Annotated in this window: 24 protein-coding genes, 2 pseudogenes and 1 riboswitch (2 of these 27 cut by a window edge); of the genes and pseudogenes, 16 read left to right on the top strand and 10 right to left on the bottom strand. The window is 66.6% G+C overall.

What is annotated here, in order from left to right; all coding sequences use genetic code 11:
* Positions 1-5881, bottom strand: a pseudogene (pks2, locus tag G6N20_RS08300) (sulfolipid-1 biosynthesis phthioceranic/hydroxyphthioceranic acid synthase); it reaches 374 nt to the left of the window's first position.
* A 258-nt stretch (positions 5882-6139) separates the two neighbouring features.
* Here pks2 (G6N20_RS08300) and G6N20_RS21770 point away from each other — a divergent pair.
* The 5 genes from G6N20_RS21770 (at position 6140) to G6N20_RS08270 (ending at position 22084) form a co-directional block, all read left to right on the top strand.
* Positions 6140-10681: a fatty-acid--AMP ligase gene (locus G6N20_RS21770; protein WP_332102925.1), complete on the top strand. Its 4542-nt coding sequence runs from the start codon at positions 6140-6142 to the stop codon at positions 10679-10681.
* On the top strand, positions 10605-14741 hold the full coding sequence (locus tag G6N20_RS21760; RefSeq protein ID WP_197745500.1) for an SDR family NAD(P)-dependent oxidoreductase: 4137 nt from the start codon (positions 10605-10607) through the stop codon (positions 14739-14741). Before G6N20_RS21770 ends, G6N20_RS21760 begins: the two co-directional genes overlap by 77 nt.
* A 158-nt stretch (positions 14742-14899) precedes the next feature.
* The gene (locus G6N20_RS22400; RefSeq protein WP_232065467.1) at positions 14900-16555 is read left to right on the top strand and encodes a type I polyketide synthase; all 1656 of its coding nucleotides are present in this window, start codon (positions 14900-14902) and stop codon (positions 16553-16555) included.
* Entirely contained in the window at positions 16494-20891 is a 4398-nt protein-coding gene (locus tag G6N20_RS22395; RefSeq protein ID WP_332102924.1) for an SDR family NAD(P)-dependent oxidoreductase, read from the top strand. Before G6N20_RS22400 ends, G6N20_RS22395 begins: the two co-directional genes overlap by 62 nt.
* A gap of 365 nt (positions 20892-21256) precedes the next feature.
* Positions 21257-22084: a phthiotriol/phenolphthiotriol dimycocerosates methyltransferase gene (locus G6N20_RS08270; RefSeq protein ID WP_083051934.1), complete on the top strand. Its 828-nt coding sequence runs from the start codon at positions 21257-21259 to the stop codon at positions 22082-22084.
* Positions 22085-22976: 892 nt separating this feature from the next.
* On the opposite strand, the gene G6N20_RS08265 is transcribed toward G6N20_RS08270, so the two are convergent.
* The 4 genes from G6N20_RS08265 to pks2 (G6N20_RS08250) form a co-directional block, all read right to left on the bottom strand.
* Positions 22977-24422 (bottom strand): condensation domain-containing protein, encoded by a 1446-nt coding sequence (locus G6N20_RS08265; protein ID WP_083051940.1) that lies wholly within the window; start codon positions 24420-24422, stop codon positions 22977-22979.
* A 59-nt stretch (positions 24423-24481) separates the two neighbouring features.
* Positions 24482-30775 carry a sulfolipid-1 biosynthesis phthioceranic/hydroxyphthioceranic acid synthase gene (gene pks2, locus G6N20_RS08260; RefSeq protein WP_163662883.1) on the bottom strand — a complete coding sequence of 2098 codons (6294 nt, stop codon included), beginning with the start codon at positions 30773-30775 and terminating at the stop codon, positions 24482-24484.
* A gap of 572 nt (positions 30776-31347) precedes the next feature.
* Positions 31348-32805, bottom strand: a complete 1458-nt coding sequence (locus G6N20_RS08255; RefSeq protein ID WP_169715447.1) for a condensation domain-containing protein — start codon at positions 32803-32805, stop codon at positions 31348-31350.
* A gap of 55 nt (positions 32806-32860) precedes the next feature.
* Positions 32861-39133, bottom strand: coding sequence for a sulfolipid-1 biosynthesis phthioceranic/hydroxyphthioceranic acid synthase (gene pks2, locus G6N20_RS08250; RefSeq protein WP_083045987.1), 6273 nt, complete (start codon positions 39131-39133; stop codon positions 32861-32863).
* A 209-nt stretch (positions 39134-39342) separates the two neighbouring features.
* On the opposite strand from pks2 (G6N20_RS08250), the gene G6N20_RS08245 reads away from it, so the two are divergent.
* The 3 genes from G6N20_RS08245 to G6N20_RS08235 are packed head-to-tail and all read left to right on the top strand — an operon-like array spanning position 39343 to position 42774.
* Positions 39343-41091, top strand: coding sequence for an AMP-binding protein (locus tag G6N20_RS08245; RefSeq protein ID WP_083045988.1), 1749 nt, complete (start codon positions 39343-39345; stop codon positions 41089-41091).
* A gap of 4 nt (positions 41092-41095) precedes the next feature.
* Complete coding sequence (locus G6N20_RS08240) at positions 41096-42199, top strand: zinc-dependent alcohol dehydrogenase (protein ID WP_083045989.1); 1104 nt, start codon at positions 41096-41098, stop codon at positions 42197-42199.
* Positions 42196-42774 (top strand): carboxymuconolactone decarboxylase family protein, encoded by a 579-nt coding sequence (locus tag G6N20_RS08235; protein ID WP_083045990.1) that lies wholly within the window; start codon positions 42196-42198, stop codon positions 42772-42774. Before G6N20_RS08240 ends, G6N20_RS08235 begins: the two co-directional genes overlap by 4 nt.
* Positions 42775-42854: 80 nt before the next feature.
* Here G6N20_RS08235 and G6N20_RS08230 read toward each other — a convergent pair whose 3' ends face one another.
* Entirely contained in the window at positions 42855-43289 is a 435-nt protein-coding gene (locus G6N20_RS08230) for a PaaI family thioesterase (protein WP_083046093.1), read from the bottom strand.
* A gap of 59 nt (positions 43290-43348) precedes the next feature.
* Here G6N20_RS08230 and G6N20_RS08225 point away from each other — a divergent pair, with 59 nt between their 5' ends.
* The 5 genes from G6N20_RS08225 to G6N20_RS08205 all read left to right on the top strand — a co-directional run bounded on the left by G6N20_RS08225 (position 43349) and on the right by G6N20_RS08205 (position 50744).
* Complete coding sequence (locus G6N20_RS08225) at positions 43349-44476, top strand: NAD(P)H-dependent flavin oxidoreductase (protein WP_083045991.1); 1128 nt, start codon at positions 43349-43351, stop codon at positions 44474-44476.
* A gap of 6 nt (positions 44477-44482) precedes the next feature.
* Positions 44483-45199: a TetR/AcrR family transcriptional regulator gene (locus tag G6N20_RS08220; protein WP_083045992.1), complete on the top strand. Its 717-nt coding sequence runs from the start codon at positions 44483-44485 to the stop codon at positions 45197-45199.
* A 138-nt stretch (positions 45200-45337) separates the two neighbouring features.
* A riboswitch (M-box (ykoK) riboswitch) is annotated at positions 45338-45508 on the top strand.
* A 276-nt stretch (positions 45509-45784) separates the two neighbouring features.
* Entirely contained in the window at positions 45785-46018 is a 234-nt protein-coding gene (locus G6N20_RS08215; protein WP_083045993.1) for an Rv1535 family protein, read from the top strand.
* A 346-nt stretch (positions 46019-46364) separates the two neighbouring features.
* Positions 46365-49511, top strand: a complete 3147-nt coding sequence (ileS, locus tag G6N20_RS08210; protein WP_083045994.1) for an isoleucine--tRNA ligase — start codon at positions 46365-46367, stop codon at positions 49509-49511.
* A gap of 12 nt (positions 49512-49523) precedes the next feature.
* Complete coding sequence (locus tag G6N20_RS08205; protein WP_083045995.1) at positions 49524-50744, top strand: peptidoglycan DD-metalloendopeptidase family protein; 1221 nt, start codon at positions 49524-49526, stop codon at positions 50742-50744.
* 18 nt (positions 50745-50762) lie between these two features.
* Here the strand turns inward: G6N20_RS08205 and G6N20_RS08200 are convergent, their stop codons facing one another.
* Both G6N20_RS08200 and G6N20_RS08195 read right to left on the bottom strand, forming a co-directional pair.
* Complete coding sequence (locus G6N20_RS08200) at positions 50763-51788, bottom strand: hypothetical protein (protein ID WP_083045996.1); 1026 nt, start codon at positions 51786-51788, stop codon at positions 50763-50765.
* A pseudogene (locus G6N20_RS08195) lies at positions 51789-52944 on the bottom strand (IS30 family transposase).
* 518 nt (positions 52945-53462) lie between these two features.
* Between G6N20_RS08195 and G6N20_RS08190 the strand changes: the two are divergent.
* Positions 53463-54422 (top strand): dTDP-glucose 4,6-dehydratase, encoded by a 960-nt coding sequence (locus tag G6N20_RS08190; RefSeq protein WP_083045997.1) that lies wholly within the window; start codon positions 53463-53465, stop codon positions 54420-54422.
* 19 nt (positions 54423-54441) lie between these two features.
* Here G6N20_RS08190 and G6N20_RS08185 read toward each other — a convergent pair whose 3' ends face one another.
* Positions 54442-55014: a class I SAM-dependent methyltransferase gene (locus G6N20_RS08185; RefSeq protein ID WP_179961525.1), complete on the bottom strand. Its 573-nt coding sequence runs from the start codon at positions 55012-55014 to the stop codon at positions 54442-54444.
* Between G6N20_RS08185 and G6N20_RS08180 the strand changes: the two genes are divergently transcribed.
* Complete coding sequence (locus G6N20_RS08180) at positions 55013-56452, top strand: DNA polymerase IV (protein WP_443677470.1); 1440 nt, start codon at positions 55013-55015, stop codon at positions 56450-56452. The two genes, G6N20_RS08185 and G6N20_RS08180, sit on opposite strands and share 2 nt — an antisense overlap.
* Here G6N20_RS08180 and G6N20_RS08175 read toward each other — a convergent pair.
* The gene (locus G6N20_RS08175) at positions 56417-57385 is read right to left on the bottom strand and encodes an asparaginase (RefSeq protein WP_083045999.1); all 969 of its coding nucleotides are present in this window, start codon (positions 57383-57385) and stop codon (positions 56417-56419) included. The genes G6N20_RS08180 and G6N20_RS08175 overlap by 36 nt on opposite strands.
* 57 nt (positions 57386-57442) lie before the next feature.
* On the opposite strand from G6N20_RS08175, the gene lspA reads away from it, so the two are divergent.
* On the top strand, positions 57443-57671 hold the beginning of the coding sequence (lspA, locus tag G6N20_RS08170; RefSeq protein WP_083046096.1) for a signal peptidase II. Its footprint extends 362 nt past the window's final position; 229 of the gene's 591 nt are visible here — the first part of the coding sequence; its start codon is at positions 57443-57445; the stop codon falls past the right edge of the window.

Below are 57671 nucleotides of genomic sequence, written 5' to 3'. Positions count from 1 at the left end.
CGATCACCGGGGCGTAGCCGGTGTAGGCCCGGTTGTGGCGCAGCAGCGCCTCGAAAGCGTAGGCGCCCTCCTCGGGTGCGATGGCGTCGCCGGTCTGTTCGGCGAACGCGATGGCGCGGCCGATCTCCCCCCAGGCGCCCCAGGCGATCGAGGTGGCCGGCAGGCCGTGTGACTTTCGCCACTGGGTGAAGGCGTCCAGCCAGCTGTTGGCCGCGGCGTAGGCGCCCTGACCCGGCGAGCCCACCAGGGCGGCCGCCGAGGAGAACGAGCAGAACCAGTCCAGCGGCTGGGTGGCGGTGGCCTGGTGCAGCCGCCAGGCGCCATACACCTTGGGCGCCCAGTCGCGCTCGATGAGCTCGTCGGTGATGTTGGCCAAGGTGGCGTCTTCGACCACCGCGGCCGCGTGCAGCACCCCGCGCAGCGCCAGCCCGGTGGCGGTGGCCGCGGCCACCAATCGCTCGGCGGTGCCCGGCTGGGCGATATCGCCGCATTCGACCACCACATCAGAGCCGATGGAGCGCACCAACTCGATGGTCTCCAAGGCTTTTTGGCTGGGCGCCGAGCGGGAGCTGAGCACGATGCGGCCGGCTCCGGCGCTGGCCATCTTCTCGGCCAAGAACAAGCCCAGCCCACCCAGGCCCCCGGTGATCAGGTAAGACCCGTCAGCACGGAAAACCCGGGCCTGCTCCGGTGGCAGCACCACGCTGCTGCGCCCGGCGTGCGGCACGTCGAGGATGAGCTTGCCGGTGTGCTCGGCGGCCCCCATCACCCGAATCGCGGTGGCCGCCTCGGCCAACGGATAATGCGTGCTCTGCGGCATCGGCAGCACACCCTCGGCGGTCAACCGATACACCGTCGCCAACACCTCGCGCACGGCAGCGGGATGACTCACCGCCAGCAAGCCCAGGTCCAGCCCGTGGAACGCGAGATTGCGCCGGAACGGGAAAAGTTCCAGTCGGGTGTTGGAGTAGATGTCGCGTTTGCCGATCTCGATGAACCGTCCGCCCAGGGCCAGCAGTTTGACGCCGGCCAGTTGGGCGGCACCGGTCAGCGAGTTAAGCACGATGTCCACGCCGTAGCCGTCGGTGTCGCGGCGGATCTGCTCGGCGAACTCCACGCTGCGCGAGTCATAGACGTGGTCGATGCCCATGTCGCGCAATAATTGGCGGCGCTGTTGGCTGCCGGCGGTGGCATAGATCTCGGCCCCGGCCGCCCGCGCGATCGCGATCGCGGCCTGGCCCACCCCGCCGGTGGCCGAGTGGATGAGCACCTTGTCCCCGGCCCGGATCCGGGCCAGCTCCTGCAGCCCGTACCAGGCGGTGGTGCCGGCGGTGGTCACCGCGGCGGCCTGGGCCTCGGTCAGCCCCTCGGGCAGCTTGACGGCCATGCGGGCATCGCAGGTGACAAAGGTGGCCCAGCAGCCGTTGGGGGACAGGCCCCCGACCCGGTCCCCGACCCGCAATTCGCTGACCCCGGGCCCCACCGCGGTCACCACCCCGGCGAAATCGGTGCCCAGCTGCGGCAACTGCCCGTCGAGGGTTTGGTAGCGGCCGAAGCTGACCAGCACGTCGGCGAAGTTGATGCTAGAGGCGCTGATGGCGACCTCGATCTGGCCAGCGCCCGGGGGCACCCGGTCGAACGCGGCGAACTCCAAGGTTTGCAGGTCACCGGGGGTGCGGATGTGCAGGCGCATGCCGTTGCGGTCGTGTTCGACCACGGTGGTGTGGCGCTCCTCCGGCCGCAGCGGGGCCGGGCACAGCCGGGCGGTGTACCACTGGTCGTTGCGCCAGGCGGTCTCATCCTCGTCGCTGGCCGCCAGCAGCTGACGGGCCACCTGCTCGGCGCCGGTCTGCTCGTCGAGGTCGATGTAGCTGACCATCAAATGCGGGTGCTCGGCACCGATCACCCGCAGCAGCCCACGCAGCCCACCCTGCTCCAGGTTGGGCCGGTCATCGGCCAGCACCGCCTGGGCGTTGCGGGTCAACACATACAACCGCGGTGTCTGACCCACGATGTCTGGCAGCTCGCGGGCGATGCGCACCACGTGCTTGACGCACTCAGCGCCGCGCAACGGTGATTCCTGGTCGGGGTTGCCGTTTTGCGCCGCGGTCAGCACCACCACACCACTGAAGCCGCCGGCTTCGAACTGGTCACGCAGGCGCTGGGCGTGCGTGGCGTGGTCGGCGTGCTGCGGCCAGGACAGGGTCGCGCATCGTGCCTCGCGTAGCTTGAGCGCGTCGGTCAACTCGGTGGCCAGCAGATCGGCGGCATCGGAGGTGCCGATCAGCAGCCAGGTGCCCGGTTCGGCGTGGCTGGTTTCGGGCAGTTCGCGGTGCTGCCATTCGATGCTCAGCAGCCGCTCGCCCATGACGTGGTCGCGCTCGCTGGTCGGCGACGCGCCGGTGCCCATCTGCAGGCCGCGCACCACCAACAACACCGCGCCGTTTTCATCCAGCAGATCGAGGTCGGCTTCCACGCCCGAGCCGCACGCGGTCACCGTCGTGTAGCAATACCGAGCGTGCCGGGCCGGGCCGTAGGCCCGCAACCGCCGCACCCCCAACGGCAGCAACAAACCGCCATTGCCGGCATTGCGGACACTGGGATGCGCCGCTACCGATTGGAAGCACGCATCCAGCAACACCGGATGCACGCCGTAAGCCTTGCGTTGCGAGCGAAGCGGGCCCGGCAGGCTGACCTCGGCCAACACCGTCTCGCCGGCCCCTTCGGCGATGTACGCGCCAACCAGACCCGTAAAAGCCGGCCCCAAGCGATGGCCACGCTTGTCCAGCCATTGTCGAACCTCGGCGCCGTCCACCTTGCGCGTTTGGCTGGCCAGCAGTTCGGCGATGTTTGCCACGGGCGGCTGGTCCGGGGCGTCGTCTGCGTCCCGGACAGCGTGCAGAACCGCGGTCAGTTGCCGCGCGTATCGTCCATCCTGATTTGTCTCCACCGCGAAGGTGACCACGCCGGGGGCTTCCATGGTTGCGGTGGCCCCGATCGGGGTGTCGTCCTCGACCAGCAGTTGCTCGAACCGGAGATCGCGGACTTCGGATGCCTTGCCCAGCACGGCGCGCGCCGCGGCCAACGCCATCTCGCAGTAAGCAGCCCCCGGGAAAGTCGTCGCGTTGTGGATTTGGTGATCGGCCAACCACGGCAACGCCGTGGTACCCACCTCGCTCTGCCAGACGTGGCGTTCCGGCTCCTCCTGCAATCGCACACGCACACCCAGCAGGGGATGCGCCGGAACCATCAAACCGCCTTGCGCCCGCGAATCCTCACCGTCTCGGGTCAACAGCAGGGGACGCTGGCTCCAGGTGGGCAGTGTGGCGTCGACCAGGCGTCCGCTGGGGTAGAGCACCGAGAAGTCCACCGCGGCGCCGGCCGCATACAGGTCGCCCAGCAGCGAACGCAGGCCGTGCGGCAGCCGCTGCTCGCGGCGCATGCCGGCCAGCGCCGCCACCGCCATGTCCAGGCTGCGGGCGGTCTGATCGACCGCGTGGGTCAGCAGCGGGTGCGGGGACAGCTCGGCAAACACCCGGTAGCCGTCCTCCAGCGCGGCCTGCACCGCCGCGGCGAAACGCACCGTGTGGCGCAGGTTGTCCGCCCAGTAGTGGGCGTCGCAGTGCGGCTCCTCGCGCGGGTCGAACGAGGTCGCCGAATAATAGGGCACCCGCGGTGTCAACGGGGTGATCTCGGCCAGCGCCTCGGTCAGGTCATCAAGGATCGGATCGACCTGCGGGGAGTGCGAGGCCACATCGACGGCCACTTCCCGGGCCAGCACGTCGCGCTGCTCCCACGCCGCCACCAGATCGCGCACCGTCTGGGTGGCCCCGCCGATCACCGTGGACTGCGGAGAGGCCACCACCGCCACCACGGCATCGCTGACCCCGCGTGACATCAGCTCGGTAATGACGTCCTGGGCCGGCAGTTCCACCGAGGCCATCGCCCCGCAGCCGGCGATGCGGGTCATCAGCTGGGAGCGGCGGCAGATGACGCGCACCCCGTCGTCCAGCGACAGCGCTTCGGCGACCACCGCCGCGGCCGCCTCGCCCAGCGAGTGGCCGATCACCGCGCCCGGTGTCACCCCGTAGGACTTCATCGTCGCCGCCAGCGCGACCTGCATGGTGAACAGGGTGGGCTGCACCCGGTCGATGCCGGTCACCTCTCGGGTGCGGTCATCGCCTCGGTCACCGAGAACCCGGACTCCGCGGCGATCAGCGGCTCGACCGCGGCGACGGTCGCGGCGAACACCGGCTCGTTGGCCAGCAGGTCAGCGCCCATCGCCGCCCACTGCGAACCCTGACCGGAAAACACCCACACCGGGCCCCGGTCGTCCTGGCCGACCGCCGGCGGGTAAGGCGTCTCACCGTCGGCCACCGCACGCAGCGCCGCCGACGCCTCGGCAGGGGTGCTGGCCAGCACGAACGTCCGCACCGGCCGGTACCCACGGCGGCGTGCCAGGGTGTAGGCCAGATCGGTGATCGCCAGCTCCGGCCCCTGGGCGTCCACCCAGTCGGCGAGCCGCCGTGCGTGTGCCGCAGGCTGTCCTCCGAGCTGGCCGACAATGGGAAAAGCAGCGGACCTTCGAGGGCGGGACCGGCCGGGACATCGTCGGGTGCAACAGTTTCGGGGGCCTGCTCCACAATCGCGTGCACGTTGGTCCCCGAGAACCCGTAGGACGACACCGCCGCCCGCCGCGGCGCCGTGCCATCGCCGGTGGGCCACGGCGTGGTTTCCTGCGGCACGAACAGCTTGGTGTCGATCCGGGCGAATTCGTCAGGCAGCCGGGTGAAGTGCAGGTTCCGCGGAACCACGCCGTGTTGCACGGCAAGCACCGCCTTCATCAGCCCCAGCGCCCCGGCCGCCGATGGGTGTGCCCGAAATTGGTCTTCACCGACGCCAGGGCACACGGGCCCTCGACGCCGTAGACCTCGGCCAGGCTGGCATATTCGACGGGGTCACCCACCGGGGTGCCGGGGCCGTGCGCCTCCACCATGCCCACGGTGGCGGGCTCGACGCTGGCCGCGGCCAACGCCGCCCGATAGGCCGCGACCTGCGCGGTCCGTGACGGCGTGACAATGTTGACGGTCCGGCCGTCCTGGTTGGCGGCGGTGCCGCGCACCACGGCCAGAATCCGGTCGCCATCGGCCAGCGCATCCGGGAGCCGCTTGAGCAACACCATGACGCAACCTTCACCGGAGACAAAGCCGTCGGCCGCGACGTCGAACGCGTGGCAGCGCCCCGTGGCCGACAACATGCCCAAGGCGGATCCGGATGCGGCCTTGCGGGGTTCGAGCATCACAGAGGCGCCGCCTGCCAGCGCGAGGTCGCTTTCGCCGTCGTTAAGGCTACGGAAGGCCAGATGGATCGCGGCCAGGCCCGACGAGCACGCGGTGTCGACCGTTATCGCCGGACCGTGTAGGCCCATGGCATAGGCGATCCGCCCGGATCCCATGGCAAAGCTGTTGCCCATGTATCCATAGGGCCCCGACAACGTCTGGGCATCCGCGTGCAGCAACTGGTAATCGTCGTGCATCAAGCCCACGAAAACGCCAGTCTGGACGTTCGCCAGCGCGGCCCGAGTCAGACCGGCGTGCTCCATGGCCTCCCAGGAGGCTTCCAGCAACAAGCGGTGTTGCGGATCCATCGCGGCCGCTTCTCGCTCGCTGATTCCGAAGAACTCCGCATCGAAGTCGGCCACGTTGTCCAGGAAAGCGCCCCACTTGCACACCGACCGCCCAGGCACGCCAGGCTCGGGATCGTAGTACTCCTCCGCATCCCATCGGTCGGCGGGAACCTCGGTCACCAGGTCGTCGCCCCGCAGCAACGCCTCCCAAAGCAGATCGGGGGAGTCAATGCCCCCCGGCAGCCGGCACGCCATGCCGATGACAGCAACCGGAGTCACAGGTGTCCTGTCCACTTTCGTTCACCTTATCCTTACCAGTGCTTCAGTTCCTATCAGCGGCTTCGAGTTCGCACCGGCGGTTCCGAGAAACCGTCCCGAGTTCCGATCCGGGCGGCTCAGGGAACGCCGAGCAAACCGCGCCGCGCTGCGCGGAACCCCCGCCTCCCCCGTGTGACCAGAGCGTAGCTGGTCAGCCCGCATGCGCGCGGAAAAATCGTTCGGACGTGGCAAAAAATGCCCACGGCCGGTTTGTTCATCCCCTATCGTCGAGTTGTGGTTGAGTCCTCCCTACCCGCTGTGCTGCATGAGCGCGCCAGTATGCAGCCTGATCAGATCGCGTTCACTTTCGTTGATTACGAGCAGGATTGGGCGGGAGTTGCGGAAAGTCTGACGTGGTCGCAGCTGTACCGGCGAACGTCAAACCTGGCACAGGAGCTCGTTCAATGCGGGTCGACCGGCGACCGGGCAGTGATCTTGGCACCGCAGGGGTTGGATTACATCGTGAGTTTTCTGGCCTCGTTGCAGGCCGGCCTCGTCGCTGTGCCGCTTTCGGTTCCCTATGGTGGCGCACACGACGAGCGCACCACTTCGGTGTTGGCCGACACATTGCCCGCCGTCGTTCTCACGACCTCCGCTGTCGTCGACAACCTGGCCCCGTATGTACAGCCGAAAACTGGACGAGACGGGCCGTCGATCGTCGAAGTTGATTTGCTGGAGCTAGACGCTGGGCAGCGATTGGGCTTACTCGCCGCCGGTACCGAAGCGCCGGAAACCCTGTATCTGCAGTACACCTCCGGTTCCACGCGCACCCCGGCCGGCGTGATGGTCTCGAACGACAACGTGTTAGCCAACTTCGAGCAGATGTTGACTGACTTTTTCGGGGTTTACGGAGGGGTCCCACCAGCCGACACCACGGTGGTGTCGTGGCTGCCGTTCTATCACGACATGGGCTTCATGCTGGGCATGATTTGCCCCATCCTGGCCGGTGTGCGCGCCGAGCTCACCAGCCCGGTCGGGTTCTTGCAGCGGCCGGCCCGATGGATGCAGATGCTGGCGTCGAATACTCGAGCAGTGTCGGCGGCACCGAACTTCGCTTTTGATATCGCGACACGCAAGACATCAGATGACGATATGGCGGGGCTCGATCTTTCCGGCGTGTGGGCGATCCTCAGCGGCAGTGAGCGGGTGCAGCCCGCGACGCTCAAGCGCTTTTCTGACCGGTTCGCTCGCTTCAACCTCGATCCCGCGGTGCTGCGGCCCGCATATGGGATGGCAGAGGCGACTGTTTACATCGCGACCCGCACGGCAGGCGAACCGCCAAAAATTGTCCACTTTGACTCCGCAAAACTGCCCGACGGCCAAGCTGAGCGCTGCGACGGTGAAACGGGTGCACCGCTGGTCAGTTACGGGACCGTGGATACCCAGTTGGTGCGCATTGTCGATCCCGAGACGAGCGTCGAATGTCCAGAGGGAACGGTGGGCGAGATCTGGGTGCATGGCGCCAACGTCGCTGCCGGCTATTGGCAAAAGCCTGAAGAGACCAAGCGCACGTTCGGTGCAACGATTGTTCACCCGACGGAGGGCACGCCCGAGAGGCCATGGCTGCGAACCGGGGACTCGGGCTTCCGTTCCGGCGGTGAGCTTTTCATCCTCGGCCGGATCAAGGACCTCCTAATTGTGTACGGGCGCAACCACTCTGCGGACGACATCGAGGCGACGATCCAGGAGATCACCGGTGGCCGCTGCGTTGCGATCGCGGTTCCCGATGATGACGGCGCTGAAAAGCCGGTCGCCATCATCGAACTCAAGCAGCGCGACGAGTCCCAAGAGGCTGCGATGCACAGGATGAGCGCCGTGCGGCGTGAGGTCACCGCAGCGATAATGAAGTCGCATGGTTTGAGCGTGGCGGATCTCGTTCTGGTGTCTCCTGGTTCGATCCCCATCACCACAAGCGGCAAGGTCAGACGAAGGGAATGTGTACAGCAGTATCTGCGCGATGAGTTCATCCGCCTCGACGGGCTAACCCGCCGGTCAGGGCAGAACCTGCTCGATGACGTCGGTGCGGGCGCGGTGGCCGACCAGGCGTTGAACCAGCGGCTGCGCACGCTCCGCCAGCAGGAACATGACCTGCTGGTTGGGGTTGTGTGCACGCAGGCGGCAGCGGTGTTGGGCAATTTCAAACCCGACGACATCGACCCTGAATGCGCGTTTCAGGACTTGGGTTTCGACTCGGTGAAAGCTACCGAGTTACTTGACCGGCTGAAAGCCGTTACGGGGCTGGCATTGTCGCCCGTCTCGGCGTTTAACTACCCAACGCCCGCCGCGCTGGCCAGCTACCTGGGTCAGCTGATGAGCGGGTCGATCGCCGCGCCTGTGCAGGTGGTGTCGCGCGCGGAAACAGACGAGCCGGTTGCGGTGGTGGGGATGGCGTGTCGGTTTCCGGGTGGGGTGGATTCGGCGGCGGGTTTGTGGGATCTGGTGGTGGGGGGTTTTGATGCGGTGGGGGGTTTTCCGTCTGACCGGGGCTGGAATCTTGCGGAGTTGTTCGATCCGGATCCGGATGCGGTGGGCAAGACCTACACCCGCGCCGGGACGTTCCTGCATGATGCGGCCGGCTTTGACGCGGAGTTTTTCGGGATTTCGGGGCGGGAGGCCCTCACCATGGATCCGCAGCAGCGGTTGCTGTTGGAGGTGTGTTGGGAGGCGTTGGAAACCGCCCGAATTGATCCGGCGGGGTTGGTGGGTTCGGCGACCGGGGTGTTCGTCGGGGCGTGGGCGCAAGCCTATGGCGGGAGCGGTTCTGATGGTGTGGAGGGCTATGCGCTAACCGGTTTGTCCACCAGTGTGGCTTCGGGGCGGGTGGCCTATGCGCTGGGTTTGCAGGGTCCGGCGATCACGGTGGACACGGCGTGTTCGTCGTCGTTGGTGGCCACGCATTTGGCGTGTCAGTCGCTGCGCAATGGTGAGTCGTCGTTGGCGTTGGCCGGTGGGGTGACGGTGATGACGACGCCGTCGGTGTTTACCGAGTTCGCCCGGCAGCGGGGGTTGGCTGCTGATGGGCGGTGTAAGGCGTTTGCCGCCGCGGCTGACGGCACCGGGTGGGGTGAAGGGGCTGCGGTGTTGGTGTTGGAGCGGCTCAGTGATGCTCGGCGCCATCGGCATCCGGTGTTGGCGGTGATTGTGGGGTCGGCGGTCAATCAGGATGGTGCCTCCAATGGGTTGACGGCTCCCAGTGGGCTGGCGCAGCAGCGGGTGATTACCCAGGCGGTGGCCGATGCCGGTATTGGGCTGGATCAGGTGGATGTGGTTGAGGCCCATGGGACGGGGACTATGTTGGGGGATCCGATCGAGGCGGAGGCGTTGATCGCCACGTATGGCGCCCGGCGTGATCGTGAGCATCCGTTGTGGTTGGGGTCGGTCAAGTCCAACATTGGTCACACTCAGGCCGCCGCGGGGGTGGCGGGGATGATCAAGATGGTTGAGGCGCTGAATCACGATTGTTTGCCGCCGACGTTGAATGTGGATCGTCCTAGTCCGCATATTGACTGGTCAGCGGGTACGGTGCGGTTGTTGACGGAGGCGGTGCCGTGGCCGGTGACCGATCATCCGCGTACCGCGGCGGTGTCGTCGTTTGGGATTAGTGGCACCAATGCGCATGTGATCGTGCAGCGGGCCCCTGCGCCGGCGGATGCGGCGGAGGACGGTTTAGGTGAGCATGCCGGTGAGGGTGTGGGGTTTGGGTTGCCGGTTTGGGCGTTGTCGGCGCGCACGCCGGAGGCGTTGTGCGCCCAGGCCGACCGGTTGCACCGGCATCTGGTGGCCCGTCCTGAGTTGGATTTGACCGATGTGGCCTACAGCCTGGGTCGGACCCGCACGCATCACTCGCGTCGGGCGGTGATCACGGCGTCGGTCGGCAGTGTTGATGCGCGGAAAGACCTGTTGGAGGCGTTGGATGCGCTGCGTGGTGGGCAGGCGCATCCGCGGCTGACGCAGCACCACTACCTGGCGCATCTGCGTGGCAAAACGGTGTTCGTGTTGCCTGGTCAGGGTGGGCAGTACCTGGGGATGGGGGGTGAGCTTTACCGACATCACCGGGTGTTTGCTGACACTGTGGATGCCTGTGATGAGGCGTTGGGTCCGTTGACGGGCTGGTCGGTGCGTGAGGTGTTGTGTCAGCAGTCGGGGGCCCCGGCGCTGGATCGGGTGGATGTGGTGCAGCCGGTGCTGTTCACCATGATGGTGTCGTTGGCTGAGGTGTTGCGCCACTACGGCATTGTTGCCGATGCGGTGATCGGTCACTCGCAGGGCGAAATCGCCGCGGCCTATATCGCTGGGGTGTTTTCGTTGCCTGAGGCGGTGCGTATTGTGGCGCGGCGCAGTCAAGCGCTGAGTGCGTTGGCCGGTGCTGGTGCGATGGCCTCGGTGCTGGCCGGTGCCGAGCAGGTGCAGCCCCGGCTGCAGCCGTGGGTCAGGCGTTGGGTATCGCGGCGATCAACGGGCCGTCGCACACCATCATTAGCGGTGAGCCAACCGCGATGGGGCAGTTCGGCGCCGTTTGTGAGCGCGAGGGCATCCATATCCGGCCGATCGCGGTGGATTACGCCTCGCACTCGGCTCAGGTCGAACCACTGCGTGAGCGCCTGTTGGCCGAGCTGGCCGACCTCGCTCCGCCCCGGCGGCCATCCCGTTGTATTCCACGGTGGGCGACAGGTTTTGCGTCGATGCTTTCGACACCACCAAAATGGACGCCGAGTATTGGTATCGCAACCTGCGTGAGCCGGTGCGCTTCTACGACCGTGTGCTTGAGCGGCTGGCCGCCGGTGAGTGCACGTTTGTGGAGTTGTCCCCGCATCCGGTGTTGGCCCCGGCCATTACCGACACCTTGGCCCAAGCCAGCGGACGGGCCCACTCAGCGGTGATCATCACCTTGCACCGCGACCGCCCCGACCAGGACAGCCTGGCCACCACGCTGGCCCAACTCCACAACCACGGCCACAGCCCCTCCTGGACGGCCCTCTACCCGACCGCCCACACCGTCGCACTGCCCACCTACCCCTTCCAACACCGCCGCTACTGGCTGACCCCACCCACCACCACCGGCAACGCTTCGGAGCTCGGCCTGGACCGAGCGGAGCATCCCTTGTTGGGCGCAGTCGCCGCGCTGGCCGACCAAGACCAGGTCATCGTCAGCGGGCGGCTATCGCTCGGCACGCAAGGCTGGCTGGCCGGTCATCAGGTCAAGGACACCGTGTTGTTCCCCGCGGCGGGATTCCTGGAGGTGATCCTGCGGGCCGGTGAGCTCAGCGACTGCCCCACGATCGATGAGTTGATCCTGCATGCTCCTCTGGTTCTGTCGGCAGATGCGTCGACGGATCTGCAGATCGTGGTGCAGCCTCCCGATGAGCGCGGGCGGCGACCGTTTCGCGTCCATTCGCGCACCGGTGGCCAATCGGGGGCGTGGACATTGCACGCTAGTGGGGCGTTAAGCGCTGATCAGCCCGCTGCCCAGGACTTGCCCGCGCCGACGTCGGCGGTGGAGGACCTTGACCGGGAAGACTTCTATGCACGCCTAGCCCAACGGGGCTATCGCTACAGCGGTCTGTTCCAATCGCTGCAGGGGATCGGTACCGACCCGGCTCGACCCGAGGTTGTCCATGCCGAGGTGGCGTTGCCTGCCGGCACCGGCGTCGCCGGCTACGGGATCCACCCCGCCCTGTTGGATGCCGCCCTGCACCCGTTAGCAACCCTGCTGGACGATGGCGGTGAAGCCGACTCCGCGTCGCTGCGGCTTCCGTTCGTGTTCAGCGGGGTCAGATTGTATGCCACCGCGGCCACCCAGCTGGATGTCCAGCTGACCCGCATTGGCGAGGACACCTTCGAACTGTGCGCGACCGATCCCACCGGTGCGCCGGTGATCACCGTCAATTCGTTGACCTTGCGTGCGGTGCCCGACCACCTCGCCGGGCCGGCCCCGATGGCTGGCGTATCGGACAGCTTGTTCGAGATGAATTGGCTCTCGCTGCCTGACGTGTCCGGTGGCCCCGATTCCTTGGCCGAACCACCGACGTGGGCGGTGTGCACCGATGCACCCGAGCAGCTGCCGGCCGACCTGGCCAAAGGTGCGATCCACACCGACCTGGCCACCTTGACCCCGTGTCCGGAGTTGGTGCTCTGGTTGATACCCCGACCCGGGGAGCGGGCCGCAGACACAGACCCGCTGCGGCGAGTGCGCGCTTTGACGCACCATGTTTTGTCCCAGCTGCAGCGCTGGCTGGTTCGGCCCGAGACCGCCGACACCCAGCTGATGATCATCACCTCGGGGGCGGTCAACGTCGGCGCTTATGACCGTGCCCCCGATCTGGCGCATGCGGCGATCTGGGCGTTAGTCCACACCGCTCAAAAAGAGCAACCTAACCGAATTGTCCTGCTCGACACCGATGACACCGCTGCTAGCAGGGACAAGCTGGTAGCCACCGCCTCGAAAAGACCGGCAGGTGAGCCGCAGCTGGCCCTGCGCAACGGTATTAGGCACGTCCCGCGCTTGGCTCGCGCGTCGAGCCTGGCGCTGCCCGAGGCGCCCGATTGGCACTTGGTCACTACCGGCCGAGGTGACTTGGCCAACCTGAAGCTGGTTCCCATCAGTCAGCCCGCGGAGCTGGCTCCCGGACAAGTCCGCATCCAGGTTCGTGCCGCAGGCCTCAACTTTCATGACGTGGTGGTGGCGTTAGGAGCCATCGGCGATGAGGGGCTCGGCGCGGAAGCCGCGGGGGTGGTCCTCGAGACCGCCGCCGACGTCACCAGCGTTCGGCCTGGTGATGCGGTGATGGGTCTATTCCCCAACGCTTTTTCGACCAGGGCTGTCACCGACCACCGCGCGGTGGTGGGCATCCCGTCGGGGTGGTCGTTTGCCCAGGCGGCCACGGTTCCTACGGTGTTTTTGACCGCTTATATCGCCTTGGTTGAAATCGCCGGGCTGTCGGCGGGGCAGCGGGTGCTCATCCACGCCGGCGCTGGGGGAGTGGGGCAGGCCGCCATTCAGATCGCCCGCCACCTCGGTGCCGAAATATTCGCCACCGCGCATCCGAACAAGCATCACGTGCTTATCGACTTGGGGGTCGACCGTCGGCACATCGCCTCGTCGCGCACGCTAGATTTTGTCGACACCTTTAGCGAGGCCACCGGTGGTCAGGGCATGGACGTCGTGCTCGACAGCCTGCGGGGAGATTTCGTCGACGCCTCGCTGCGACTGCTACCCCGCGGCGGCACCTTCGTCGAGATTGGCAAGACCGATGTTCGCTTGGCCGACGAGGTCGCCGCGGCTCATCCTGGCGTCCACTATCAGGCCTACGATCTGGGCAGTGTGGCACCGGACTTGCTGCTGCGAGCATGGACGACACTGATGCCGCTGTTTGCCTCCGGCGTCCTCAAGCCGTTGCCGACCACCAGCTACGGCCTGCTGAATGCGCCCCAAGCCTTCCGAGACATGAGCCAGGCCCGCCATACCGGAAAGATTGTGCTGACCCCACCCACGTCGTTGGATCCCGAGGGTACGGTGCTGATCACCGGTGGTAGTGGGATGCTGGGCGCGATCTTCGCCGAACATCTCGTCACTCGCTACGGCATCAGGCATCTGCTGCTGCTGTCGCGCCGCGGACCCAACGCTCCAGGCGCCAGTGAGCTGCAACAACGCTTGGCCGGGCTGGGCGCTCAAGTGGCTATCACCGCTTGTGACACCAGCGACCGCGCCGAACTGGCCGCCGCGCTTGACACCATCGCCGCGGACCACCCGTTGACCGCGGTCATCCACGCCGCCGGCGTCTTAGACGACGCCGTGGTCGCCGAACTCACCCCACAGCAGCTCGATGCCGTTCTGGCCGCCAAAGCCGACGCCGCCTGGCACCTCCATGAGCTCACCGCCGAGCGCGATCTCGCCGCGTTTGTGTTGTTCTCATCGGCGGCGGGAATACTGGGCAGCCCCGGACAAGCCAACTACGCGGCCGCCAACGGGTTCCTGGATGCGCTGGCCCGCCTCCGCCATCACACCCAACACCCGGCAACCAGCGTGGCGTGGGGTTACTGGCAAACCCCCAGCGGCATGACCGGCCACCTCAGCACCACCGACTTGACCCGCCTTACCGGCGCCGGAATGATCCCGATCACCCGGGACCAGGGCTTGGTCCTTTTCGACGCCGCGCTCAGCGGTCCGCGTCCAAACCTGGTGGCCAGCCCGGTCAACAGCGCTGTCTTGAGCCGCCGCGCACGCAACAACGTCTTGGACCCGATCCTGTCCGCCTTGACCACCAGCCGCCCCCAAGCCGCCACCGCCAGCTCCAAGGGGTTGGCGGCGCGGCTGGCCGGTCAAACCGCCGAACAGCAACTCCACACCTTGACCACCATGGTGGCCAGCGCCACCGCGGCGGTGTTGGCTCACCCGGACCCGGCCGCCCTCGATATCGACCGTCCTTTCAAAGACCTCGGTATCGATTCACTGACCACTCTGGAGCTGCGCAACAACATCAACCAGCAAACTGGCCTCAGCCTGCCGGCAACGCTGGCCTTCGACTACCCCACCCCGGCAGCTTTGGCGAAATACCTTCGTGACCAGTTATCTGGAAACGGCGCCAGTAGCCGAATCCAAAAATTGCCGGAGGGCGAGGCTTACCGTCTCCTGTCAGTAATTCCAGAGACGCGGCTTGCGGAGTCGGGGATTTTGGCGCTGCTGCGCGAGATTGCGGCCGACGTAAAGTCACCCCGCGCGGAACCTAAAGAGAAGGCCATCGCGAGCATGAGCCTTGATGAACTGATGAACATCGCGCGAAGCAACAAGAACAACTAACACTGGCTTACAGCAAATAAGAATTGACCTTTAGAATGGCTTTTGAAAACGACGAAGTAATTGAAGCGCTTCGTGACTCACTCATACAAATCGAGCGCCTGAAGCGACAGAATCGTGCTCTTCTTGCTCGTGTCGACGAGCCGGTTGCGGTGGTGGGGATGGCGTGTCGGTTTCCGGGTGGGGTGGATTCGGCGGCGGGTTTGTGGGATCTGGTGGTGGGGGGTTTTGATGCGGTGGGGGGTTTTCCGTCTGACCGGGGCTGGAATCTTGCGGAGTTGTTCGATCCGGATCCGGATGCGGTGGGCAAGACCTACACCCGCGCCGGGACGTTCCTGCATGATGCGGCCGGCTTTGACGCGGAGTTTTTCGGGATTTCGGGGCGGGAGGCCCTCACCATGGATCCGCAGCAGCGGTTGCTGTTGGAGGTGTGTTGGGAGGCGTTGGAAACCGCCCGAATTGATCCGGCGGGGTTGGTGGGTTCGGCGACCGGGGTGTTCGTCGGGGCGTGGGCGCAAGCCTATGGCTTGGGCAGCAGCTCAGAAGAGGTGGAGGGCTATGCGCTAACCGGTTTGTCCACCAGTGTGGCTTCGGGGCGGGTGGCCTATGCGCTGGGTTTGCAGGGTCCGGCGATCACGGTGGACACGGCGTGTTCGTCGTCGTTGGTGGCCACGCATTTGGCGTGTCAGTCGCTGCGCAATGGTGAGTCGTCGTTGGCGTTGGCCGGTGGGGTGACGGTGATGACGACGCCGTCGGTGTTTACCGAGTTCGCCCGGCAGCGGGGGTTGGCTGCTGATGGGCGGTGTAAGGCGTTTGCCGCCGCGGCTGACGGCACCTGTTTTGGTGAAGGGGCTGCGGTGTTGGTGTTGGAGCGGCTCAGTGATGCTCGGCGCCATCGGCATCCGGTGTTGGCGGTGATTGTGGGGTCGGCGGTCAATCAGGATGGTGCCTCCAATGGGTTGACGGCTCCCAGTGGGCTGGCGCAGCAGCGGGTGATTACCCAGGCGGTGGCCGATGCCGGTATTGGGCTGGATCAGGTGGATGTGGTTGAGGCCCATGGGACGGGGACTATGTTGGGGGATCCGATCGAGGCGGAGGCGTTGATCGCCACGTATGGCGCCCGGCGTGATCGTGAGCATCCGTTGTGGTTGGGGTCGGTCAAGTCCAACATTGGTCACACTCAGGCCGCCGCGGGGGTGGCGGGGATGATCAAGATGGTTGAGGCGCTGAATCACGATTGTTTGCCGCCGACGTTGAATGTGGATCGTCCTAGTCCGCATATTGACTGGTCAGCGGGTACGGTGCGGTTGTTGACGGAGGCGGTGCCGTGGCCGGTGACCGATCATCCGCGTACCGCGGCGGTGTCGTCGTTTGGGATTAGTGGCACCAATGCGCATGTGATCGTGCAGCGGGCCCCTGCGCCGGCGGATGCGGCGGAGGACGGTTTAGGTGAGCATGCCGGTGAGGGTGTGGGGTTTGGGTTGCCGGTTTGGGCGTTGTCGGCGCGCACGCCGGAGGCGTTGTGCGCCCAGGCCGACCGGTTGCACCGGCATCTGGTGGCCCGTCCTGAGTTGGATTTGACCGATGTGGCCTACAGCCTGGGTCGGACCCGCACGCATCACTCGCGTCGGGCGGTGATCACGGCGTCGGTCGGCAGTGTTGATGCGCGGAAAGACCTGTTGGAGGCGTTGGATGCGCTGCGTGGTGGGCAGGCGCATCCGCGGCTGACGCAGCACCACTACCTGGCGCATCTGCGTGGCAAAACGGTGTTCGTGTTGCCTGGTCAGGGTGGGCAGTACCTGGGGATGGGGGGGTGAGCTTTACCGACATCACCGGGTGTTTGCTGACACTGTGGATGCCTGTGATGAGGCGTTGGGTCCGTTGACGGGCTGGTCGGTGCGTGAGGTGTTGTGTCAGCAGTCGGGGGCCCCGGCGCTGGATCGGGTGGATGTGGTGCAGCCGGTGCTGTTCACCATGATGGTGTCGTTGGCTGAGGTGTTGCGCCACTACGGCATTGTTGCCGATGCGGTGATCGGTCACTCGCAGGGCGAAATCGCCGCGGCCTATATCGCTGGGGTGTTTTCGTTGCCTGAGGCGGTGCGTATTGTGGCGCGGCGCAGTCAAGCGCTGAGTGCGTTGGCCGGTGCTGGTGCGATGGCCTCGGTGCTGGCCGGTGCCGAGCAGGTGCAGCCCCGGCTGCAGCCGTGGGGTCAGGCGTTGGGTATCGCGGCGATCAACGGGCCGTCGCACACCATCATTAGCGGTGAGCCAACCGCGATGGGGCAGTTCGGCGCCGTTTGTGAGCGCGAGGGCATCCATATCCGGCCGATCGCGGTGGATTACGCCTCGCACTCGGCTCAGGTCGAACCACTGCGTGAGCGCCTGTTGGCCGAGCTGGCCGACCTCGCTCCGGCCCCGGCGGCCATCCCGTTGTATTCCACGGTGGGCGACAGGTTTTGCGTCGATGCTTTCGACACCACCAAAATGGACGCCGAGTATTGGTATCGCAACCTGCGTGAGCCGGTGCGCTTCTACGACCGTGTGCTTGAGCGGCTGGCCGCCGGTGAGTGCACGTTTGTGGAGTTGTCCCCGCATCCGGTGTTGGCCCCGGCCATTACCGACACCTTGGCCCAAGCCAGCGGACGGGCCCACTCAGCGGTGATCATCACCTTGCACCGCGACCGCCCCGACCAGGACAGCCTGGCCACCACGCTGGCCCAACTCCACAACCACGGCCACAGCCCCTCCTGGACGGCCCTCTACCCGACCGCCCACACCGTCGCACTGCCCACCTACCCCTTCCAACACCGCCGCTACTGGCTGACCCCACCCACCACCACCGGCAAAGTCGGTGCCGGCAATGGCCCGGTTGAGGGCGCGTTGTGGCGAGCGGTCGATGCCGAGGCTGTTGACACCTTCGCGCAGGTGTTGGGGTTAACCGAGACCCAGGACGAGGTGTCACTCGCTGCTGTCGTGCGCGCGTTGCGACACTGGCGCGCCGAGCTCGGTGTGCGGTCAGCGGCCAACAAGTTGCGCTACCGGGTCGACTGGCAAGCCTTTACTCCGAAGACTTTCCCAACGACACGTCGTCGATGGCTGGTCTTGGCCTTCCCCGAACAAGCCGATGATGTGTGGATCACCGGCTTGTCCGCACGGTATCCGGAGGCTGTCGAGGTGCTTACCGTCGAACCCGACGAACTCGCCTCAACCTCGTTGTCCGCCTTGCTAACCGATGCTGCGACGCGGGCTCACTGTGACGGTATTGCCTCCTTCCTGGCGACAAACGAGCGGGCACATCTGGATCATCCAGAGATATCGGTCGGCCTGCTTTCGACACTTCGTGTGGCACAAGCCCTTTGCGGCTCAGGTCTCGGAATACCACTGTGGGTCCTCACCCAAGGCGCGGTTTCTGTGTCCACCGATGACGGTCCGGCCAGTCCGAACCAGGCCGCCGTATGGGGGCTTGGGCAGTCAGTTTGTCTCGAGTACCCAGACCAGTGGGGCGGGTTGGTTGACCTTTCGCACGGTGCGACACCGCACGACATCGAGCTCCTGTACGGGATACTGAGCTGCGCACAACCGGAAGACCAGCTCGCGATGCGCCGAAACGGTGTCAGCGTGCGTCGCTTGATCGAGGCGCCGGTGCCGTTAGAGCGGGTAGAACGGGCCAGTCGTTGGGAACCAGCCGGACCAGCTTTGGTCACCGGCGCAACCGGGAGGGTGGGCAAGCACGTCATTGGCTGGCTAGCCGAAAAAGGTGCCAACCCCTTGGTCCTACTGAGCCGCACGGCCGCCGAGGATCCCGAATTAGCCAAGCTGCAACAAGAACTCCAGGCGCGCGGGGTCGTCACCACATCGGTATCCGTCGATGTGAGCGATCGGCTGGCGTTGGCCGACGTGCTTGCCGATATTCGCAGTGCGAACGGACCTATTAGGACCGTTGTGCATGCCGCAGCGGCCATCGGATGGAACACGATCTCGGACATCACTGTAGAAGAGGTCGCGCACAGCTTCGCGGCCAAGGCAGTTGGCGCCGATAACCTGGTGGAGTTGCTTGCGGACGAACTGCCGGACACCTTCATCCTGTTTTCCTCCGCAGCAGCCACGTGGGGCGGTGTCCAACAAGGTGCCTATGCAGCCGCCAATGCCCATCTCGATGCGCTCGCCACCGGGTTGCGCAGCAACGGATGCCTGGCGGTGTCGGCTGCGTTTGGCCTTTGGGCTGACGAGACCGGCACTATGCCGGCTGAGATCGTCGACTACCTTCAACGCATCGGCGTCGACCCGATCCCACCCAGCACTGCGCTGGTCTCGCTGGAGCAATCCATCGAGGCGAACGACACGCTGATCACCATTGCCGACGTTGCATGGGATCGATTCTTGCCGGCGTTCACCGCCCGTCGCGCCCACCCCCTGTTGGCCGAATTAGCGCCACGCGCTGATACCGCTGAAACCAGCAGCGCATTGACCGCGAGCGCCACAGGGCTTTTGGAAGAGCTAGCCGGTCAAACTGCCGAACAACGGCTGCACACCTTGACCACACTGGTGGCCAGCGTCACTGCCACCGTGCTGGCTCACCCCGACACGGCTGCGCTGGATCCCAATCTGGCGTTTAAAGACCTCGGCATCGACTCGCTGACCGCCCTGGAACTTCGCAACGCCCTGCACCAACACACCGGTCTCAGCCTGCCGGTAACCCTCATCCTCGACCATCCCACCCCAGCCACGTTGGCCGCACGCCTAGCCGAGCTATTAACCGACACCGCTGCGCCTGCGGTCCCAGCCGCACCCGCGGCACAGGTCAGCATGCACCGCGACGAGCCGGTGGACAATACGCTCGGATACCTGGACCAAGCGGGATTTCTCGCGCTGCGGGCGGTTCACGGCGCGCTGATGCAGGTCACCTGGGTATACGACCGTCCCGTCGACATCGATGGGTTACGGCGGTTCCACCGCAATCTCGGACGTGGGATGTTGGGACGCAGGATCGAACGCTCCCCGTTGCCATTCGCGCGTGATCGCTGGGTCTTGGCTCCCGAGTCGGCGGACCTCGATATCGCCGCACAACCACGGCCCCGCGCCGCGGTGTCCGCGTGGGCCGACGAGCGGGCGCGCCTACCCCTTGACCCGGAGTGGGGACCCGCCTGGCATCTCGGGGTGCTGATGCTGGAGGACGGCGGGGCCGCGGTGACCCTGGTGGCGACGCACACGATCGTCGACGCCATCGGGTTTGGCCAGGCGATCGCGGATGCCGCTGAGGGCAAAACACAGGATCTGGGTTATCCCCCGGCGGGATCGCGCACTCGCTGGCGGGCGGTGCGGGAAGATCTTCGGCAAACCGTTCGAGACCTGCCCGACGTTGCGCAGGCGTTGGGCGCGGTGGCTCGACGGCTCCGGCGTGACCGCGAGGAGTTCAAATCGGCGATCAAGACCACACCACCTGCCCCGGGGGTGGGCGGCAATGAGACAGTAGATGTGCCTTCCGTGACCGCATACGTCGACCTGTCAGATTGGGATGCTCGTGCGAAAAGCCTTAATGCAAGCAGTAACTCGCTAGTGGCGGGAATTGCGTCGCGGCTCGCGGTCAGAGCCGGGCGTGTCAATGACGACGGGACAATCACCCTACGATTTGTGGTGTCACTACGGACCACGGACGACACTCGTGGCAATGCCTTGACGAACGTCGACGTTGTAGTCGACCCGACGCCCGCGACAAGGGACCTCGGCGAGATGCAGGCCGCGATCACGCAGGCAATCCTGGAAGCGATGGAAAACCCCGACGACGAGTATTTGGCGCCGCTCGCACTGGCGCCGATGATACCGAAGAGGGTGGCCAGGAGGCTCGCCGGGGTAGCCGGTGGTGGTGCCAGCGTGACGTGCTCAAATGTGGGTGACATGCCCCCGGCGATGAACCGGCCCGACGGTACCGATGCCGACTATGTCTACATACGAGGTTCCGAGCCCGGTATCACAAAGAGCACCCTCGAGAGCATGGGTGGCCGACTGTTGGTGTTTTCCGGCAGAGGCCGCGGGAAAATCTCCATCAGTATCTCCGCATACCTGCTTGGGCGACAGAATACGAAAAGCGAGCTGCGCGAGCTTGTTTCGAGTACCTTCGCCGAATTCGACCTGAACGCAGAGATCGACTGCTAGCAGAGCATTGTCGCGTGACTTGGCTCCCATAGCCTGCCGAATCCCAAGCGTTTAGTGGGCGGCGATGAGGCCATTACCGGGGGATGAACGCGGCGATGCTACGCAAGTGGGGTGCGCCAGGCCGAGATCGACGCCGGTGAGGCTGCGGGGATGTCCAGCGAGGAGAGCCGGGAGCTGCGCTCCCCGCAAGGTCGACGATCTGGTCAAAGCCTTGGGCGCCGATAGCGGAACCTCCGAAGGGAGGTCTCGTGAATCTGCGCCGATCTGGAAACCGAAGGGCCGCGCCCGTGGGCCGGCGCCGGTGGCGCCTGGATGCTCTTTCCGTTTCGCCATGTTGCTGCCACTGTTCATGTCATACTGGCCCGATGGTGCTACGTACGCCGACCGAAAAGGTTATCTACCGGCTGAACCGCAACCCAACTTTCCTGAAACTCCTCAATTTGCGCTTCAAGTACGGTTACCGCTTCCTAAGCCGCTTGCTCACCAGGGACGACGTATTGTTCCTCAATTGGGGATACGAAGAGGATCCTCCGATGGGCCTGCCGCTGGCGGCGTCCGATGAGCCCGACCGGCTGCCGATCCAGCTCTATCACCGCACGGCAGCCCAGGTAGATCTCAAGGGCAAACAGGTGCTCGAGGTCAGTTGCGGCCACGGTGGTGGCGCTTCGTACATCATGCGGACCATGCACCCCGCCTCCTACACGGGCCTGGATTTAAACAATGTCGGCATCGAGTTCTGCCGAAAGAGACACCAGCTACCCGGCCTGCAATTCGTACAAGGCAACGCCGAGCGCCTGCCGTTTTTCGATGAGTCCTTCGACGCGGTGATCAATATCGAAGCCGCGATTCACTACATTGACTTCGCCGGTTTCCTCAACGAAGTGGCGCGCGTGCTACGCCCGAGCGGTCATTTCTTGTACGCCGATCTGCGGGACGCCGAAGCAGTGCCCGCGTGGGAGGCGGCGCTTGCCGACGCTCCCATGCGGATGGTGTCCGAGCAGGTCATCAATGCGGAGGTTATGCGGGGGCTTGAAGACAATCGGCTGCTGGGCCAAATCAGTAGTCGTCTGCCGAAAATCGGGTTCCTGCAGAAGATTGCCAACGATTTCGCCAGCGGCTCCGACTCGCTGATCTATCGTCGTCTGGAAAACGGCGATGTTTCATACCGGGTGTACTGCTTCGTCAAGGAATGAGCCAGAGCACCGAAGGCGTTGTGCCACAAGCACATCACTGTGCTAATCCGGAGTTCGATACCGCCAAAACTAAACGAATGCAGGCGGATACGTCTTGCGAGCCCTAATTCGTTGGCCGTGCAACGCATGTCCGGTCCGCTGGGCGTTAGGGGTGCTCGGCATCGAACCCGGCCGAACACGGCCGGCATCGACCCGGTAGCGCGGCCGGTGAGGCCGAGTCGGTGGAAGTTGCGTTGTGTGTCAGGTCAGGGTGCGTTCCGCCGCGCCCATCCCAGCTGGGTGCCAATACCGCCATCGCGGTCTCGGCCAGCGACACCACGGAGGAGCGAAAACCGGCGCCCGATGGCCGCAGCGGCGATCCGACGAAATCCCCCACCCGGCGCGTGGCCTTCGTCGCCAGCACGCTACGATCACCGCCGCCGTGTCGGTGCGCGGCAGCAACGCCGTTACCGGCAACAACACCTGCGTCACCCGGCGGCCGGTAAACCGCGACCGACGCGGAGACAAGCTCCACCAGCCCCTGCGGCCGTGCCACCGCCAGGTCCGACCCCAACCCGCCAGCACCCCGCCGCAGGACGGGCAGGTCGATCGGCCCGCCCGCACAGGCTGCTATCTCCCCGAGGCTTGGCTGGCGCACGCCCGTAATAAGTCCCGTAGGCGATTTTGGCCAATACTCTCACATGGGCCGGCGCAACGCTATACAATCTGCTTCCGGTCTGCGTCGGGACCAATAGCGAGGTGGATGGCAATATCGCTGTGTGACATTTCTCTCAACCGGAGAGAGCCTGAACCCCCACCTTGCGATGGGCGCACGAGGGCCTTCGCGTAGCGCCTAATGCCCGGTTACCCTGTCATTCCCTCGTTACCGTTGGGCAATTGACCGCGTCGATTCCTATCGCACTACTTGAACTGCCGCGGCTGCGTGCCGACCTTCGGCGATCCGTTCATACACCGACTTGAGCACCTCAACGTAGCGGGTGACGGACTCGCGGGCAATCGGGTTATTGGGGAATTTCGCCATAATGGATACCTCGTCGAAGAGCCGAATCACCGAGAAATACAGGTAAGCCGGGTTCCTGCCGTCGTCGTACGCGGTTGCATTCCGCCCTTTCAATGCGGTTGCGACGACAGCGGAAAGGGGAGGAAGCCCGGCGTCCATGTAGTTCATCATGTAGAACTGTGACGTATGTGGTTTCAGCCAGGGTGCCAATTCCAGTACGCGATGGTAAGGCACGTGCGCAAGGTCTAGGTTTTCGTCGAATGACGCCTGAGCCGCACGGGCGGTCTCCTCGAAGGAGTTGTGGTCGATCGGCACGCTGAACGGCACGATGCCGGTGAACCAGCCCATTGTCATGTATTCAGCGGGAAAACTCCGCTTATCCAGGGGGGTAAGCCCGTAGTAGTTTGCCTGACCGGTCAACTCATAGTGGGCCAAGGCTGCGCAGGTGAACAACCCGCCACTGAAGCGAGCACCTGCTGCGACGCAGTTTGCTTCGAATTTAGCGGTTTGCTCTGGACCCATCAGCCGCTCGACGATGATATCGCCGCCACAGTGTACAGACTGGTCTCCCAGCGGCAATGGGAACTCCGGCATGCCTCCACCGTTGTTCTCGGCGAACTCAATCCATTTGCGGACCTCAGAGGAATCCAAGGTCATAGCATCGGCCCTCTGCCTCTCCCGAGTGCAGAACTCCTCATGACTGGCCGCGGGAGGAAATGTCACCGGCGGTTTGCCCTCTACCAGAGCATTGTAGTTGGTCAGAATCTCTACATACAGCGAGGAAACCAGAGCTGGGTCGCAGTGCAGATGATCGACAATGGCAAAAAGAGTGCAGTGGTTGGCATGCTGAATTAGGCCGAACCTGAAGCAATCCCACTGCAGCGGATCCGGAACGGATAAGACCAGGTCTCGCCATTCAGGTTGCGTCAACTGACCAAGCTGAATCGGAGCCAGTTGGATATCACGAGGATCGCTTATTTTGTGCCGAATTATATTGTTGGCGTCCTTGTACTCGAACCAAGTGCGGTAGGTGTCGTGGCGGCGAAGGTGCGCGTTGACGACATGAGTCATGGTCCGGATATCGCATTTACCGGGCATCTCCCAGGAGCCCATGACCAGCCGTGAATAATCGAGTCCCCGCTCCTCGAATTCCACATAGCCGCGCAAATGGCCGGTTTGCGCGAAGCTGGGCGGCGCCGTAACTACCGGCGCTTGGCGAGCTTTCGCAATCGAGGCAGGCGTTGGCTGCCACACCACGACCGAACCTGCTCCCGGATCCCAGTCATGGACTATTCCCGCGCCGAGAGTGACGTCTGCCGAGCCCCCGCCGATGATCACGGTCCCTCCTACGATTCCGGCCCCCTGACGTGCAGTTGGCGCTTAAGTCCATTCCTACCTCATGAGTGTGCTGCAATGTTGGGTTTTGAGGTCAATTTGTCGTAAAGCAGATCCGCCAAACCGCGGACGGTGGTGATGTCGGAGGTGGTAATGCGTATCTTGGTCTCGGCTTCGATGTGGGTGCGCAGTTCGAGGCTGCCCAGTGAGTCGAGCCCGTACTCGGTGAGCGGACGGTCGGTGTCGATGGTGCGGCGCAGGATCAGGCCGACTTGCTCGGAGAGCAGACGCCGTAGCCGGGCCGGCCATTCGTCGTGGGGTAGTTCCTCGAGCTCGGCGAGGAATTTGCTTGTGCTCGAACGGCTTTTACCCAGGGTTTGGAACTTCTCGCCGAAGGGGCTGCGTTGGGCGAAGGCCGTCAGCCACGGTGATCCGATCACCGGGGCGTAGCCGGTGTAGGCCCGGTTGTGGCGCAGCAGCGCCTCGAAAGCGTAGGCGCCCTCCTCGGGTGCGATGGCGTCGCCGGTCTGTTCGGCGAACGCGATGGCGCGGCCGATCTCCCCCCAGGCGCCCCAGGCGATCGAGGTGGCCGGCAGGCCGTGTGACTTTCGCCACTGGGTGAAGGCGTCCAGCCAGCTGTTGGCCGCGGCGTAGGCGCCCTGACCCGGCGAGCCCACCAGGGCGGCCGCCGAGGAGAACGAGCAGAACCAGTCCAGCGGCTGGGTGGCGGTGGCCTGGTGCAGCCGCCAGGCGCCATACACCTTGGGCGCCCAGTCGCGCTCGATGAGCTCGTCGGTGATGTTGGCCAAGGTGGCGTCTTCGACCACCGCGGCCGCGTGCAGCACCCCGCGCAGCGCCAGCCCGGTGGCGGTGGCCGCGGCCACCAATCGCTCGGCGGTGCCCGGCTGGGCGATATCGCCGCATTCGACCACCACATCAGAGCCGATGGAGCGCACCAACTCGATGGTCTCCAAGGCTTTTTGGCTGGGCGCCGAGCGGGAGCTGAGCACGATGCGGCCGGCTCCGGCGCTGGCCATCTTCTCGGCCAAGAACAAGCCCAGCCCACCCAGGCCCCCGGTGATCAGGTAAGACCCGTCAGCACGGAAAACCCGGGCCTGCTCCGGTGGCAGCACCACGCTGCTGCGCCCGGCGTGCGGCACGTCGAGGATGAGCTTGCCGGTGTGCTCGGCGGCCCCCATCACCCGAATCGCGGTGGCCGCCTCGGCCAACGGATAATGCGTGCTCTGCGGCATCGGCAGCACACCCTCGGCGGTCAACCGATACACCGTCGCCAACACCTCGCGCACGGCAGGGGGATGACTGATCGACATCAGCCCCAGGTCCAGCCCGTGGAACGCGAGATTGCGCCGGAACGGGAAAAGCCCAAGCTTGGTGTCGCCGTAGATGTCGCGTTTGCCGATCTCGATGAACCGTCCGCCCAGGGCCAGCAGTTTGACGCCGGCCAGTTGGGCGGCACCGGTCAGCGAGTTAAGCACGATGTCCACGCCGTAGCCGTCGGTGTCGCGGCGGATCTGCTCGGCGAACTCCACGCTGCGCGAGTCATAGACGTGGTCGATGCCCATGTCGCGCAATAATTGGCGGCGCTGTTGGCTGCCGGCGGTGGCATAGATCTCGGCCCCGGCCGCCCGCGCGATCGCGATCGCGGCCTGGCCCACCCCGCCGGTGGCCGAGTGGATGAGCACCTTGTCCCCGGCCCGGATCCGGGCCAGCTCCTGCAGCCCGTACCAGGCGGTGGTGCCGGCGGTGGTCACCGCGGCGGCCTGGGCCTCGGTCAGCCCCTCGGGCAGCTTGACGGCCATGCGGGCATCGCAGGTGACAAAGGTGGCCCAGCAGCCGTTGGGGGACAGGCCCCCGACCCGGTCCCCGACCCGCAATTCGCTGACCCCGGGCCCCACCGCGGTCACCACCCCGGCGAAATCGGTGCCCAGCTGCGGCAACTGCCCGTCGAGGGTTTGGTAGCGGCCGAAGCTGACCAGCACGTCGGCGAAGTTGATGCTAGAGGCGCTGATGGCGACCTCGATCTGGCCAGCGCCCGGGGGCACCCGGTCGAACGCGGCGAACTCCAAGGTTTGCAGGTCACCGGGGGTGCGGATGTGCAGGCGCATGCCGTTGCGGTCGTGTTCGACCACGGTGGTGTGGCGCTCCTCCGGCCGCAGCGGGGCCGGGCACAGCCGGGCGGTGTACCACTGGTCGTTGCGCCAGGCGGTCTCATCCTCGTCGCTGGCCGCCAGCAGCTGACGGGCCACCTGCTCGGCGCCGGTCTGCTCGTCGGTGTGGCTGGCAAGGTCGACGTAGCTGACCTTCCAATGCGGGTGCTCGGCACCGATCACCCGCAGCAGCCCACGCAGCCCACCCTGCTCCAGGTTGGGCCGGTCATCGGCCAGCACCGCCTGGGCGTTGCGGGTCAACACATACAACCGCGGTGTCTGACCCACGATGTCTGGCAGCTCGCGGGCGATGCGCACCACGTGCTTGACGCACTCAGCGCCGCGCAACGGTGATTCCTGGTCGGGGTTGCCGTTTTGCGCCGCGGTCAGCACCACCACACCGCTGAAGCCGCCGGCTTCGAACTGGTCACGCAGGCGCTGGGCGTGCGTGGCGTGGTCGGCGTGCTGCGGCCAGGACAGGGTCGCGCATCGTGCCTCGCGTAGCTTGAGCGCGTCGGTCAACTCGGTGGCCAGCAGATCGGCGGCATCGGAGGTGCTGATCAGCAGCCAGGTGCCCGGTTCGGCGTGGCTGGTTTCGGGCAGTTCGCGGTGCTGCCATTCGATGCTCAGCAGCCGCTCGCCCATGACGTGGTCGCGCTCGCTGGTCGGCGACGCGCCGGTGCCCATCTGCAGGCCGCGCACCACCAACAACACCGCGCCGTTTTCATCCAGCAGATCGAGGTCGGCTTCCACGCCCGAGCCGCACGCGGTCACCGTCGTGTAGCAATACCGAGCGTGCCGGGCCGGGCCGTAGGCACGCAACCGCCGCACCCCCAACGGCAGCAACAAACCGCCATTGCCGGCATTGCGGACACTGGGATGCGCCGCCACCGATTGGAAGCACGCGTCCAACAGCGCCGGATGCACGCCGTAAGCGCCCTGCTGCGAGCGGATCGAACCCGGCACGCCGACCTCGGCCAACACCGTCTCGCCGCCCGTTTCTTGGGCGGTGTGTACGGTCGCCAGGCCGGTGAACGCCGGACCGTACTGAATCCCGCGCAGGTCGAAGTCGTTGCGAAGGTCGTCGCCTTCGGCGGCGTTGGGATGGCTGGCCAGCAGCGCGGGGATGTCTAGCGTGGGTGGCCGGTCGTCGTCTGCGACGGCGTGCAGCACCGCCGAGGCCCGCCGCGAACGTTCCCCATCCTGGGCCGTCTCCACCATGAACGGCGCCACGTCGGGCACCTCCACCGTGGCGGTGGCGGCGATGGGGGTGTGCTCATCGAGCAGTAGCAGCCGCTCGAACCGGAGATCGCGGACTTCGGATGCCTTGCCCAGCACGGCGCGCGCCGCGGCCAACGCCATCTCGCAGTAAGCAGCCCCGGGAAGGGCGGCCGCACTATGTATTTGGTGATCGGCCAACCAGGGCAACGCCTCGGTGCCGACCTCGCCCTGCCACGCGTGGCGTTCCGGCTCCTCGGGCAGCCGCACATGGGAGCCCAACAACGGATGGACGGCCACGGTGTTAGTGTGCGCGAGGCGATCCTTGGTGTCGTCGAGCAGCAGCCGGCGGTGCGACCATGCCGGCAGTGTGGCGTCGACCAGGCGTCCGCTGGGGTAGAGCACCGAGAAGTCCACCGCGGCGCCGGCCGCATACAGGTCGCCCAGCAGCGAACGCAGGCCGTGCGGCAGCCGCTGCTCGCGGCGCATGCCGGCCAGCGCCGCCACCGCCATGTCCAGGCTGCGGGCGGTCTGATCGACCGCGTGGGTCAGCAGCGGGTGCGGGGACAGCTCGGCAAACACCCGGTAGCCGTCCTCCAGCGCGGCCTGCACCGCCGCGGCGAAACGCACCGTGTGGCGCAGGTTGTCCGCCCAGTAGTGGGCGTCGCAGTGCGGCTCCTCGCGCGGGTCGAACGAGGTCGCCGAATAATAGGGCACCCGCGGTGTCAACGGGGTGATCTCGGCCAGCGCCTCGGTCAGGTCATCAAGGATCGGATCGACCTGCGGGGAGTGCGAGGCCACATCGACGGCCACTTCCCGGGCCAGCACGTCGCGCTGCTCCCACGCCGCCACCAGATCGCGCACCGTCTGGGTGGCCCCGCCGATCACCGTGGACTGCGGAGAGGCCATCACCGCCACCACGGCATCGCTGACCCCGCGTGCCATCAATTCCGAAAGCACTTGTTGGGCCGGCAGTTCCACCGAGGCCATCGCCCCGCAGCCGGCGATGCGGGTCATCAGCTGGGAGCGGCGGCAGATGACGCGCACCCCGTCGTCCAGCGACAGCGCTTCGGCGACCACCGCCGCGGCCGCCTCGCCCAGCGAGTGGCCGATCACCGCGCCCGGTGTCACCCCGTAGGACTTCATCGTCGCCGCCAGCGCGACCTGCATGGTGAACAGGGTGGGCTGCACCCGGTCGATGCCGGTCACCTTCTCGGGTGCGGTCATCGCCTCGGTCACCGAGAACCCGGACTCCGCGGCGATCAGCGGCTCGACCGCGGCGACGGTCGCGGCGAACACCGGCTCGTTGGCCAGCAGGTCAGCGCCCATCGCCGCCCACTGCGAACCCTGACCGGAAAACACCCACACCGGGCCCCGGTCGTCCTGGCCGACCGCCGGCGGGTAAGGCGTCTCACCGTCGGCCACCGCACGCAGCGCCGCCGACGCCTCGGCAGGGGTGCTGGCCAGCACGAACGTCCGCACCGGCCGGTACCCACGGCGGCGTGCCAGGGTGTAGGCCAGATCGGTGATCGCCAGCTCCGGCCCCTGGGCGTCCACCCAGTCGGCGAGCCGCCGTGCGGTATGCCGCAGGCTGTCCTCCGAGCTGGCCGACAATGGGAAAAGCAGCGGACCTTCGAGGGCGGGACCGGCCGGGACATCGTCGGGTGCAACAGTTTCGGGGGCCTGCTCCACAATCGCGTGCACGTTGGTCCCCGAGAACCCGTAGGACGACACCGCCGCCCGCCGCGGCGCCGTGCCATCGCCGGTGGGCCACGGCGTGGTTTCCTGCGGCACGAACAGCTTGGTGTCGATCCGGGCGAATTCGTCAGGCAGCCGGGTGAAGTGCAGGTTCCGCGGAACCACGCCGTGTTGCACGGCAAGCACCGCCTTCATCAGCCCCAGCGCCCCGGCCGCCGATTGGGTGTGCCCGAAATTGGTCTTCACCGACGCCAGGGCACACGGGCCCTCGACGCCGTAGACCTCGGCCAGGCTGGCATATTCGACGGGGTCACCCACCGGGGTGCCGGGGCCGTGCGCCTCCACCATGCCCACGGTGGCGGGCTCGACGCTGGCCGCGGCCAACGCCGCCCGATAGGCCGCGACCTGCGCGGTCCGTGACGGCGTGACAATGTTGACGGTCCGGCCGTCCTGGTTGGCGGCGGTGCCGCGCACCACGGCCAGAATCCGGTCGCCATCGGCCAGCGCATCCGGGAGCCGCTTGAGCAACACCATGACGCAACCTTCACCGGAGACAAAGCCGTCGGCCGCGACGTCGAACGCGTGGCAGCGCCCCGTGGCCGACAACATGCCGCTGGCCGACCCCGAGGCGAATCTGCGGGGTTCCAACATCGCATAGACACCGCCGGCGAAGGCGAGGTCGCTTTCGCCGTCGTTAAGGCTACGGAAGGCCAGATGCGTAGCAAACAAACCGGAGGAGCAGGCGGTGTCCACCGTGACCGCGGGACCGCGCAGCCCCATGGCGTAGGAGACCCGCCCGGACGCCATACAGGAATTGGTCCCGGTGTTGCCGTAGGGTCCCTCGAAGGTGTTGGTGTCTGCGTGGACGAATTGATAATCGCCGTGGTTCAAGCCAATGAACACCCCGGTCAGTGAATCGGCCATCTGCGCCGGCGTCAGACCGGCGTGTTCCATCGCCTCCCAGGACGTTTCCAGCAGCAAGCGGTGCTGCGGATCCATCGCGGTCGCTTCGGTTTCCGGGATGCCGAAAAACTCTGGATCGAAGTCACCGATGTTCTCCAGGAAGGCGCCCCACTTGCACACCGACCGCCCAGGCACACCGGGCTCGGGATCGTAGTACTCGTCGATGTCCCAGCGGTCCGGGGGGACCTCGGTGACGAAATCGTCGCCACGCAGCAACGCTTCCCAAAGCAGCTCGGGGGAGTCGATGCCCCCTGGCAGCCGGCACGCCATACCGATGACCGCAACCGGGGTTACGCGCGTCTTATCCACGGTCCTTCTTCTCTCCGTATGTGCATCACGTTCTTAGCACCGGCGTCCAGCTCGCATCGGCGCTTCGACGAACATCGCTCAAATTCGTTACCTGCCGGGAACAAACTTCGGCCCCCGGCACGCGTGACCACCAACCCCCGTCAAAGCCACCCCGTAGTTCTTGGCGTGATGAGCAGCGTAGCGGCTCGGCCCGACCCGTGGGTAAAAATCGTGCGGACGTACAAAAATTATCTGCTGACGGCCGCGCAATTTTCCACCGACTCTGGCTCTGATTGATTCCTCAGTCAGTCTGATAAGCACAGGTCGTGGTCATGTTTGCGGGCACGCTGGGCGCGGCCGGCGGCGGTGAGCGCGGACGGGCCCGGATTGCCTTCCCTGTCCGGATCGGGAGGAGTTAAAGCCGGTGGCTTGCGACCACGCGGGACGGAGCCGGCTTACCCGCCCGATGGCGGGCCGAGGCAAGCCGCACGCGCCACGGCGGCGGGCAGCATACGTCTTTGGCGGCCGGGACACGCCGGAATCGACAAATTCGTTGCGCCCGATTCTCACCGGATCGGGCCAGATCGGGATCGTCAGAGCCTTTGCCGCTGCAGCTGAGCGCCGCCGCGGTCGACGGTGATTTCGCCACCGCCGTCGGCGACGCCGGCAAACACCGATTTCATCTGCGCGAGGTACCGCGCCACCGACTGATGGGCGATCGGAGTGTTGGGAAACGACGCGGTGACGGTGGTCTCATTCGGAAACTTGTTGACCCACATGCACACTCGGGCGGCGATCCGGCCGTCGCTGAAAACTTTCGCGTTCATCTTGTCGAGCTGCATTGCGATGACGGCCGAAAGCGGAGGCACGCCCGCATCGAGGAACGACAGCATGGGAAATCCGCTCCGCCGCGGGGTCTGCTCGACGAGCCAAGGCGCCAGCTCCAGCACCCGCTCAAACGGCACGTTGGCCAGCGGGGAACCGGCATCGAAGGACGCTTGGGCGTTGCGCGCAGTCTCGTCGAAAGACGGGCCGACATCGACGACGAATGGGATGTGGCCGATGAACCAACCGGTGGTCACGAATTCCTCCGGGGTGCTGCGGGTGCCGGTGGGGGTGACGGCGTGATAGGTTCCCGAACCGGTGAGCTGGTATTCGGTGAGGGCTGCGCACGCGAACACACCGCCGCTGAACCGGGCGCCCGCGCTCGTGCAGGCCGCTTCGAAGCGGGCCGTTTGGCGTGCGTCCAGCAACCGTAGCGAGAGCAACTCGCCGGTGGCGACCAGCGACGTGTCGCCCAGCGGCAACGGAAATGAGGGAAGGGACCCGCCGTTGCCTTCGAAGAATTCGACCCACCGGCGTATCTCCGGGGATTGCAGCGTCAAGGCGGCGGTGTAGGCGCGCTCTCGCCGGCAGTAGTCCTCATAGCTGCCGACGCTTGGCAACGGGAGGGGGCCCACACCGTCCATCAGGGCGTTGTACATCGCTTGGATCTCCCAGAACAGGGCGCTGATGAACATCGCGTCCACATGCAGGTGATCGACACTGATGCAGAATGTGAAGTGGTCGTCACGCTGAATGATGGCGAACCTGAAGCAATCCCACTCCAACGGACTCGGCGTGGCCAGGATGTGGTCTTGCCATTGGTTGGGCGTCATGGCGCCGTGTTCGACCGGAATCACCTCGATATCAGCGGGATCGGCCATGGTGTGCCGGACGATGCACCCCGTGTCGGTGAATTCGAACCAACTGCGGTAAGTGTCATGCCGACGCAGGTGCGTGTTGATGACGTATGTCATTGTGCGGATGTCGCACTGGCCGCGGATGTCCAAGGCGGCGACCACAAGTCGCGACATGTCGAAGCCGCGCGCCGCCTGGTCGCGATAGCCCCGCAGGTGCCGGGCTTGGATATAGCTTGGCGGCACGTCACTTATCGGCGCTTGCTGCGCTTTTTTCAGTGATGCCGGTGCGGGGTGCCACAGCCATACCACGCCAGGGGCTGGGACCCAGTTGCCGACGGTTTCTAGACCCAAATGGCCCAGGACGACCAATACCGCTCCTTCGATTCAGCTCTGACTTAGGGTATTTCATGTCGGCGGCTGAGCGTTACATTGTCGCCGTGGTGTTTTCGGTAGGCGCCAGCGCCTCGCACAGGTGATTGGCGAGACCGCGCACCGTGGTGATGTCGGTGGAGTGGATCCGGACCCCGGTTTCGGTTTCGATGCGGGTGCGCAGTTCCAGGTTGCCCAGCGAATCGAGGCCGTACTGGGACAGCGGACGGTCGGGGTCGACCGCGTGCCGCAGAATCAGGCCCACCTGCTCGGAGATCAGGCGCCGCAAGCGCGTTGGCCACTCGTCGAGGGGAACCTCCTCGAGTTCGGTTCGGAACCTGCTGTGCTCAGATCGGGTGGCGGATTGGAATGCCTCTGCAAAGCGGCTGCGTCGCGCCAGGGCGGTGAGCCAGGGCGATCCATCGATCGGGGCGTACCCGCTGTAGGAGCGGGTGTGTCGCAGCAGCGCCTCAAACGCGTAGGCGCCCTCGTCGGGGGTGATCATGGTGATATCGCCGCTGTCCGCCAGGGCCGCGCCGCGGCCGATCTCGGCCCACGCGGCCCAGGCGATCGCGGTGGCCGGAAGGCCCTGGGCCCGTCGCCAGTGGGTAAAGGCGTCCAGCCAACTGTTGGCCGCGGCGTAGGCCCCCTGGCCTGGTGAGCCCAGCAGGGCCGCCGCCGAGGAGAATGAGCAAAACCAATCCAGCGGCTCAGACGCGGTGGCCTGGTGCAGATTCCATGCGCCATGCACCTTCGGGGCCCAGTCGCGCTCGATCAACTCGTCGGTGATGGTGGCCAGGGTGGCATCCTCGACGACGGCTGCGGCGTGCAGCACCCCCCGCAGCGAAAGCCCGGTGGCGGTCGCGGCGGCAACCAACCGCTGGGCGGTGTCCGCGATCGCGATGTCGCCAACCTCCACCGCGATGTCGGATCCGGTAGCTCGGATCAGTTCGATTGTCTCCGCCACCTTTTGGGTGGGCGCCGACCGCGAGTTGAGCACGATGCGGCCGGCGCCGGCCGCCGCCATCTTTTCGGCCAAGAACAATCCCAGGCCACCCAGGCCGCCGGTGATGATGTAGGCGCCGTCCGGGCGGAAAACGTGCACGTGCTCGGGCGGCATCACCACCCTGCTGCTCCCGGCGCGCGGTATGTCGAGGATGAGCTTGCCGGTGTGCTCGGCCGCGCTCATCACCCGGATGGCGGCGGCTGCCTCGGCAAGGGGGTAGTGCGTGCGCTGCGGCATCGGCAGCACGCCCTGCGCGGTCAGCCGGTACACCGTGCTCACCAGGTCGCGGAACGCATCGGGATGGGTGGTCGACATCAGCCACAGGTCGAGGGCGAAAAATGAGAGGTTGCGGCGGAAGGGAAACAGCCCCAGGCGGGTGTCGCCATAAATGTCGCGCTTGCCGATCTCGACGAACCGTCCACCGAAGGTCAGCAGGTCCACCCCGGCACGCTGCGCCGCCCCGGTCAACGAGTTGAGCACGATGTCGACGCCGTCGCCGTTGGTGTCGCGGCGGATCTGCTCGGCGAACTCGATGCTGCGCGAGTCATAGACGTGCTCAACCCCCATGTCGCGCAGAAGATTTCGGCGCTTTGCGTTGCCGGCGGTGGCAAACACCTCGGCCCCGGCGGCCCGTGCGATCGCGAGCGCCGCCTGCCCGACCCCGCCGGTAGCCGAATGGATCAGCACCTTGTCCCCGGCTTTGATCCGGGCCAGATCATGCAGGCCGTACCAGGCGGTGGCCGATGCGGTGGTCACCGCGGCGGCCTGGGCGTCGGTGAGACCTCGCGGGATCTTCACGGCCAGGTTTGCTTCACAGATGACAAAGGTGGCCCAGCATCCGTTGGCGGACAGGCCGCCCACCCGGTCGCCGACCTGGAATCCGGTGACGTCGGGCCCGACCGCGGTCACCACGCCGGCGAAGTCGGTGCCCAGTCCCGGTAGCGGGCCGAAGCTGCGGTATCGGCCGAAGGCGCCGAGCGCATCGGCGAAGTTGATGCTGGAGGCGGTGACCGCGACCTCGATCTGTCCGGCGCCCGGGGAAACCCGTTCGAACGCAACGAGTTCCATCGTTTGCAGGTCGCCGCGGTTGCGGATCTGCGTGCGCATCCCGTCACGTTCATGGTTGACGATGGCGGGTCGGCGTTCGTCGGGGCGCAACGCAGTCGGACGCAGGCGCGCGGTGTAGCACTCGTGCTGGCGCCAGGCGGTCTCGTCTTCGTCCCAACCGGCCAACAGGTGGCGGGCAACCCGCCCGGCGTCGGTGTGCTCGTCGACGTCGATGTGGGTGATGTGCAGGTGCGGGTGCTCGGCGCCGATCACCCGCACCAGGCCGCGCAACCCGGCCTGCTCGAGGTTGATACGGTCGTCGGCCAGTACCGCCTGAGCGCCCCTGGTGATCACATACAGCCGGGGCGGGTTGTCGGCCGTGCTGATCACCGCACGCGCGATGCGCACCAGTTGCTGCACGTAGAAACAGTCCCGGGCTGCCCTCGTGGTGCCGTTCATCGGCCCGGTCACGACGATCACGCCGTCGAATCCGCCGGGATGGAGCCGACCGCGCAACCGCTCGGCCTGGGCGACGTGGTCGCAGTCCCGTGGCCAGCTCATGGTTGGGCGGTGCGCGCCGTGGCGCTCCAATGCCTCGGCCAGCCGGGCGGCCAACGGGTCGGCATCGTCGGCGGCTGACCCGAGGTTCACCAGCAGCCAGCTGCCGGGGGCCCCGGGAGCCACCTGCGGCGGCTCCCGGCGCTGCCATTCGATGGTCAGCAGCCGCTGGCCTAGCAGGCGATCCTGGTTGGCGCTCTCGGAGAATCCCGTGCCCAGCAGCAGGCCGCGCACCGCCAGCACGACGGTCCCGTGCCCGTCCATGACGTCGATGTCGGCCTCGACGTCGGGGCCGCAGGCGGTCACCCTGGTCAGGCAATAGCGGACGTTGCGAGTGGACGCGAAGGTGCGCAGCCGGCGCACACCCAACGGGAGCAGCAGACCGCCGTTTCCCGCCTCCTGGACGGCGGGGTGCGCCGCAACCGACTGGAAACACGCGTCCAGCAGCGCGGGGTGCACGTGGTAGCCGGCTTGCCGTGTCCGGATCGCGCTCGGCAGCGCGATCTCGGCCAGCAGCGCGTCGATCGTCCCCTCGGAGAGGTAGGCCGCGACCAGTCCGGTGAACGCGGGACCGAACTGAACACCACGGGTGTCGAACCACCGCCGGACATCGCCGCCTTCGAGGCGACGTGGATGGGCCGTCAACAAGGCGTCGATATCCTGCGCGGGCGAACTGCCCTGCGGGTCATCGACGGCGCACAACGCCGCGGTGGCCCGCCGCACCCGCTCACCCTGCCGTAGCGTCTCGACGTCGAAGGTGGCCAGACCGGCCGCCTGGACCGACGCGACGGCGCCGACCGGCGAGTGCTCGTCCAGCAACAGCATCTGCTCGAAGCGGATGTCGCGGACTTCGCATCGGTCGCCGAGCACCGCGTGGGCCGCGGCCAACGCCATCTCGCAGTAGGCGGCCCCCGGCAGCGCGGGCACATGGTGAATCCGATGGTCAGCCAGCCAGGGCAGCGCGGCGGTGCCGACCTGCGCCGTCCAGGCGTGCCGTGCCGGCTCCTCCATTAGCCGCACGTGCTGGCCCAAAAGCGGATGCACCACAACGGTATTGGTGGTGACGTGGTGACCCGCCGTGTCGAAGAACAGGCGACGGTTGGTCCATGCTGGCAGCGGTGCGTCCACCAGGCGCCCGCCGGGAGACAGCGCCGAGAAGTCCACCGCGGCGCCCGCGCTGTGCAGGTCGGCCACCAGCCCGCGCAGCCCGTGCGGCAGGCGTTGGTCGCGTCTGCAGGCGGCCACGGCGGCCACCGGGATGTCCAGGCTGGTGGCGGTCTGCTCGACGGCGCGGGTCAGCAGCGGGTGCGGGGACAACTCGCAAAACACCCGGTGGCCGTCCTGCAGCGCCGCCCGCACCGCCGCGGAGAACCGCACCGCGTGACGCAGGTTGTCCCGCCAATACCCGGCATCACACACCGGTCGCTCGCGGGGGTCGAACAGGGTCGCCGAATAGTAGGGAATCCCCGGTGGGCTCGGGGTGACCCCGGCCAAGACCTCAGCGAGCTCGTCGAGGATCGGATCGACCTGAGGGGTGTGCGAGGCAACGTCGACGGCGACCTCGCGGGCCAGCACGCCGCCTTCTTCCCACGCCGCGACGAGTTCGCGAACCGTCTGTGTCGCCCCACCGATCACGGTGGACTGGGGGGAGGCCACCACGGCGATCACGACGTCGTTGGCGCCGCGGCGCGCCAGCTGCTCGCGCACCTGCGGCGCGGACATTTCTACCGCCGCCATCGCACCGTTACCGGCGACGCGCGTGCACAGGCGCGAGCGGCGACAGATGACGCGCACCCCGTCGTCGAGGGACAGCGCTCCGGCGACCACGGCCGCCGCCACCTCGCCGAGGGAATGGCCGATGACCGCGGCCGGCGCCACGCCGTAGGACGTCATGGTGGTGGCTAGCGCGACCTGCATGGCGAACAGGGTCGGTTGGACCCGGTCGATGCCGGTCACCGTCTGCACGGCGGTCATCGCCTCGGTGACCGAGAAGCCCGACTCGCGGGCGATCAACGGCTCGGCGGCGGCGACCGTCGCGGCAAACACCGGCTCGTTGGCCAACAGGTCAGCGCCCATGGCCGGCCATTGCGAACCTTGCCCGGAGAACACCCACACCGGTCCGCGGTCGTCGTGGCCGACGGCGGCCTGGTGGCAGGTGTCACCGTCAGCAACCTCGCGCAAGCGCTGGACCAACTCGCCGTGGTCGCCGGCGATCACCGCGGTGCGGACCGGCCGGTGGGCCCGCCGACGGGCCAGCGTGTAGGCCAGATCCGACGGCCGCAGTGAGTCGTCGCGTCGCTGCAGCCAGTCGGCCAGCCGGCGCGACGTCTGGCGTAGGGCCTCCGCGGAGGAAGCGGACAACACGAACAGCTGCGGGCCGGCCGGCTCGGCCGGGGTGGCCCCGTGGTGCGGTGTCGGTGGCTCGGGGGCCTGCTCGAGGATGACGTGCACGTTCGTGCCCGACATGCCGTAGGACGACACCGCGGCCCGCCGGGGATGGTGACCGTTCGTCGGCCACGGCGTAATCTCTTGCGGCACAAAGAGTCCGGTGTCGATGCGGGCAAGCTCCGCGGGCAGTCGCCGGTGGTGCACCATCGGCGGGACCGTCGCGTGCCGCAACGACAGGATTGCCTTAATGATCCCCACCGCTCCGGCTGCGGCCTCGGTGTGGCCCAGATTGCTCTTGGCCGACCCCAGCGCGGTCCGATTCCCGTCGAGGCCGTACACCTGCGCCAGGCTGGCGAATTCGATCGGGTCACCGGCAGGGGTGCCGGTGCCGTGCGCCTCGACCACGCCGACGGTGTCGGCGTCCACACCGGCGGCCGCCAACGCCGCCCGATACACCAGCACCTGCGCGTCCGCCGATGGCGTCGAGATGGTGTCGGTGCGCCCGTCCTGATTGGTCGCGGTGCCGCGCAGCACGGCCAGCACCCGGTCGTTGTCCCGCAGCGCATCGGGGAGCCTTTTGAGCAGCACCATCGCGCAGCCCTCGGAGCGGACGTACCCGTCGGCGGCCGCGTCGAACGGCCGGCAGCGCCCGGTAGGGGAGAGCATGCCCTGCGCGGACGCGGAGTTGAAGGTGTGCGGTTCCAGCATGACCATGCAGCCGCCCGCCAGGGCAAGGTCGCTTTCCCCCTCGTGCAGACTGCGGCAAGCCAGGTGCACCGCAAGCAAACTCGACGAACACGCCGTGTCCACCGTCATCGACGGACCGCGCAGCCCCAGGGCATACGACACCCGCCCGGAGCCCATGCTGAACGCGGTTCCGGTAAACGCGTACGCGTCATCGAGGGCACCCGCCGCGTGGCTGACAAACGCATAGTCGTGATGACACATCCCGACGAACACACCGGTGCGCGAGCCGATCAACGATTTCGGTGCCACGCCGGCGTGCTCCACGGCCTCCCACGAGGTCTGCAGCAGCAGGCGGTGTTGCGGATCGATCGCGGTTGCCTCGCGCTCGCCGATGCCGAAGGATTCGGCATCAAAGCCGGCCACGTCGTCGAGGAACCCGCCCCACCGCGACACCGACCGACCGGGGACACCGGGCTCGGGGTCGTAGTACTCGTCGGCGTCCCAGCGGTCCTCGGCAATCTCGGTGATCAGGTCATCGCCCCGAAGCAGCGCCTGCCACAACATCTCCGGGGAATCGATGCCGCCGGGAAGCCGGCACGCCATGCCGATGACCGCGACCGGAGTCACGGGTGTGTGATCCACCGTCTCACCTCGCTCTCACGGGTGGTGTCCGGGAGGCTTCGCCCCAGCAGCGCACAGCGGCGACGGCCTCATCCCTTCCAGCACCAGGGGTTGGGGCCATCCTCCCCGCTGAACACCGTCGGACCGGGGATCAACGCGCCGACTATCTGACGTTGGCCTCAACGCCGGAAGCCTGAACGACGGCCAAGTGTTAGCGGTAGTGTGCTGGCGTGGTCGGCTCTTCGATTCCCGCTGTGCTGCGCGAGCGCGCCAGTCTGGTCCCTAACGGTGCGGCAATCACCTATGTCGATTACGAGCGCGATTGGGCCGGCGCGGCGGAAACGCTGACATGGTCGCAGTTGTACCGGCGGATGCTCAACGTTGCCGAGCAACTCAGCCAATGCGGGGCAACCGGCGATCGGGCGGTGATCCTGGCACCGCAGGGACTCGAATATGTCGTTGGATTTCTCGGTGCGTTGCAGGCCGGGCTTATCGCCGTTCCGCTCTCGGTTCCCTATGGCGGCGCCCACGATGAGCGGACGGTGTCGGTGCTGGCCGACACGTCACCCGCCGTGCTTCTGACCACCTCCGCCGTCGTCGACAGTGTCGCCGACTACGCACAGCCGCAGCCCGGACAAACGGCACCATCAATCATTGAACTTGATTTGCTGGACCTGGAATCTCGGCAGCGGTCAAGCGGCTCTCGTGGCGCCGGTAAGGATGCGCCGGAAGCCCAGTATTTGCAATACACTTCGGGATCCACACGTTCACCGGCCGGTGTGGCGATCTCGAACAAAAATGTCTTCGCCAACTTCGCGCAGATGATCGCCGACTTCTTTGCGCTCGAGGGCGGGGTTGTCCCAGGAGACCTCACCGTGGTGTCTTGGCTGCCGCTGTATCACGACATGGGTCTGTTGTTAGGGGCCATCATGCCGATCCTGATCGGTGCACCCGTCGTGTTAACGAGTCCGGTGGGGTTCCTGCAGCGGCCGGCCCGATGGATGCAGTTGCTGGCGGACAACAGTTGCGCCGTTTCGGGCGGACCGAACTTCGCGTTCGAATTGGCGCTGCGCAAGACGTCCGACGACGACATGGCCGGGCTTGATCTCGGGCAGGTGCACAGCATCCTCAACGGCAGCGAGCGGGTACAGCCGGCGACCCTGAAACGATTCATTGACCGCTTCGCCCGGTACAACCTGGCTGCCAAGGCGCTGCGGCCGGCCTATGGGATGGCGGAAGCAACCGTTTACATAGCGACGCGTACGACGGGCGAACCACCCGAGATCGTCCACTTCGACTCCGAGAAACTGCCCACCGGTCAAGCGCAGCGGTGCTCGAGCCCAGGCGGGACACCACTGGTCAGTTATGGCGTCCCGGAGTCCCAGCTGGTGCGCATCGTCGATCCCGACACGAACATCGAATGTCCGGAGGGAACGGTCGGCGAGATCTGGGTGCAGGGTGACAACGTTGCGTGCGGCTATTGGCAGAAGCCCGAAGAGACCAAGCGCACGTTCGACGCCAGGATTGTCCACCCCTCGGGGGGCACACCCGAAGGTCCCTGGCTGAGAACCGGTGATTCTGGCTTCTTCTCCGGGGGTGAGCTGTTCATCATCGGACGCATCAAGGATCTCTTGATCATTTATGGGCGAAACCACTCGCCCGACGACATCGAGGCGACGATCCAGGAGATCACGGCGGGCCGCTGCGTGGCGATCGGGGTACCGGAAGGCGGCGCTGAGAAGCTCGTTGCCATCGTCGAGGTCAAAAAGAGGGGCGACTCCGACAAGGATGCGATGGACAGGCTGCGGGTGATCAAACGCGATGTCAACGCGGCGGTATACAAGTCACACGGACTGAGCGTGGCCGACCTCGTTCTGGTATCGCCCGGGTCGATTCCCATCACCACGAGCGGCAAGGTCAGGCGAGCACAGTGTGTCCAGCTATACCGACAACGTGAGTTCACCCGGCTGGACGGTTGACCCTATGTCGGCGGGCGGGGTCGCACGGGCATTGGTGCTGGCGGCCCCGCGCCGCCTGACCGTCCGGGAATTTCCGTTTCCGCCCATCGGCGAGGACGACGCGCTGCTGCGGGTCGAGGCCTGCGGGCTGTGCGGGACCGATCACGAGCAGTACACCGGCGAGCTGGCCGGCGGGTTCGCGTTCGTGCCCGGTCACGAGACGGTCGGGACCATTACGGCGATCGGGCCGCAGGCGGCGCGGCGGTGGGGGGTATCGGCCGGTGACCGGGTCGCCGTCGAGGTGTTCCAGTCGTGTCGTCGGTGCGCGCCCTGCCGTAGCGGCGAGTACCGGCGCTGCGTGCGGCACGGCCTGGCCGACATGTACGGCTTCATCCCGGTCGACCGGGCGCCCGGGCTGTGGGGCGGCTACGCCGAATACCAGTATCTGGCCCCCGATTCGATGGTGTTGCCGGTGGCCGATGAGCTCAGCCCGCAGGTGGCCACCTTGTTCAATCCGCTGGGAGCTGGAATACGTTGGGGAGTAACGGTTCCGGGCACCAAGCCGGGCGACGTGGTAGCGGTGCTCGGACCGGGAATCCGGGGGCTGTGCGCGGCGGCGGCGGCCAAGGAGGCGGGTGCGGCGTTCGTCATGGTCACCGGGTTGGGCCCCCGCGACGCCGGCCGGTTGGCGCTGGCGCCGCGGTTTGGGGCGGACCTGGTCGTCGACGTGGCCGCCGACGATCCGGTCGCCGCCCTGGCACAGCAGACCGGCGGGCTGGCGGACGTCGTGGTCGACGTGACCGCGAAGGCGCCGGCGGCGTTCGCGCAGGCGGTCGCACTCGCGCGTCCCGCCGGCACCGTCGTCGTCGCCGGCACCCGCGGCTTCGGCAGCGGCGCCCCGGGGTTTTCCCCCGACCTGGTCGTCGTCAAGGAGCTGCGGGTGCTCGGCGCGCTCGGCGTGGATGCCACCGCCTATCGGGCGGCCCTTGATCTGCTGGTTTCCGCTCGCTACCCGTTCGAGCAGCTACCCCGGCGATGTGTGCGGCTTGAGGAAGTCGAGGAGTTGCTGGCTACCATGGCCGGTGAACGCGACGGTGTCCCGCCAGTCCACGGAGTCCTCACACCATGACCTCACCCAGGAAGCCCAGCCGGGTTCCGCTGTTGCCGCTCGACGAGGCCAAGGCCGCCGCTGATGAAGCCGGTGTGCCCGACTACATGGCCGAGCTCAGCATCTTCCAGGTGTTGCTGAACCATCCGCGACTGGCGGCGGTCTTCAACGACCTGCTCGCCACCATGTTGTGGCATGGTGCCCTGGACCGCCGGTTGCGCGAGCTGGTGATCATGCGGATCGGCTGGCTCACCAAATGCGACTACGAATGGACCCAACACTGGCGGGTAGCTTCCGGGCTTGGCGTGTCCGCCGACGATCTGCTCGGCGTGCGAGACTGGCAGGAATACAACGGGTTCGGGCCCACCGAGCGAGCCGTGCTGGCGGCCACCGACGACGTCGTGCGCGACGGCGCGGTGAGCGCGGCGAGCTGGGCGGCTTGTGAACGCGAATTAAGCGGCGACACGAAAGTTCTCATCGAACTGGTCACCGCCATCGGCGCGTGGCGCATGGTGGCGTCGCTGCTGCACAGCCTTGAGGTGCCGCTGGAGGACGGGGTGTCCAGCTGGCCACCCGACGGGCAGGGGCCCGGGTAGCACCCGCGAACAGACGCAAACGCCCCCATTTTCGGGTCGAAAAGGGGGCGTTTGCGTCTGTTCGCGGAAGGTTGTGCGGCTCAGACGATCCGATAGGTTTGCACCGCGTGCGCGACGACGTTGCCGTCGGCATCGGTCGCGGTGATCTCGGTGAAGATGAGTTCCTTGCGGCGCCGCACCGTGCGGGCATGGCACAGCAGGTCACAGCCCTTGGCCGCACCGGTGTACTGGATGCTCATCGCGACGGTGGAGGCGCGTGCGCCCTTGTCGAAGTCGTGGTTGGACCAGGCGGCGGCCGCGCCGGCGGTGTCCATCACCGACGCGATCACCCCGCCGTGAAAGTAGGTGCCGTCGTTGGTGAGATTGGCGCGGAACGGGAGCCGGATCGTCACGTCGTCGGGTTCGTATCGTTCGAACACGATGCCGAGTCCGCCGATGAACGGCGTCCTGGTCATCAGGTCCCGCACGGCCTGGCGACGTGCGTGCTGTTGTTCGGCGGTCAACGGCTCGGCCATGGCGGCAAGATTACCGTATTCGATTGACATATCAATCAATAGCTCATAGCGTCGGTGCCATGCGGACCAGAGTGGCCGAAATGCTCGGCGTCGAGTTCCCGATCTGCGCCTTCAGCCACTGCCGCGACGTCGTGGCGGCGGTGTCCAACGCGGGTGGGTTCGGGATCCTGGGCGCCGTCGCGCACAGCCCCAAGCGGCTGGACAGCGAACTGACCTGGATCGAGCGGCAGACCGGCGGTAGGCCGTACGGGGTCGACCTGCTGCTGCCGCCCAAGTATGTCGGCGCCGAACAGGGCGGAATCGACGCGCAGCGGGTTCGGGAGCTGCTGCCGGCAGAGCACCGCGCATTCGTCGAGGATCTGCTGGCCCGCTACGGCATTGCCGCTCCCCCCGACCAGCAGCGCGCACCGTCTGGAGGTGGGCTCAACATCTCACCGAAAGGCTATGGGCCGCTGCTGGATGTCGCCTTCGCCCACGACATCAGGCTGATCGCCAGCGCGCTCGGGCCGCCGCCGCTCGACCTTGTCGAGCGGGCCCACGACCACGACGTGCTGGTGGCCGCGCTGGCCGGCACCACCCACCATGCGCGTCGGCACGCGACCGCCGGGGTCGACCTGATCGTCGCGCAGGGCACCGAGGCCGGCGGCCACACCGGCGAGGTGGCGACCATGGTGCTGGTTCCGGAGGTGGTGGACGCGGTGTCGCCCACGCCGGTGTTGGCCGCGGGGGGGATCGCCCGGGGCCGCCAGATCGCGGCGGCCCTGGCCCTGGGCGCCGAGGGGGTGTGGTGCGGTTCGGTGTGGCTGACCACCGAGGAAGCCGAGACGCCCCCGGTGGTCAGGGACAAGTTCCTGGCCGCAACCTCCTCGGACACGGTGCGGTCCCGGTCACTGACCGGCAAACCCGCGCGGATGCTGCGGACCGCCTGGACCGACGAGTGGGACCGGCCCGATAGCCCCGACCCCCTCGGCATGCCGCTGCAGACCGCGTTGGTCACCGAGCCGCAGATGCGCATCAACCAGGCCGCCAGTCATCCGGGCGCCAAGGCCCGTGAGCTGGCGACCTACTTCGTCGGCCAGGTGGTCGGATCGCTTGACCGGGTGCGGCCCGCGCGCACGGTGGTGCTCGACATGGTCGAGGAATTCGTCGACACCATCGGCCAGTTGGAGGCGCTCGTTGATCGGTGATCTCCGATGAGCGACACCGGCACCCGACGACGCCGGGCGGTCAGCGAGGACGAGAAGTCGCAACGGCGCGACGAGATCATGTCCGCGGCCAAAGAAGTCTTTGCCCGCAAGGGTTTTCATGCCACCACGGTCGCAGACATCGCCAAGCAGGCCGGTCTGGCGTACGGCTTGATCTATTGGTATTTCGACTCCAAGGACGCGTTGTTTCATGCCTTGATGGCCGTCGAGGAGGCCGCGTTGCGCGCTCATGTCGCGGCGGCGCTGGCCGCGGTCGCCGGGCCTCGCGACGCCGGGGCGCGCGATACCGGAAAAGAAGTGCCCTTTCGGGCCTACCTGCAGGCCTGTGTTCAGGCCACCTTCGAGTTTTTCGAAGCCGACCGGGCCACCGTCCGGTTGTTGTTCCGCGACGCCCATGCGCTTGGTGACCGATTCGAAAAGCACCTTGGTGGAATCTACGAGCGGTTCATCGACGACATCGAGGCCGGTGTCGTCGCCGCTCAAGAGCGTGGTGAGGTGATAACGGCCCCGCCCCGGATGGTGGCGTATACGCTGGCGGCGCTGGTGGGCCAGTTGGCGCACCGGCGGCTGAGCACCGACGACGGGGTCGCCGCGGCCCAGGTGGCGGATTTCGTGGTCTCGCTGGTGCTTGACGGGCTGCGCCCGCGCCCACCGGCGCCCGGGCTCGAGTCGACGACGGATTCGTCCGCTCTTTCGGCGCGTTGACCTCGGACGACAGCTGCGGCCGGGCAGGAAGGGAACCTGGGTAACCGCTGTCAACTTGGATGCCGAATGGGCACAAAATCGGCAACCTGGTCACGATGTCGTTGACCGAGTGGCATGGGTCGGGCATGATCGGTCGGGCAAGCACCTCGTTAGGTGAGGCGGCTACCCGAACACAGGCCACTGACCCCGAACGTCGAGAGACGCCCCGGGTCAGGACAGCTCCTCCCGGCTTAAGGGTTGAGCCCAGGTGGCTTCCGGTCTTCCCGGACACGTCGTGTGGTGCCAAAGCTCTGACGAGTGGGGTGCGGATCGCGGCAGTCGCCGCATTTCGGTACCCCCTGGTGTGCGCGGATCGTGTAGGTACCGCACGCGTCATGACCGTGAGGAGGTGAGGGACGAATGACTTCCGGTGATAGTCCGGATCGATATCCGGGCTCCGTCTCGTCCCCATCCGGTCTCCGGCCCGAGGTTCGCCGCTGAGTCGTGCCGCCAGCCAGCCTTCCTGGATTGGAACCGTTCTGGACGGGACCACGTCAGATCAGGTCAGTCCACTAGCGCTCGTTTCGAAACGTCCAGGAGGCGATCATGACCGCAGCTTTGAACGAAGTGGTAACCGCAGCACCCGCGCCGCGGCTGCACGTGGTGCGCGAGGAGGCCCCCATCGAGGCCGCCCAGAAGGTGACGCGGCGGCGTGACACCCGGCCGGTCATCGTCATCCGCGACCCGCTGGTGGACGGCGCCGCCGGCTTGCTGAGCATTCCGCTGCGGCACATGTACGCGGCGCTGTGGCGTATCGGCGTGCTCGACGTCCACGCCTAAGCCCAGCCGGCGATCCCACCGGTGGCGGGAGTCAAGTCGCTGCAGGCGATGGTGTGCCCGCCACCGTGATCGAAGGGGATCTCGCCACCGTGGTTCGGGTATGCGGGGCTTCGGTAGAATCGACCCAACGGCGTCGATCCGGCCATCACCGGGAAGCCTTCGGAAGAACAGCCAGCCTGGCCCAGTAGAACCGAACGGGTGGGCCCGTCACAGCCCGCAGTCGAGCGGTCACGCGTGAGCGTGGCAAGCGGGGTGGTACCGCGGCGTTCGCACACCAGCGTGGCGTCGTCCCCGGGCCTGAGCACAGGCGCGCAGCGCCGTTAACGGCACAGGGAGACGACGCACTTTGACCGAGAACGCTGACCGCCGGGCGTATCCGAAGCCGGCCGGCGGGGCACCCGACTTCCCGGCACTCGAGCTCGAGGTCCTTGACCACTGGTTCCGCGACGACACCTTCCGTGCCAGCATCGCCCGCCGGGAGGGTGCGCCGGAGTACGTCTTCTACGACGGGCCCCCATTTGCCAACGGCCTGCCGCACTATGGGCACCTGCTCACCGGTTACGTCAAGGACATCGTGCCGAGGTATCGCACCATGCGCGGCTATAAGGTGGAGCGCCGCTTCGGCTGGGACACCCACGGGCTGCCCGCCGAACTCGAAGTCGAACGCCAACTGGGCATCACCGACAAGTCCCAGATCGACACCATGGGCATCGCCGCGTTCAACGACGCCTGCCGGGCGTCGGTGTTGCGCTACACCGACGAGTGGCAGGCATATGTGACCCGCCAGGCCCGCTGGGTCGACTTCGACAACGACTACAAGACACTCGATCGGTCCTACATGGAGTCGGTGATCTGGGCGTTCAAACAGCTGTGGGACAAGGGCCTGGCCTATGAGGGCTACCGGGTGTTGCCCTACTGCTGGCGCGACGAGACCCCGTTGTCCAATCACGAACTGCGGATGGACGACGACATCTACCAAAGCCGCCAAGACCCCGCGATCACGGTCGGCTTGAAGGTGGTGGACGGCGAACTTGACGGCGCCTACCTGTTGGTGTGGACGACCACACCGTGGACCCTGCCGGCGAACCTCGCGGTGGCCGTCCATCCCGACGTGACCTATGTACAGGTCAGGGCCGGTGATCGTCGTGTGGTGCTGGCGCAGGCACGGCTGGCCGCCTACGCGCGCGAACTCGGCGATGAGCCCGAGGTGCTCGGCAGCTACCGCGGCGCCCAGCTGCTGGGCGCTCGGTATCTGCCTCCTTTCGCGTATTTCATGGACTCGCCCAACGCTTTTCGAGTGCTCTCGGGTGACTTCGTGACCACCGAGGACGGCACCGGCATTGTGCACATGGCACCGGCCTACGGCGAGGACGACATGGCCACCACCGACCCGGTCGGTATCGTGCCGGTCACCCCGGTCGACTCCAAGGGGCGATTCGACGCCACCGTCCCGGATTACCAGGGACAGCATGTTTTTGACGCCAACCCGGACATCATCCGGGATCTGAAATACCGGAGCGGGCCGGCGGCGGCCAACGGCGCGGTGTTGCTCCGCCACGAAACCTACGAGCACCCCTACCCGCACTGCTGGCGCTGCCGTAACCCGCTGATCTACCGGGCGGTGTCGTCATGGTTTGTCACGGTGACCAAATTCCGGGACCGCATGGTGGAACTGAACCGGCAGATCACCTGGTATCCCGACCACGTCAAGGACGGCCAGTTCGGCAAGTGGCTGCAGGGCGCTCGTGACTGGTCGATCTCGCGAAACCGCTACTGGGGCACGCCAATCCCGGTGTGGAAGTCCGACGACCCGGCCTATCCGCGCATCGACGTGTACGGCAGCCTCGACGAGCTGGAGCGCGACTTCGGGGTGCGGCCAACCAATTTGCACCGGCCCTACATCGACGAACTCACCCGCCCCAACCCCGACGATCCCACCGGCCGTAGCACGATGCGCCGCATCCCCGACGTGCTCGACGTGTGGTTCGACTCGGGCTCCATGCCGTACGCCCAGGTGCACTACCCGTTCGAGAACGAGGAGTGGTTCCAGGGTCACTATCCCGGCGATTTCATCGTCGAGTACATCGGGCAGACGCGTGGCTGGTTTTACACGCTGCATGTGCTGGCTACCGCGCTGTTCGACCGACCAGCATTCAAAACCTGTGTGGCGCATGGGATCGTGCTCGGTTCGGACGGTCAGAAGATGAGCAAGTCGCTGCGCAACTACCCGGACGTGACCGAGGTTTTCGAGCGCGACGGCTCCGATGCCATGCGATGGTTCCTGATGGCGTCACCGATTCTGCGTGGCGGCAACCTGATTGTCACCGAACAGGGTATCCGTGACGGCGCGCGGCAGGTGTTGCTGCCGTTGTGGAACGCCTACAGCTTCCTGGTCCTCTACGCACCCAAGGTCGGTGCCTGGCGCACCGATTCGCCGCATGTGCTGGATCGCTACATCCTGGCCAAGTTGGCCGCGCTGCGCGACGATCTCAGCCAGGCGATGGAGGTGTGCGACATCTCCGGGGCCTGCGACCAGCTGCGGCAGTTTACCGAGGCGTTGACGAATTGGTATGTGCGACGGTCGCGGTCACGGTTCTGGGAAGAGGACGGCGACGCAATTGACACGCTGCATACCGTGCTGGAGGTGACCGCGCGGCTGGCCGCGCCGCTGCTGCCGTTGACCACCGAGGTCATCTGGCGTGGACTCACGGGCGGGCGTTCGGTGCATCTGACGGACTGGCCACAGGCCGGCGAGCTGCCCGCGGACACCGACCTGGTAGACGTCATGGACCAGGTCCGGGAAGTGTGCTCGGCGGCGTCCTCGCTGCGCAAGGCCAAGAAGCTGCGGGTGCGCCTGCCGTTGCCGAAGTTAACTGTGGCAGTGAAGAACCCGCAACGGCTGAAGCCCTTCACAGATCTGATCGGTGACGAACTCAACGTCAAGCAGGTCGAGCTGACCGACGCGATCGACACCTATGGCCGCTTCGAGCTCACCGTCAACGCCCGCGCGGCCGGGCCCCGGCTGGGCAAGGACGTTCAGGCCGCCATCAAGGCGGTCAAGGCCGGTGAAGGCGTCGTCAACCCCGACGGCACCCTGACGGCGGGTCCGGCGCTGCTGCGGCCCGAGGAATACAGCTCCCGGCTGGTGGCGGCCGATCCGGAGTTCACGGTGGCCCTGCCCGACGGCGTCGGCCTTGTCGTCCTGGACGGCACGGTGACACCCGAGCTGGAGGCCGAGGGCTGGGCCAAGGATCGCATCCGCGAGCTGCAGGAGCTACGCAAGTCGACCGGCCTCGATGTTTCCGACCGCATCCGGGTGGTGATGTCGGTGCCCGCCGGGCGCCGAGACTGGGCGCTCACCCACCGTGACCTGATCGCCGGCGAAATCCTGGCCACCAGCTTCGAATTCGGTGAGCCGGCCGATCCGGTGGAGATCGGCGACGGTGTGCGGGTGTGCATCGCCAAGGATGAAGCGGCTGCCCGACGTGGGTGAACGGAGGGGACGATGCGGATTCTGGGGCTGTTCCGTGTGCAGAACGGTGCCGATGTGTTGCCCCGAGTTTTGGACTCGTTGTCCGGCTGGTGTGATGACATCTACGTGATCGAGGACCGCAGCACCGACAACACCGCCCAAATCTTGGCCCAGCACCCTGCGGTGACGAACGTGGTCCACGCCCGTTCGGATCTGCCGGCAACGGCGTGGCTGATCCCGGAGCCGCCCGGGCTGGAATTGATGTATCGAATGGCCGATTTCTGCCGCCCCGATTGGATCGTGATGATCGATTCCGATCAGGTGGTCGAGGCCGACGTCGATATCCGCGACGTCCTGGCGGGCACACCGGACGACGTGGCGGCGCTGATGTGTCCGATGATTCCCACCTGGGATGACCCCGATTACCCGGACATGATCCCGATCATGGGAACCGGGGAATCGGTACGCGGGCCATTTTGGCGCTGGCACCCGGGATTGCGCGCGGGAACCCGGGCAATCCACAACCCGCACTGGCCCGCCAACATCACCGAGCACGGTGGCATCGGGCTAGTGAATGAGATTCGGCTGGTGCACACCGGGTGGGCCAGCCTCGCTGAGCGGATCGCCAAGGTCGAGCACTACCGCAGGCTGGACCCGGACTGTCGATTGAACTTCGGCGTTCCCTATGACCGGGCCCTGTTGTTCGGTTACGCATCCGACGAGATCGACCTGTTGATCGCCGACTACCGGCGGCGCCGCCGCGGAGACTTCGACCCTGCCGAACCGGGGACGCGGCTGCCCATCGACCGGGACCAACTGGCGGTCGGTTGCGGGTATGGACCCCGAGCGGATGCCTTTCACCCCGGCGTCGACTTCGCCGCCCAGCCGGGCACTCCGATACATGCCGTTACATCCGGAATCGTTTGTCGCGCAGACAATCTCGACGACAACGGACTGTGGTCGGTGACGATCTCCACCGGGAACGTCGACACCGTCTATGTGTTCCGATCCGACGACCGGCGGGGCATTGGCGTCGCCGATCGAATCGACGCGGGCGCCCGCATCGGTGCGATCGGTCGGGAAGCCGATTCAGCAGACGGTTACCTACATTTCGAGGTTCACGTCGACGGCGGCCACACCAGCCCGGTGCGGTATCTGGCCAACATGGGTCTGCAACCATGGCCGCCGCGGGGACGGCCGCGACCGGTGTCGGGCACCTACCCGCCGGCAACGCCGTGCACCATCACCGGCTGACGGGCACCCGCCCGCGACCTAACCGCGGCATGCCACGCCCTCGATCCGCTCGATCAGCGCCCGGGCGGATCGGATCGTCGAGCGGACCTCCTGCAGCAGCTTGGCCGGGTGCCGCTGGTCTGTCTCGGTGAGCCTGTTGTATCGGTCCACGCCGAAGCCCGCCGACTCCACGCGAATTCCCAATGGCAGCGTCAGGGTTCGCAAGGCCTCGAAGTGGAGGTAGCGGACCACCGGCTGACCGGTCACCAGCAGACACGTCGATCGGTGCATGCCCGCCGTCCGCGCGGCGAAGGTGTAGCTGTCCCCGGAATTGGCCCGACGGTTGTCCGGATCTGGCGACGGCGTCTCGAGCAGGGTGATCGGCACGCCAAGATCGTTGCTGTTAGACGGGAAACGCCACACCGTCCGGTCGCGTTGGGGCCGGTCGACTCGTTGGCGCGCGTGCTTGGCCACGTCCCGGATGTCCAGCCCCAACGCGTCGCCCGCGGCCGCCACCAGCAGGTCGAATTCGGTGCGGGCCCCGGAAGCGCATGCGGCGACCGCGTCCTGTTCGGAGTCCAGCAGCCGTCGCGACGCGGCGGCCAGCACCAGGTGACCGACACGCCGGCCAGCCGCCATCTCGCGGGCGTAGCGGACCCGCAGCAGGTTGGTGTAGCGCCCCCCGCCGATCACCAGCATGTGATCGAAATCCGTTCCCGCCGGACGGGATTCGTCGGTGAGGCCGAGTTCACCGGCCAGCGTGGTGATCTTCTCCAGCCGGGCGGCCGGCAGGTTCAGGCGCGGAATCAGCCACCTGGCCGCTCCGGCCGCGTCCTGGCTGTGCACCGGGCCGGCAGCGCCGGATCGTGCCCGGCCCCGGTAATCCCACACGGCGCTGAACTCGTCCAGCAGCGTCAGCCGCGAGGCGAGGCTGGGTCCGCGCGGCATGGCGCCGCCGAACATGCCGACCAGCTCGGACAGGGCTGGATGTGCGCACCACGCGGCAACCTGCTGGCGGATTTCGGTCGCGCAGCGGGCACCGAACCGGTCGACGGCAGCTTGGATTCAGGCGGTCGCTGCAACAAAAGTGGACGGGTCTGACAGTAGTCGGTGGAGTTCTTCGGCGGGGGTACGCCAGCCGAGGCGCTTGCGGGGACGGGCGTTGAGTTCGGCGGCGACGTTGTCAAGGATCCCAGGTCCGTGGAAGGACAGGTCGGTGCCTTTGGGGAAGTACTGGCGAAGCAGGCCGTTGGTGTTCTCGTTGGTGCCGCGTTGCCAGGGGCTGTGTGGGTCGCAAAAGTAGATCGGCAACCCGGTGGCCTCGGTGATCTTGGTGTGCAGGGCCATCTCGCTGCCTTGATCCCAGGTCAGCGACAGGCGCAGCACGTCGGGGATCTCGGGGATTTTGGCGGTCATCGCTTCGGCGACGGTGGCTGCGGTGCGATCCTCGGGCAGGTGCAGCAGGATCACGAATCCGGTGGTGCGCTCGACCAGGGTGCCGATCTGGGAGGCCTGGTCTTTGCCGATGATCAGATCGCCTTCCCAGTGTCCGGGGATGGCGCGGTCGTCGGCCTCGGCCGGCCGCTCACTGATGTTGATCATTCCGTCCTTGAACCGGCTACGTCTCTCAACCGGGTTGCGGCCCTGCTGTTTTCGTTTGATGCGTCCGGTGCGTAGCGCAGCTTTGACCTGGCGGGCCAGTTCTCCGCGGGGCTGCACGTACAGGGCCTGGTAGATCGTCTCGTGAGACACCCACATCTCCGGATTGTCGGGAAAGTCTTCGCGCAGCCGGGCCGCGATCTGCTCAGGGCTGTGCCGCTTTTCCAAGCGTCGCACAACCTCGGCCAGCAGCGCCGGATTGGACTCCAGCTTGCGCCCCTTGGGCCGCGCTCGGGCCGCTTCGACGGCGTCCTGGGCGAACCCGGCGCGATAACCACAGCCGGTCATTCCTCGACGCACCTCCCGGCTGATCGTCGAGCGAGACCGGCCCAGCAGGCGGGCGGCGTCGGCTTGCGAATACCCCGACACAAACAGCTCTTCTAGACGGCAGCGTTCGACAAACGACATCGCCCGCGACACGACCACAGGCTCTTGAACAGCGGCAATAGGTGTTCTTGGCACATAGCCAGCCTGATCGACCCAGCGCCGCGCGGTGTGTTCCGACACGCCAGCTAACACCGCCGCCTGCGTCGGCGTCGCACCCGCGTGCAGCGCGACCCAAAACGCGTCTTTGACCTGTTGGGAGTACCGGGTGCCGAAGTGCCCTTTGTCGGTTTGATACCCGGCGCTTTTGGCCCACTTGCGGCCTGTCGCGCCAGCAACACCGGCAACCGTGGCCGCCGACGTCGGCGAGAGCCCCGACCCTAGCGCCGCCCAGAACCTCTCCCGTACCAACCCGGCCGACTCAGCATCCAGATGGACACCAGTACCCCGAAACCCCATCTCGTAATCCATGCAGCACCTCCAAGGTCAGGTGTTGCAACGATCACTTGAGTCCAAGCAGCGGACCCGGTGTTGGACGCACACACGTTGCTTTCCTTGTCGTTGCGGCGCGCCCCGTGCGTGGGCACACCCGCCTGAAAATGCGGCAGTTGCAGGTTGTTTGGCCCGTAGTCTACCTATCACATCCACGGACCACTGCGCTGCCGTCGGCCCGCTTTGGCTCGTGAACGCCCGCCGTTGCCGAGCAGTAAGGTGTGAGCCGCGAGATCCGATGAAAGCGACGGGGAGCATCGTGCGGTGAGAATACTTGTGACTGGCGGTGCGGGTTTCCAGGGAAGCCACCTTTCGGAGGCCCTGCTCGCGATGGGACATCACGTGACCGTGCTCAATACGCTCTCGATTGCGGCCAAACGAAACACCCGGATTTTCGCGGAGAATGAGCGCGCCGACATCGTCTTCGGCTCCATCACCGACCCCGAGCTGACCAGTAAAACGGTGCGTGATCACGATGTTGTCTTCCACCTGGCGGCGAACGTCAACGTCGACAGGTCACTGCACGATCCGAAGAGTTTCCTCGACACGAATGTCATGGGCACCTACAACGTGCTGGAGGCGGCGCGCCGACACCAATCTCGAGTGATCTACGCATCGACCTGCGAGGTGTACGGCGATGGGCATGACCTCGGCCCAGACGCGCTTCTCGACGAAACGGCCGAGATGAGGCCGAACAGCCCGTACGGGGCGTCGAAAGCGGCGGCGGACAGGCTCTGCTACTCGTACTACCGTTCCTACGATATGGATATCACCATCGTTCGGCCCTTCAACATTTTCGGCGAGCGCCAGAAAAGCGGAACATTCGGTGCGTTAATTCCTCGACTCGTGCGGCAAGCTCTGGCCGGGGAAGACCTGACGGTCTTCGGTGAGGGAATCGCAACCAGAGACTATCTCCATGTGAGCGATATTGTCCGGGCATACCGGCTGGTGCTGGCGGTGCCAAGCCTCAAGGGCCGGGCAATCAACTTTGCGAGCGGAACCAATACCAGCGTGCGGGATATCGCGGAATATATTGCACAGAGATTCCACACCCGAGTCACCCAGGGTCAGCCACGTCCGGGGGAGGTTTCTCGATATCCTGCGGATATTTCGTTGGCCAAAAGCATAGGATTTGACCCGCGCGTCGGTATTTGGGAGGGAATCGACCGATACATCGAATGGGCGATAGCGCAGCCGCAACAACTGGCTGACAGCGGCAATTAGCACCCGGAAAGGGCTTCGCTTAGGGTCGCGGTTTCACCGCGCGCCAGCGCTGCCTGCCGGCGCGGACTTCGACGTGAACGTCGCGAAATCCCGTTGCCCGCAAGCGATCCGGCAGGGTCTGGGGTGCAACGGGGGTGTAGGTGTCGCGGAAGTGCAAAAGGCCGAACAGCAACGACGGCACGCCGTCGCTGCCGGCGAAGACACCGCCGGGGCGGAGCACCCGGAAGGCCTCGGCGAACAGGCGGTCTTGCAGGTCCGCGGTCGGGACGTGGTGCAGCATCGTGAAGGACACCACCGAGCTGAACTCCCCGGCCGGCAACCCGGTGTCGGTGCCGTCGCCGAGGATGATGCGAGCCCGGTCTCCGTAGAGCCGCTGCAGCCGCTGAGCCATCGGCGAATCGATCTCGACCGCGGTGAGCTTCGCTGTCTTGTCGATCAGGACCCGCAGAAATGCGCCGTATCCCGGTCCGATCTCGAGCGTGTTGTCGCCCAACTGCACATCGGCGAGCACCCATGGCAACACCTGGGCCTCGACCTGCCTCGCCCAGCGGTTCGAGCTGCAGCACAACCGGTGCACGAGGTTCATCGCCATGGCAAAGACGTTAGCCCGACACCCAGAAATAGCATCAACGGGTGTGGAGTCGCGCTGGGTGCTGCACCTGGACATGGACGGGTTCTTCGCCTCCGTCGAACAGCTGACCCGGCCGACCCTACGGGGCCGGCCGGTGCTGGTCGGCGGGCTGGGCGGCCGTGGTGTGGTGGCCGGGGCGAGCTATGAAGCGCGGGTGTTCGGTGCCCGCTCGGCCATGCCGATGCATCAGGCCCGCCGGCTGGTCGGTGTGACCGCGGTGGTGCTGCCGCCACGCGGAGTGGTCTACGGGGTGGCCAGCCGTCGGGTCTTCGACACCGTGCGCAGCCTGGTGCCCGTGGTCGAGCAGCTGTCCTTCGACGAGGCGTTCGGCGAGCCGCCGTACCTTGCCGGGGCGGCGGCCGAGGACGTCGAGACGTTCTGCGAAGAGTTACGGCGACGGGTGCGCGAGGAGACGGGTCTGATCGCGTCGGTCGGTGCGGGCTCGGGCAAGCAGATCGCCAAGATAGCCTCCGGCCTGGCCAAGCCCGACGGGATTCGAGTGGTCCGCCGTGCCGACGAACAGGCGTTGCTCGGCGCGTTACCGGTGCGGCGGCTGTGGGGCATCGGTCCGGTCGCCGAGGAGAAGCTGCATCGACTCGGCATCGAGACGATCGGGCAGCTGGCCGCGTTGACCGACGCCGAGGCGGCCAACATCCTGGGCCCGACCGTTGGGCCCGCGCTGCACCGGCTGGCCCGCGGTGTCGACGACCGCCCCGTCGCCGAACGTGCCGAAGCCAAGCAAATCAGCGCCGAGTCCACCTTCGCCGTCGACCTGACCACCTTGGATCAGCTGCGCGCGGCGATCGAGCCCATCGCCGAGCACGCTCACCAACGCCTGCTGCGCGACGGCCGCGGTGCCCGCACCGTCACCGTGAAGCTGAAGAAATCCGACATGAGCACGCTGACCCGGTCAGCGACCTTGCCCTACGCGACGGCCGAGGCCGCCGCGTTGGTGGCGGTGGCCCGGCGGCTACTGCTGGATCCCGTTCGGATCGGGCCTATTCGCCTTCTAGGGGTTGGGTTTTCGGGCCTGCGCGACGTGCGCCAAGAATCGCTGTTTCCGGATCTGGAGCTGGTTTCGAGGACCTCGGAAGAGGCCCATCCGCTGACGGACAAGGTGGCTGAGGACCCGTTGTCGTGGCGGGTCGGCGACGACGTCGCCCACCGCGAGTTCGGGCACGGCTGGGTGCAGGGGGCGGGCCACGGCGTGGTCACGGTCCGGTTCGAAACCCGCGGTTCGGGCCCCGGGTCGGCCCGGACGTTCGCCATCGATACACGCGACCTCACGACCGCCAACCCGGTCGACAGCCTGGACTGGCCCGATTACGTCGGTCGGCTGCGGGTGGAGGAGTCCACCGAAGCCTCAGCCCCAGCGGGCGATGACCTCGGCTGCGGGTAGCTTGGCCGCCAGCGCGGCCATCAGCAGCACCCGGGTCTGCGACGGGGGCAGCCGCGGCACCATCACGGCGCCGGCGTCCACGAGATCGCGCCCCGGGCCGTAGCTCGCGCCGACCCGTCCACCGGCCACTCGGGTCGATACGGCGATCACGACGCCGTTGCGGCAATGCCGGCGCACGCCGTCGACCACCGCCGCACCGGCGTTGCCCGAGCCCAGCGCCTCGAGGACCACCGCCCGGGCGCCGGCGGCCACGCAGGCGTCCAGGGCCACCGTGTCACTGCCCAGGTAGGCCGCGACGATGTCGACCCGCGGCGCCTCGGCGGCGCGCAGGTCGCCGAGATACGGCCGCGACTTGGGGCGTGTCATCGTCACACCCGGTGCCCTCCAGTCCGTGACGCTGCCGAGCAGCTCCCCAGCGAAGCCGCTCAGGTCGTCGGTGGCCACCTTGCGCAGGCCCAACGGCTGCAACACCCGCCCCGCGAAACACAGCAGAACACCAAGGTCACGGGCCGCCGGGCTGGCCGCCACCGCCAAGGCGTCGCGAATGTTGGCCGGACCGTCGGTGTCGGGGGCGTCGGCGCTGCGCATGGCCCCAGTCAGCACGACCGGGGCGGTGCCCCGGTAGGTGAGGTCGAGCCACAGCGCGCTCTCCTCCATCGTGTCGGTGCCGTGCAGCACGACCACGCCCTCGGCGCCGTCACCAATCGCCGTCTGCACCGCGTCGCGCATCCGATCCCAATCGGCCGGCGTCAGCTGTGAGCTGTCGACGGCCATCAGGTCGATGACGTCGACGGCGTGATCGCCGTCGAGGCCGGCGGTCAGGTCCGCGCCGCGGCGGGTCGGCCGGCGCACCCCGTCGGCGCCGGTGCTGGTCGCTATCGTCCCTCCGGTGGCAATGACGGTGAGCCGGCCCATGATCGGATCATCTCGCATGTGCTGCCCGCGCGGCCGTGTGCGGGGGTGCCGTTGCCGCTGAGGGATGATGGGAGCGTGTCTGACGAACCAACCGGATCTGCTGATCCCCTGACGTCGGCCGGCGATGCCGGCGAGGCCGCGGAACCCGAAGCTGACGGGCCACCGGCACCCCCGAGGCGGCTGCGGCTGCTGCTGTCGGTCGCGGCGTTTGTGCTGGCGCTCGACGTGGTCACCAAGGTGTTGGCCGTCAAGCTGCTGCCCCCTGGCCAGCCGGTGTCGATCATCGGCGACACGGTGACCTGGA

This window comes from Mycobacterium shinjukuense (assembly GCF_010730055.1).
In the GTDB taxonomy this organism is placed as follows: Bacteria; Actinomycetota; Actinomycetes; order Mycobacteriales; family Mycobacteriaceae; genus Mycobacterium; species Mycobacterium shinjukuense.
This window is presented reverse-complemented; position numbering and strand designations above follow the sequence as displayed.

Excerpts from the sequence above, each read along its gene's own strand:
- G6N20_RS21770 (WP_332102925.1), top strand. The coding sequence starts at position 6,140 with ATGCCCACGGCCGGTTTGTTCATCCCCTATCGTCGAGTTGTGGTTGAG.
- G6N20_RS22400 (WP_232065467.1), top strand. The coding sequence starts at position 14,900 with ATGGCGTGTCGGTTTCCGGGTGGGGTGGATTCGGCGGCGGGTTTGTGG.
- G6N20_RS08270 (WP_083051934.1), top strand. The coding sequence starts at position 21,257 with ATGGTGCTACGTACGCCGACCGAAAAGGTTATCTACCGGCTGAACCGC.
- G6N20_RS08240 (WP_083045989.1), top strand. The coding sequence starts at position 41,096 with ATGTCGGCGGGCGGGGTCGCACGGGCATTGGTGCTGGCGGCCCCGCGC.
- G6N20_RS08235 (WP_083045990.1), top strand. The coding sequence starts at position 42,196 with ATGACCTCACCCAGGAAGCCCAGCCGGGTTCCGCTGTTGCCGCTCGAC.
- G6N20_RS08230 (WP_083046093.1), bottom strand. The coding sequence starts at position 43,289 with ATGGCCGAGCCGTTGACCGCCGAACAACAGCACGCACGTCGCCAGGCC.
- G6N20_RS08225 (WP_083045991.1), top strand. The coding sequence starts at position 43,349 with ATGCGGACCAGAGTGGCCGAAATGCTCGGCGTCGAGTTCCCGATCTGC.
- G6N20_RS08220 (WP_083045992.1), top strand. The coding sequence starts at position 44,483 with ATGAGCGACACCGGCACCCGACGACGCCGGGCGGTCAGCGAGGACGAG.
- G6N20_RS08215 (WP_083045993.1), top strand. The coding sequence starts at position 45,785 with ATGACCGCAGCTTTGAACGAAGTGGTAACCGCAGCACCCGCGCCGCGG.
- G6N20_RS08205 (WP_083045995.1), top strand. The coding sequence starts at position 49,524 with ATGCGGATTCTGGGGCTGTTCCGTGTGCAGAACGGTGCCGATGTGTTG.
- G6N20_RS08180 (WP_443677470.1), top strand. The coding sequence starts at position 55,013 with ATGGCAAAGACGTTAGCCCGACACCCAGAAATAGCATCAACGGGTGTG.
- G6N20_RS08185 (WP_179961525.1), bottom strand. The coding sequence starts at position 55,014 with ATGGCGATGAACCTCGTGCACCGGTTGTGCTGCAGCTCGAACCGCTGG.
- G6N20_RS08175 (WP_083045999.1), bottom strand. The coding sequence starts at position 57,385 with ATGCGAGATGATCCGATCATGGGCCGGCTCACCGTCATTGCCACCGGA.